This is a genomic window from Chryseobacterium sp. FP211-J200, from assembly GCF_001643375.1.
In the GTDB taxonomy this organism is placed as follows: Bacteria; Bacteroidota; Bacteroidia; order Flavobacteriales; family Weeksellaceae; genus Epilithonimonas; species Epilithonimonas ginsengisoli.
In genome coordinates this window covers 1-57,671 of the sequence record NZ_LSHB01000067.1, presented here as the reverse complement: position 1 = coordinate 57,671, position 57,671 = coordinate 1, and the positions used below count along the sequence as shown (strand labels likewise).

49 protein-coding genes and 1 riboswitch (1 of these 50 running past the window's edge) are annotated in these 57,671 nt (G+C 37.5%); of the genes, 28 read left to right on the top strand and 21 right to left on the bottom strand.

What is annotated here, in order from left to right; translation table 11 throughout:
* From infB to pckA, 10 genes are all read left to right on the top strand, one after another.
* Positions 1-1,074, top strand: partial view of a translation initiation factor IF-2 gene (gene infB, locus AXA65_RS17675; protein WP_063971378.1) — the 3' end only. 1,800 nt of this gene lie to the left of the window's left edge; the window shows 1,074 of its 2,874 coding nt (coding positions 1,801-2,874); the start codon falls outside the window, past its left edge; the stop codon is at positions 1,072-1,074.
* Between the two features lie 296 nt (positions 1,075-1,370).
* Positions 1,371-4,235, top strand: a complete 2,865-nt coding sequence (locus AXA65_RS17670; RefSeq protein ID WP_063971377.1) for a SusC/RagA family TonB-linked outer membrane protein — start codon at positions 1,371-1,373, stop codon at positions 4,233-4,235.
* A 17-nt stretch (positions 4,236-4,252) separates the two neighbouring features.
* A complete protein-coding gene (locus AXA65_RS17665; protein ID WP_063971376.1) occupies positions 4,253-5,722 on the top strand; it encodes a RagB/SusD family nutrient uptake outer membrane protein in 1,470 nt (489 codons plus the stop codon).
* A 53-nt stretch (positions 5,723-5,775) separates the two neighbouring features.
* Positions 5,776-7,092, top strand: coding sequence for a T9SS type A sorting domain-containing protein (locus tag AXA65_RS17660; protein WP_063971375.1), 1,317 nt, complete (start codon positions 5,776-5,778; stop codon positions 7,090-7,092).
* Between the two features lie 88 nt (positions 7,093-7,180).
* Positions 7,181-9,103 carry a putative porin gene (locus AXA65_RS17655; protein WP_063971374.1) on the top strand — a complete coding sequence of 641 codons (1,923 nt, stop codon included), beginning with the start codon at positions 7,181-7,183 and terminating at the stop codon, positions 9,101-9,103.
* Between the two features lie 260 nt (positions 9,104-9,363).
* A complete protein-coding gene (gene bshC, locus AXA65_RS17650) occupies positions 9,364-10,938 on the top strand; it encodes a bacillithiol biosynthesis cysteine-adding enzyme BshC (protein WP_063971373.1) in 1,575 nt (524 codons plus the stop codon).
* Between the two features lie 37 nt (positions 10,939-10,975).
* Positions 10,976-12,988, top strand: a complete 2,013-nt coding sequence (locus AXA65_RS17645) for a LysM peptidoglycan-binding domain-containing protein (RefSeq protein WP_063971372.1) — start codon at positions 10,976-10,978, stop codon at positions 12,986-12,988.
* 62 nt (positions 12,989-13,050) lie between these two features.
* Positions 13,051-13,926 carry an ACP S-malonyltransferase gene (gene fabD, locus AXA65_RS17640; protein ID WP_063971371.1) on the top strand — a complete coding sequence of 292 codons (876 nt, stop codon included), beginning with the start codon at positions 13,051-13,053 and terminating at the stop codon, positions 13,924-13,926.
* 11 nt (positions 13,927-13,937) lie between these two features.
* Complete coding sequence (locus AXA65_RS17635) at positions 13,938-14,840, top strand: GYDIA family GHMP kinase (RefSeq protein WP_063971370.1); 903 nt, start codon at positions 13,938-13,940, stop codon at positions 14,838-14,840.
* 118 nt (positions 14,841-14,958) lie between these two features.
* On the top strand, positions 14,959-16,572 hold the full coding sequence (pckA, locus tag AXA65_RS17630; RefSeq protein WP_063971369.1) for a phosphoenolpyruvate carboxykinase (ATP): 1,614 nt from the start codon (positions 14,959-14,961) through the stop codon (positions 16,570-16,572).
* A gap of 48 nt (positions 16,573-16,620) precedes the next feature.
* Here the strand turns inward: pckA and AXA65_RS17625 are convergent, their stop codons facing one another.
* Together AXA65_RS17625 and AXA65_RS17620 are read right to left on the bottom strand one after the other, a co-directional pair.
* Positions 16,621-17,376 (bottom strand): hypothetical protein, encoded by a 756-nt coding sequence (locus AXA65_RS17625; RefSeq protein WP_228391709.1) that lies wholly within the window; start codon positions 17,374-17,376, stop codon positions 16,621-16,623.
* Between the two features lie 8 nt (positions 17,377-17,384).
* Entirely contained in the window at positions 17,385-18,023 is a 639-nt protein-coding gene (locus tag AXA65_RS17620) for an MBL fold metallo-hydrolase (RefSeq protein ID WP_063971367.1), read from the bottom strand.
* Positions 18,024-18,068: 45 nt separating this feature from the next.
* Between AXA65_RS17620 and AXA65_RS17615 the strand changes: the two genes are divergently transcribed.
* The 3 genes from AXA65_RS17615 to AXA65_RS17605 all read left to right on the top strand — a co-directional run bounded on the left by AXA65_RS17615 (position 18,069) and on the right by AXA65_RS17605 (position 20,160).
* A complete protein-coding gene (locus tag AXA65_RS17615) occupies positions 18,069-19,280 on the top strand; it encodes a DUF5103 domain-containing protein (RefSeq protein ID WP_063971366.1) in 1,212 nt (403 codons plus the stop codon).
* Positions 19,281-19,292: 12 nt separating this feature from the next.
* A complete protein-coding gene (locus AXA65_RS17610; RefSeq protein ID WP_063971365.1) occupies positions 19,293-19,802 on the top strand; it encodes a hypothetical protein in 510 nt (169 codons plus the stop codon).
* Positions 19,803-19,866: 64 nt separating this feature from the next.
* Positions 19,867-20,160, top strand: coding sequence for a GNAT family N-acetyltransferase (locus AXA65_RS17605; protein WP_063971364.1), 294 nt, complete (start codon positions 19,867-19,869; stop codon positions 20,158-20,160).
* 79 nt (positions 20,161-20,239) lie between these two features.
* Here AXA65_RS17605 and rho read toward each other — a convergent pair whose 3' ends face one another.
* Entirely contained in the window at positions 20,240-22,021 is a 1,782-nt protein-coding gene (gene rho, locus AXA65_RS17600; protein ID WP_063971363.1) for a transcription termination factor Rho, read from the bottom strand.
* A gap of 173 nt (positions 22,022-22,194) precedes the next feature.
* Between rho and AXA65_RS17595 the strand changes: the two genes are divergently transcribed.
* From AXA65_RS17595 to AXA65_RS17580, 4 genes are all read left to right on the top strand, one after another.
* Positions 22,195-22,584 carry a DUF4293 family protein gene (locus AXA65_RS17595; protein WP_063971362.1) on the top strand — a complete coding sequence of 130 codons (390 nt, stop codon included), beginning with the start codon at positions 22,195-22,197 and terminating at the stop codon, positions 22,582-22,584.
* Positions 22,585-22,724: 140 nt separating this feature from the next.
* On the top strand, positions 22,725-23,651 hold the full coding sequence (locus tag AXA65_RS17590; protein ID WP_063971406.1) for a M28 family peptidase: 927 nt from the start codon (positions 22,725-22,727) through the stop codon (positions 23,649-23,651).
* Between the two features lie 56 nt (positions 23,652-23,707).
* Positions 23,708-25,546 carry an ABC transporter ATP-binding protein gene (locus AXA65_RS17585; RefSeq protein ID WP_063971361.1) on the top strand — a complete coding sequence of 613 codons (1,839 nt, stop codon included), beginning with the start codon at positions 23,708-23,710 and terminating at the stop codon, positions 25,544-25,546.
* Positions 25,546-25,890 carry a DUF1801 domain-containing protein gene (locus AXA65_RS17580; protein WP_063971360.1) on the top strand — a complete coding sequence of 115 codons (345 nt, stop codon included), beginning with the start codon at positions 25,546-25,548 and terminating at the stop codon, positions 25,888-25,890. Before AXA65_RS17585 ends, AXA65_RS17580 begins: the two co-directional genes overlap by 1 nt.
* A gap of 9 nt (positions 25,891-25,899) precedes the next feature.
* Here the strand turns inward: AXA65_RS17580 and AXA65_RS17575 are convergent, their stop codons facing one another.
* From AXA65_RS17575 to AXA65_RS17535, 9 genes are all read right to left on the bottom strand, one after another.
* Positions 25,900-26,244, bottom strand: a complete 345-nt coding sequence (locus AXA65_RS17575) for a tRNA-binding protein (protein ID WP_063971359.1) — start codon at positions 26,242-26,244, stop codon at positions 25,900-25,902.
* 16 nt (positions 26,245-26,260) lie between these two features.
* Entirely contained in the window at positions 26,261-27,097 is an 837-nt protein-coding gene (locus tag AXA65_RS17570; protein ID WP_063971358.1) for a tetratricopeptide repeat protein, read from the bottom strand.
* A gap of 1 nt (position 27,098) precedes the next feature.
* Positions 27,099-27,623, bottom strand: a complete 525-nt coding sequence (locus AXA65_RS17565) for a hypothetical protein (RefSeq protein WP_063971357.1) — start codon at positions 27,621-27,623, stop codon at positions 27,099-27,101.
* 243 nt (positions 27,624-27,866) lie between these two features.
* Entirely contained in the window at positions 27,867-29,174 is a 1,308-nt protein-coding gene (sufD, locus tag AXA65_RS17560; protein ID WP_063971405.1) for a Fe-S cluster assembly protein SufD, read from the bottom strand.
* A gap of 39 nt (positions 29,175-29,213) precedes the next feature.
* Positions 29,214-29,957 (bottom strand): Fe-S cluster assembly ATPase SufC, encoded by a 744-nt coding sequence (gene sufC, locus AXA65_RS17555; protein ID WP_063971356.1) that lies wholly within the window; start codon positions 29,955-29,957, stop codon positions 29,214-29,216.
* 32 nt (positions 29,958-29,989) lie between these two features.
* Positions 29,990-30,406: a hydroxyisourate hydrolase gene (gene uraH / locus AXA65_RS17550; RefSeq protein WP_063971355.1), complete on the bottom strand. Its 417-nt coding sequence runs from the start codon at positions 30,404-30,406 to the stop codon at positions 29,990-29,992.
* 9 nt (positions 30,407-30,415) lie between these two features.
* Positions 30,416-31,864 carry a Fe-S cluster assembly protein SufB gene (gene sufB / locus AXA65_RS17545; RefSeq protein WP_063971354.1) on the bottom strand — a complete coding sequence of 483 codons (1,449 nt, stop codon included), beginning with the start codon at positions 31,862-31,864 and terminating at the stop codon, positions 30,416-30,418.
* Positions 31,865-31,901: 37 nt separating this feature from the next.
* A complete protein-coding gene (locus AXA65_RS17540) occupies positions 31,902-32,270 on the bottom strand; it encodes a four helix bundle protein (protein WP_063971353.1) in 369 nt (122 codons plus the stop codon).
* Positions 32,271-32,311: 41 nt separating this feature from the next.
* Positions 32,312-32,641 (bottom strand): HesB/IscA family protein, encoded by a 330-nt coding sequence (locus AXA65_RS17535; protein ID WP_034973347.1) that lies wholly within the window; start codon positions 32,639-32,641, stop codon positions 32,312-32,314.
* A gap of 230 nt (positions 32,642-32,871) precedes the next feature.
* On the opposite strand from AXA65_RS17535, the gene AXA65_RS17530 reads away from it, so the two are divergent.
* A complete protein-coding gene (locus AXA65_RS17530) occupies positions 32,872-33,819 on the top strand; it encodes a GLPGLI family protein (protein ID WP_063971352.1) in 948 nt (315 codons plus the stop codon).
* Position 33,820: 1 nt separating this feature from the next.
* Positions 33,821-34,645, top strand: a complete 825-nt coding sequence (locus AXA65_RS17525; protein ID WP_063971351.1) for a GLPGLI family protein — start codon at positions 33,821-33,823, stop codon at positions 34,643-34,645.
* Between the two features lie 36 nt (positions 34,646-34,681).
* On the opposite strand, the gene AXA65_RS17520 is transcribed toward AXA65_RS17525, so the two are convergent.
* The 7 genes from AXA65_RS17520 to AXA65_RS17490 form a co-directional block, all read right to left on the bottom strand.
* On the bottom strand, positions 34,682-36,586 hold the full coding sequence (locus AXA65_RS17520) for a tetratricopeptide repeat protein (protein WP_063971350.1): 1,905 nt from the start codon (positions 36,584-36,586) through the stop codon (positions 34,682-34,684).
* Between the two features lie 4 nt (positions 36,587-36,590).
* Entirely contained in the window at positions 36,591-37,142 is a 552-nt protein-coding gene (gene lptE / locus AXA65_RS17515; protein ID WP_117590510.1) for an LPS assembly lipoprotein LptE, read from the bottom strand.
* Between the two features lie 32 nt (positions 37,143-37,174).
* Positions 37,175-38,470 carry a sigma-54 interaction domain-containing protein gene (locus AXA65_RS17510; protein WP_063971348.1) on the bottom strand — a complete coding sequence of 432 codons (1,296 nt, stop codon included), beginning with the start codon at positions 38,468-38,470 and terminating at the stop codon, positions 37,175-37,177.
* 73 nt (positions 38,471-38,543) lie between these two features.
* Entirely contained in the window at positions 38,544-39,341 is a 798-nt protein-coding gene (locus AXA65_RS17505; RefSeq protein ID WP_063971347.1) for a tetratricopeptide repeat protein, read from the bottom strand.
* Positions 39,313-39,816: a hypothetical protein gene (locus AXA65_RS17500; protein WP_051879815.1), complete on the bottom strand. Its 504-nt coding sequence runs from the start codon at positions 39,814-39,816 to the stop codon at positions 39,313-39,315. Before AXA65_RS17500 ends, AXA65_RS17505 begins: the two co-directional genes overlap by 29 nt.
* A 36-nt stretch (positions 39,817-39,852) precedes the next feature.
* Positions 39,853-41,286 carry a tRNA (N6-isopentenyl adenosine(37)-C2)-methylthiotransferase MiaB gene (gene miaB / locus AXA65_RS17495; protein WP_063971346.1) on the bottom strand — a complete coding sequence of 478 codons (1,434 nt, stop codon included), beginning with the start codon at positions 41,284-41,286 and terminating at the stop codon, positions 39,853-39,855.
* 203 nt (positions 41,287-41,489) lie between these two features.
* Positions 41,490-42,212 (bottom strand): energy transducer TonB, encoded by a 723-nt coding sequence (locus AXA65_RS17490; RefSeq protein ID WP_063971345.1) that lies wholly within the window; start codon positions 42,210-42,212, stop codon positions 41,490-41,492.
* Between the two features lie 330 nt (positions 42,213-42,542).
* On the opposite strand from AXA65_RS17490, the gene AXA65_RS17485 reads away from it, so the two are divergent.
* A complete protein-coding gene (locus tag AXA65_RS17485; protein WP_034973331.1) occupies positions 42,543-42,965 on the top strand; it encodes an OsmC family protein in 423 nt (140 codons plus the stop codon).
* A gap of 45 nt (positions 42,966-43,010) precedes the next feature.
* Here AXA65_RS17485 and AXA65_RS17480 read toward each other — a convergent pair whose 3' ends face one another.
* On the bottom strand, positions 43,011-45,617 hold the full coding sequence (locus AXA65_RS17480) for an MGH1-like glycoside hydrolase domain-containing protein (protein WP_063971344.1): 2,607 nt from the start codon (positions 45,615-45,617) through the stop codon (positions 43,011-43,013).
* A 246-nt stretch (positions 45,618-45,863) separates the two neighbouring features.
* On the bottom strand, positions 45,864-46,670 hold the full coding sequence (locus tag AXA65_RS17470) for a glucose 1-dehydrogenase (RefSeq protein ID WP_063971342.1): 807 nt from the start codon (positions 46,668-46,670) through the stop codon (positions 45,864-45,866).
* A 162-nt stretch (positions 46,671-46,832) separates the two neighbouring features.
* Positions 46,833-46,937, top strand: a riboswitch (SAM riboswitch).
* A gap of 53 nt (positions 46,938-46,990) precedes the next feature.
* Between AXA65_RS17470 and AXA65_RS17465 the strand changes: the two genes are divergently transcribed.
* From AXA65_RS17465 to AXA65_RS17430, 8 genes are all read left to right on the top strand, one after another.
* The gene (locus tag AXA65_RS17465) at positions 46,991-47,938 is read left to right on the top strand and encodes an alpha/beta fold hydrolase (protein WP_063971341.1); all 948 of its coding nucleotides are present in this window, start codon (positions 46,991-46,993) and stop codon (positions 47,936-47,938) included.
* Positions 47,938-49,476 (top strand): ACT domain-containing protein, encoded by a 1,539-nt coding sequence (locus tag AXA65_RS17460; RefSeq protein ID WP_063971340.1) that lies wholly within the window; start codon positions 47,938-47,940, stop codon positions 49,474-49,476. The genes AXA65_RS17465 and AXA65_RS17460 overlap by 1 nt, the downstream gene beginning before the upstream one ends.
* A gap of 84 nt (positions 49,477-49,560) precedes the next feature.
* Positions 49,561-50,721, top strand: coding sequence for an O-succinylhomoserine sulfhydrylase (locus AXA65_RS17455; RefSeq protein WP_063971339.1), 1,161 nt, complete (start codon positions 49,561-49,563; stop codon positions 50,719-50,721).
* Between the two features lie 299 nt (positions 50,722-51,020).
* Positions 51,021-52,031 carry a homocysteine S-methyltransferase family protein gene (locus tag AXA65_RS17450; protein ID WP_063971338.1) on the top strand — a complete coding sequence of 337 codons (1,011 nt, stop codon included), beginning with the start codon at positions 51,021-51,023 and terminating at the stop codon, positions 52,029-52,031.
* Between the two features lie 76 nt (positions 52,032-52,107).
* Complete coding sequence (gene metH, locus AXA65_RS17445) at positions 52,108-54,771, top strand: methionine synthase (protein WP_063971337.1); 2,664 nt, start codon at positions 52,108-52,110, stop codon at positions 54,769-54,771.
* Positions 54,772-54,798: 27 nt separating this feature from the next.
* Positions 54,799-55,755, top strand: a complete 957-nt coding sequence (gene metF, locus AXA65_RS17440; protein ID WP_034973317.1) for a methylenetetrahydrofolate reductase [NAD(P)H] — start codon at positions 54,799-54,801, stop codon at positions 55,753-55,755.
* A gap of 58 nt (positions 55,756-55,813) precedes the next feature.
* On the top strand, positions 55,814-57,040 hold the full coding sequence (gene hutI / locus AXA65_RS17435; RefSeq protein WP_063971336.1) for an imidazolonepropionase: 1,227 nt from the start codon (positions 55,814-55,816) through the stop codon (positions 57,038-57,040).
* Positions 57,037-57,657, top strand: coding sequence for an HAD family hydrolase (locus tag AXA65_RS17430; RefSeq protein ID WP_063971335.1), 621 nt, complete (start codon positions 57,037-57,039; stop codon positions 57,655-57,657). The genes hutI and AXA65_RS17430 overlap by 4 nt, the downstream gene beginning before the upstream one ends.
* Positions 57,658-57,671 lie beyond the last annotated feature (14 nt).

The following is a 57,671-nucleotide window of genomic DNA, read 5'->3' as shown; positions in this document are numbered from 1 at the left end:
TCTGCTAAATTTGGTAACAATGTAGATCTGTTATTAGAAAAAGTATTACTTCAGGCAGAAATGTTGGAATTGAAATCAAATCCAAACAAACAGGCAAGTGGAGTAGTAATAGAAGCAGCCTTGGACAAAGGACGTGGATATGTAGCAACAATGTTGGTTCAAAACGGAACTCTGAAAGTGGGAGATTACGTGCTTGCAGGTAAAAACCACGGTAAAGTGAAAGCAATGCTAGACGAACGTGGAAAAGCCATGGAAACAGCAGGACCATCAATTCCGGTAACGATTCTAGGTTTGGACGGCGCGCCAACAGCGGGAGACAAATTCCGAGTTTTTGCTGATGAGAAAGAAGCGAAAACGATTGCAAATAAGAGAGAACAGCTTCAAAGAGAGCAGTCTATCAGAACCAAGAAACACTTGACGCTCGATGAGATCGGTCGTCGTATCGCTCTAGGTGACTTTAAGGAATTGAATATTATCTTGAAAGGTGACGTGGATGGTTCGGTTGAAGCATTGTCAGATCAATTGCAAAGGTTATCTACTGAAGAGATCCAGGTTAATATCCTTCACAAAGGTGTTGGTCAGATCACAGAATCTGATGTATTGCTAGCGGCAGCGTCTGATGCGATTATGATAGGATTCAACGTAAGAGCAAGTGTGAATGCAAAAGATATTGCAGATAAAGAAGAAGTAGAGATCAGAACATATTCTATCATCTACCGAGCAATCGACGAAGTGAAGGAAGCGATGGAAGGCATGCTTTCTCCAGAGATCCAGGAACAAGTGATTGGTAACGTGGAGATCAGAGAAGTATTCAGAATTTCTAAAGTTGGATCCATCGCAGGTTGTATGGTTCTTACCGGTAAGGTAACCAGAAATTCTAGTATTAGACTCCTTAGAGATGGTATTGTGAAATTTGATGGCGAACTTGAAAGTTTGAAACGTTTCAAAGACGACGTGAAAGAAGTGACCAAAGGTTACGAATGTGGACTTAACATCAAAGGTTACAACGATATCGAAGAAGGTGATATCCTTGAGGTCTATGAAGAAGTAGCCGTTAAGAAGAAATTGAAATAAGATTATAATATACTATACTTGAAACCGCCTTTTTGGCGGTTTTTTTGTGCCGTAACTATTATTTGTAATAGTTCTAAATAAAATATTTAGAATTAATAATTTTAATATGGTTGTCAGACGACATGACCATACTGTTAATATTATTTAATCATATTTTCAACTAAATAAAAAATATATTGATTTATTTTTATTGTATTATAATAATTGTGATCAAATTCACAATAATACTTGCCTATAATTTTTGCGGTGTTAAAATTTTTTAACATATTTGCAGATTATAATTAAATAGTGTTAATATGAATGTAAAATTACGTGTGCTTAGTGCAGGTGCTATTTTCTTTTTAGGAATTGCAGCAAATGCACAAAGAAAGAAAGCAGATACTGTTACTAAAACGAATGACATTGAAGAGGTAGTGGTTTTGGGTACATATGGTATTAAAGAAACCCAAGAACAAAAAGTTGGTTCTTATTCAATAGTTTCCTCAAAGGCATTAGAGAAACCTAATGCATTGTCAGTTGATATGGCTATTGCTGGTCAGGTCTCTGGAACAGTAATAACTGCTAACAGCGGACAGCCCGGGTCAAATGCCAAAGTTCTTATCAGAGGTATTAGCAGTTTGACCGGTGACAATCAACCTCTTTACATTGTTGATGGTGTTCCAGTCCTTGTAGGAGATCAAGCAGGTGTAGCGACAACCTCAAATGCATTGGCTATGATTGATCCTACAGATATAGAAAGTGTTGAAGTGCTAAAAGACGGAGCTACAACATCTATATATGGTTCGCGTGCTGCTGCAGGTGTAATTATAATCAAAACTAAATCTGGTAGAGGTGGGAAAGGAAAATTGACGATGATGGCAGAATACGGTTTTGGAACACCAGCATTCGAGAGATATGAATTTCAAAATGCACAAGAGCAGGTTAATGCATTGATAAAAGGATACATGGCAAATGGGCAATCCTTAGAAGACGCAACCTTTACTGTTTTAAATAAAGATTCTGGTCTTTTGAAAAGTTGGGATGGTACTAGGGATATCGATTGGGAGGATGCAACAAGAAGATCTGCGACAGGTGCGTCAAAATACAATTTAAATTATTCTTTTGGAAACGAAAAAATAAAAGGATATGCATCAATTGGTAATACAGAACAAGAAGGTATCATTAGGGATGCTCTATATAAGAGAATGAATGCAACTATTAAGATTGATGCAAAAGTTAATGATAAAATATCAATTTCCTCTTCCAATATGATTTCTAGGGCTACTCAGTATGGTCCATTGGATTTCGGTTATTTTGCCAATCCAGTCTTGTCAGCAAGATTCACACCTAATACAAACTCCATTTACAATGCTGATGGCAGCTATAATCTAGATATTAATGGAGGCGTAGGAAATGCAGGATTTAACCCCGTGGCTATTCAGGACGTAAATAGTAGAAAATCAGTGTTTACAAAAATACTTTCTTCTTTTGGTTTTAATTATAACATACTTAAGCATCTTAGATTTTCTTCAAATGTTGGAGTTGACTATAATTATTACGATGAGAATGAATATAGAAACCCAGACTTTGGAGATGGTAATAATGCGGCAAATGGAATTACAGGTCTAGCTATACAAAGTAATTATACATACACAACCCTTAACTGGTCAAATTTCTTTAACTACGACTTCAAGATAAATGATGATCACAAGTTTACTGCGACTGCAGGTACGGAAACAACAATCAAATGGTCTAAGTATCCTTATCAAGCCTCAACTGGTTTTAAGTCAGGGCACTATGAGCAAAATGTAGTTTCTTGGGGTACAACACCTTTTGCAACTCAATCTTATCAAGAGAAGTTTCATTTAATAGGTTATATTGGAAGATTATCTTATGGTTATAGGGATTATTTCAATGTGATGGGGTCATTTAGAAGAGATGGTTATTCACACTTTGGAGACAACAAAAAATATGGAAATTTTTGGGCTTCAGGAGCCAACGTAAATTTTCACAATATTATTGATTTAAGCTCTGTATTTGATGAGTTAAAAGTAAGGGCCAGTTATGGAGAGGTCGGTAGTACAAATAATATGATGTATACCAATAGAGCTACATTAGGCCAATCATCATACATGCTATCAGGAGGTTATACAATCAATAATCCAGGAAATCCAAATTTGCAGTGGGAATCCTCTAAAAAAAGTAATATTGGTCTTGATTTAGGATTTGCAAATAATAAATTAAGAGTGTCATTTGATATTTATAAAAATATTATTAGTGATCAATTGACGAACAATATTCCAAACGCTCCTTCAACAGGATTTGGTTTGTTAACAGGTAATGCGTTGAAATCAGAGAGTAAAGGTTTTGAAAGTACTTTGTCATATGATCCTGTAAAAAATGATAATTTTACTTGGGCGATTAATGGTAACTATTCTTATAATAGAGCTAAGGTTCTGAGTGTGAATGGACCCTTAGAACAAACTTATTTTAAAAGATATGCTGTAGGACATGATCCTTCTGAATGGTATTTGGCAAGTTATATTGGTGTGGATCCTAGTAATGGAGATGCTTTGTGGTATACAGATGCAACCCGTACAACAGTAAGTAACGGGCAGGCCTCATCCGCAACTATCAATAGAGATTATGTAGGTGAAAAGTCAATTCCTACACATACAGCTGGTTTGACCAATAGTTTTACATATAAAAAACTAAGCTTTAGCTTCTTAGCGACTTATGCGGGTGATTTCTCTGTTTATGACCTATGGGGAAGATACTATGATGCTGATGGCCAAGATGTCGGAATAAAACAAGTTAAAGATGTTTCAAATGCATGGAGCCCTGATAATACTGGAGCAGATCGTCCACAGTATAGACCTGGTAATACTGTTAACAAGTACCATTCCACAAGATATCTTTACAAAGGGGATTATATAAAATTAAAAAGTGCAGAATTAGGATTTAGATTAAATAAGGATGATCTTAAAGTAAAAGAAATTAATAGTGTTTATTTCTATGTCAGAGGAATCAATTTATTGACTTTCACATTTGATAAAGATCTTCCATTTGATCCAGAATCAAATAGTAATACAGTCGGTAATTATGTCGGTGGATCTGGGATCTATGATCAGACACAGCCTATTATGAGACAGATAATGTTTGGGGCTGTAATAGACTTTTAATTATTAAACTTTAAAAAATGAAAAACAATATATTTATTTCGGGTGCTATCGCTGCAGTCTTATCCATTACTTCTTGCTCAGATAGTTATTTGCAGGAAGATTATTATCCAGCGACATATATTCCTTTAGATAATAATACAATTAAAACAAACGAAGATTTACAGAATTCCGTAAGAGGTCTTTACGCTTCATTATCTAATATCAATGGTTTTGGGGGGGACTATTTTACCTATCAAGAATTAACAGGGGATATTGGTTTTGTAAGTATTAGAAACTCAGGGTATTATGTTTCAACAAATGCTTTCAACCATCTCATCGTGGATGGAGGTGCGAGTGGCGGTATCTGGGGTGCATTTTATAATACAATTGCAAACGCAAATCTTATGTTGTCTTATGAGGGCAAAATTCCAGATGGGGAAGAAGGAATCGTAAAGTCTAATACTTTATTTGCACATGCTAAAGTGGTCCGTGCTTACAACTATTTAGCATTACTAGGACTCTTTTCACCTAATTATGGAGAAGGTGATCAAAGTTTGGGTGTTCCGTACCCAACTACTTATGATATAGAAGCTAAATTACCTAGGGCAAGTGTTGAAACAGTAATCAACAATGTGATTGCTGATTTAGAATCTTCATTAGCGACATTCACGAGTGATCAGACATCGGCCATCTATGCGGATAACAAATCTTTTAATTCAAATGCTATCAACTTATTGTTAGCAAGAGCATATCTATTTAAAAAAGATTACAACAAAGCACAGCAATATGCCCAAGCAGTTATTGACTTAGGAGCTCCACTAAGTACCGGAAGTGGTTTTGCATCATTATTTTTACTGACAGGTGAAAATAACACAGAAGTGCTTTTTCAAATAGATTATACCAATCCAGGCGGAACTAACTCTCTTACTACGTATTGGGGAACAGCTGGAAACTATAAACAAAATTTTATGGCACAACCGTTCTTTAATTCATTTATGAAAAATCCAGCTGTGCCCAATCAAGCTACTGCTTCGGATATTCGCATAAAGAATACAGCATGGTATCAAAATAATGCAACGACGTATCCTGATTTGCCAGCACCAATAAATGTTAAAAAGTACAACAGTGGTTTTAGGGATGTGATACAGTTGAGAAAAACAGAGGCAATATTTATAAAAGCAGAAGCTCAGTATCACACGGATCCTACAGCAGCATTTCAGACACTCAAAACTTGGGTAATTGGATATAGAGATACTGATTATAACAAAACTTTTACGGGTACTGCAGTTTTAGATGAGATACTAAGACAAAAAGGTTTTGAATTTTTTCTCGAGGGAACAAGATTTACTGACCTTAAAAGAAATAATAAGTCTATCGTAAAATATCAAACAGGATCAGATGGTAATCCTTTGGCAACTATTCCTGTTGGTGATAAGAGGTTTATATGGCCAATACCTTTTAATGAAATGCAAAATAATCCTAATATTTCGCAAGCTCCTGGGTACTAGTATTATAAATAAAAATAATTATATTTGAATATTAATCTTTAAATTTTATAGTAATGAAAAAAATTTTTACAATTGCAATTTCTGTTTTTGCCTTATACGCAAATGCACAAACAACGCCTTCATGGGTTGCTAAAAGCAGTAACTTTCCCAATGCAAGTACTTATCCAAACGTTCTTGATGCGAAGGGTGAAAATGTTGTTTGGGGCTTTGGTGCAGATGGTACACCAGCAGCAGCAGATTACAGGGTCTTCACAAAGACAGGTGACGGAGGTAATACTTGGACGGGAGGAACTATGACTGGTGTTCCTACTACAGTGTCTATATCTGATATAGCTGCTGGTGATGGGAATACGGCCTGGGTTATCGCTTTTCCAAATACCGGTACCGGCGGTGTGTGGAAAACAACTAACGGTGGAGCTAACTGGACGAAGCAAACAACAGCTTTATTTAATAGTGCTACATCTTTCCCAAATACAATACACTTTTGGGATTTGAATACAGGAGTAGCTGCTGGTGATCCAATAAATGGTAAATTGGAAGTTTACACAACTACGAATGGAGGAACAACTTGGACAGCTGTTAGTGGTGCTACTGCCGCTGCTGGTGAATATGCTTATGTTCATAATGAAGCAGTTGCTGGTAATAGTATTTGGTATGGATCAAATCAAGGTCGTATTTTTAGATCAAATGATAAAGGGGCAACTTGGCTTGAAACTCTTGGAACTCCATTAAGTGATTTTGGAGGGGAAGGAGAGTTTGGATATATAGCCTTAAAAGATGCAAGCACAGCCTGGATTGTAAGTAGTTTCGGTATTCTTTACAAAACAGCTGATGCTGGAGTTAACTTTGAACCTGTTGACATTCAAACAGGTACTTTATATCCAACTTCTATTGCTTATGTGCCTACTACAGACCAAACTTTGTTATGTGGTGGAGCTAGTACTACTTATGGTAGAGGCTCGTCGATAAGTTTTGACGGAGGATCTAATTGGATTGAAATCAATAACAGTAACACTGATATTGGTATTACATCTATCGCAGCAACAAGTACAACTGCTATTTATGGTGGTTCTTTTTCTAGTGCAGGGCAAGGTGTGAATAAATTAACTCCTATATCATTGGCTACTTCTGAAGCTAGTGCTGTTAAAGGCCTATCAATTGCTCCAAACCCAACTTATGGTGATTTAAACATCTCTACAGTTCTTAATGTAAAGGCTGTTGAGATTTTGGATATGAACGGAAGACTTATAAAAACTTTTGGGGCAGATTCTAAAAAATTAGACTTGTCATCTTTAAAAGTGGGTGTATATGCTGTAAAAGTTACTACAGTAGATGGTAAAAGTCAAATTACCAAATTCATCAAAAAATAATTTCAATTATTTTTATAATATTCAATCCCGCAATTTGCGGGATTTTTTATTTCAGTATTATTAGTATTTTTGTACCCAAATTTCCTCGATGAAATATTTATTATTACTGTCATTCGTTTTTAGTGTTCTTGTAAACGGACAACAGGTCAACAAAACAGATTCCAACAAGCCATCTTCAGATACACTCAAAGTAGATTCCGGAGAGAAGGATTCTATGGAGATCTATAAGCCGACGATCAATGATTATTTGGTCAAAACCAGATTTTCTGATAAGAAGATCTATGATACCACTTTTTCAATCGAGAGGTCTTATATTGCCACACAATACAACAAAAAGGATAATTTCGGAAAGATCCCATCGGCCAATATCGGCTCTGGATTTCAAAATTTGGTCTATGAGAAAAATGCGGAACAGAACTTAACGCTGCTCCCAGAAAACAAATCCTTTTACATCAAAGGCGAGAATGACATCAATTATTACGATGTCAAAACACCAACAACAACATTTTTCTACAACAATGCAATGAGAAATGGGGGTCAACTTCAGACAACTTACACGCAGAATGTCGGCAAAAATTTCAACTTTGCATTAGAATACATGGGACTTAGGTCTCAAGGTCTTTATAGAAACAGTTTGGCTTCTAGCAACAACACGATTTTCAGCGGTCATTACAATTCTCCAAACGGAAAGTATGAAGCTTACGCACATTACATTCATCAGAATGTTGATAACCAGGAAAATGGTGGGATTGCTGATATGGACGTTTTCCTAAGTGGAGATTCCAGATTCAACAACAGGCAGAATATCGAAACCAATCTAGAAGGTGTAGAATCTCGCTATTCTTACAGAAGATATTACTTTAGCCAAGAGTTTTCACCTTTTGATCCTGCAAAATATCCTTTCAAACTAAGACATACGATTTACCACCAAGGTAACAAGTATTATTTCACCGAATCAGCTGCCAATACAGATTTCTTCAATTCCGAAAGCATCGATGGTTTTCCATTGGGAAGTAAAAAGTTTTCCAATAATCTAAGCAATACATTTAGTTTGGTTTGGGACAACGAGAAGTTCAAATTGGATGCTGGTTTCCGCCATCAATATTTGGTGTTTGGAAACAAAAACGCTTATCCGATCCTCAATATTCCAGGTTATTTCAAAGAACAAAGAATTGGCGCAGTCGGTAATTTGCAAATTAAATTATTAGACAAGATCCAACTCAAATCTTTCCTGGAGATATCCAAAGGTTCAGAATTTGGCGATTATATCAAGACCACAAACCTTTTGGTGTTCGAACCGATCAAAGATTATTTGGTGGAAGGCCGCGTCAATTTCCAGTCGGCTTATCCGAGTTTCAATTATCTGGTAAATTCGTCACATTACGTAGAACATAATTATTATCTTCAAAGTCCTAACAACGAGGTTGTTACCCAACTTGGAGGAACGGTAAGATTGGCCAAATGGTTTGACACGAAGGTGTTTGTAGATTTCTTCAAGATCGATAATTATACCTATTTCGATAACCTTTCGAAACCGCAACAGAGTTCTTCATCACTTAATATTTCTCAAATTGGTGGTGAAAGCACAGTTAAATATGGTAAGTTCAATCTGAATGGAAAAGTACTGTTCCAAAAAGCATTGAGTAGCCAAGACCTTTTGCCAATGCCGGATTTTATTGGAAGGATCAACTTGTTTTACCAAGCGCCGGCCTTCAAAAAAGCTGCTGAAGTACAAGTTGGGGTCAAGTTGTATTACTTCACCAAATTCGATTCCCGAGAATATTCGCCGATTGTAAACGATTATATTTTACCGGGAACCAATTCGTATTCGATTGGCGGACAACCGATTGCTGATGTGTATTTTAATATGAGGGTCAAGCGTATGTTTTTCTACATAGAAGGTCAGCACATCAATCAAACCTTTATGCAGAACAAATCCTTCACGTCGCCCAATTATCCGATCTACGATTTCAGGCTCAATTTAGGCGTTGTCTGGTATCTTTTCCATTAATTTAATTATGGCAGCTATTTCCGCCTTCCACTCCCGCTTTTTTTGTTATTGCGAACACGTGAGGCCATCAAAATATCATTTTCAACCATCGCAATTACAAAAAAGAGCTCCGTTCAAGTCGGGCTGCAACTACAACATAATAAACATTGTTTTCTTTGATGAGTTTTACGTCTTTGCGAGTCTTAAAAACAATTAGTAATTTAAAAAAAACTTTGCGCGCTTTGCGTTTAATATCTTCAAGTAAACAACCACCAACCAAAATGACGATTGATTTCGAAAATATAAACAGCATTCCAAAACTCATCAAGGATTTTCTAGGAAAAAAGCTGGACGGATTTCAGAACAAAATTTTTGATCTGGAGAACTTCAAAATTCAGATTGCTGACAAACAAAAATCATTTTCAGATGAGAAAAGGAAAGTTCTTTATAATACCATCTTTTCACAAAATCAAGAATCGCAACTGTCACCCAAACAGTTGGAATTTCTTTTCTCACTCAAGGAAAGCAATACATTCACGATCACAACAGGACATCAGCTCAATCTTTTCACAGGACCGGTTTTCTTTATTTATAAGATTTTGCAGACCATCAAAACCGCAGAATTTCTAAAATCAAATTTCCCGGATCACCACTTCGTTCCCATATTTTGGATGGCCACAGAAGATCACGATTTCGAAGAGATCGACCATTTCAAAACGCGCGAACATTATTACGAGATCAAAGGCAATTCTGGTGGCGACGTTGGAAATATCAAAATAGATGATCAATATTTCATTCAGGAATTCGAGAAAGAATTCAAAGATCATCTCTATGGAACCGAATTGATTCTGTGGATCAAAAACGCCTACAAAAAAGGAAATTCCCACACACAAGCCATCCGATATTTGGTGAATCAACTGTTTGCTGATTATGGATTATTGACAATCGATGGAAATTCAACTGAATTGAAATCTCAGGTCAAAGATATTTTCAAGAAAGAATTGTTATCAAACCAACTCTTCGAAACCACAAAAACGCAGAGAGAATTTCTGGAAAAAGAATATCACAAAGTTCAGGTCAACCCAAGAGAGATCAATTTATTTTATCTTTCAGAAACCAGAAACCGAATCGAGAAGATCAATTATGAATTTCAAATTCTTGACACAAATTTGAAATTTACGCAAGAAGAAATCCTAAATGAACTGGAAAAGCATCCTGAGAAATTTAGTCCAAATGCAGTTCTGCGTCCGGCTTATCAGGAATCGGTTTTACCAAATTTAGCTTATGTCGGTGGAAATGCTGAGATCATGTACTGGATCGAGTTGAAAGATCATTTCAAATCCATCGATCTTCCTTTTCCGATTTTGATCCCAAGAAATTCCATGCTTTTCCTTGCAGAAAAAACGTTTAAGAAAATTGAAAATTCAGGTTTGGAAATTGAAAACTTCTTCGAAAATTTTGCCGAAGTATTGAACCAGAAAATTCTTGAGAACAACGATATCAAATTACTTCTGACAGAAAAAGAGCTTCAATTGATAGGTTCGTTTTCAGAACTTAAAAACAAAGCTTCGGAAACTGAAAAAACGTTCCTCAACCTTGTGGAAGCAGAGGAGACCCGACAACTGAAATCTTTCAAGAGAATGCAGAAACGCCTTCTGAAAGCCGAAAAAACAAAGCAGTCTGAACGTTTTGACCAGATGCAAGGTTTATTTCTGAAAGTCCACCCAGGCGGAAATTGGCAGGAACGGGTTTTCAATTTCAGCGTGTTCTACGCCGATCTTGGCAAACAATGGATCGACGAAAGCTACCAAAAAATGAATGTTCAAAAATCCGAATTAATAATTTCGCCCATTTAATCTGAAAGCATTATTTTTGTATCATTATTAAAAAAGAATGATAAACAAAATTTTCATTTTATCCGCAGTAGCTGCCTTTTTAGGTCTTTCAGCACAGAAAACGCACACCGTTGCGCCAAAGGAAACGCCTTACGGGATTTCCAAACAGTACGGTTTGTCCATCGATGAATTGTACAAACTGAACCCGTCCAAAAAAGATGGCGGTTTAAAGATCGGTGATGTCTTGATAGTTGCTAAAACAGGAAGCTCAACAAAAACCGTAACACCAACCGTAACGCCAGTAAAGGCTACTCCAGTAACTTCTGGAACCGTTTCTGGTAAAACAGGAACGATCACTTTGCAGCCAAAACAAACGGTTTACGGCATCACAAAACAATATAAGATCTCAGAAGCTGATCTCAGAAAGTTGAACCCAGAATTGGATTCTCACTTGAAGATCGGCGACAAGGTCAATCTGCCTTTGGATAGTATCCTGAAATATGGTGATTCATCTTCTTCAGCTGTTGCACAAACTACCACTGTTGTAGAAAAAACACCAGAAGTTAAAACGGTTACGAAAACAGAGTCTGTTGCTTCTGAACCTGCAAAAGGAATGTATGTTGTCCAGACAAAGGACAATTATTATAAAATCTCAAGACAATTCAACCTGACACAGAAGCAATTGTTTGCGCTGAATCCTGGCTTGGAAGCTGCAGGACTGAAACCTGGAGAATCGATTAGAGTTTCTGGGTCAGAATCCAATACTATAAATGTTGAAGACAATTCTCAAAATAATTCGACTTCGGCTCCAGCTACAAAAACTGTTACCACAACGCAAACTTCTGCTCCAAGTGCAACTTCTTCTGCCTCAGGAAATACTTCCACGTCAGAGGACGATTATGTGACCTACACGGTTCAAAGTGGTGATACGATGTTCAGTATTATGAACCATTTCAACGTGACATTGGATCAGTTGATTTCCCTAAATCCAAATTTAGTTGACGGATTAAAAGCGGGAATGACCTTGAAGATCAAGAAACAAGATCCGATGTATTCCAAAAAAGCGGGTGATGTTTTGAGCGTGGTCTTGATGTTGCCTTTCGGATTTGATGCGAATGACGCAAAATACAGAACAATGTCTATGGATTTCTTGACCGGAGCAAAATTAGCGGCGGAAAGAAATGCGAAATCAGGACAGAAACTGGATATCAAAGTGGTTGATGCAGGAAACGAAGTCACTTTTAAAAACAGTCTTTCTCAGATCAATCAAGATAATACGGATCTTATCGTGGGGCCATTTTTCAAATCGAGTATTTTGGAGGTCCTTAATTATGTAAAACAAAAAAATATTCCGGTAGTGGCGCCTTTTGCCAACTCTTCTGATCTTTTCGATTACAATAATCTGATCATCGTTGAGACAGAAAACACTGTTTATTCGGACAGGATCGTGAAAGAAGTTTCTCAGGTTTATCAAGACCAGAAAATATATATCGTTGCAGATAATTCCAAAGCGAACGCCAATGCGATCAAAGCTGGTTTGGAAAAATCTTTAGCGAAAGCAAATATTGTGATCGTCAATTCATCAAACGAGATCCAGTTGGAGAACAACATGATGACGGGACAATCTGTTCCAGTGATTGCGATTTTAGCAGACGACAATGACTCTGCTGGAACTGCATTTGCCTCCAAGATCATTGCACTAGGAAAACAGACAGAAGGTTTCAAAGCATTCAGTATGTTCTACAGTCCAAGTTTTGAAAAGAATGTAGATGACCTTTCAAAATCCAGTTTGGTTTATCTGATGGACAGAAAGATCAATTACGATGGCGATTTCGAAAAGCAAGTTCTTGCAGATTACAAGGCGAAATATTGCAAAGCACCATCCAAATATGCCGTGATCGGTTTTGATGTGATGAATGACATGCTGACTAGAGAAAACAAAAAAGGAGAGATCTTCAAACAAATTGGAAAATCACAGACTCAACTCGCTACAAAATTCGAATTTGTAAAAGCGAAACCAAATGGTGCGTACATCAACAATGGTTACAGAGTTGTAAGATTGATGCAATAATTAAATTTAAAATAACGATGAATCGGTCAACTATCATTCATCAATTATCATTTATATAAAATATGAAAGCACTTGTATTTCCTGGTCAGGGTTCGCAGTATGTAGGAATGGGGAAAGAATTGTACGATTCCCGAAAAGATGTGAAAGACTTGATGGATTCCGCCAATGAGATCCTTGGTTTTGACCTTGTTTCAATTATGTTCAACGGGACAGACGAAGACCTTAAAAAAACCAGCGTAACTCAACCGGCTATTTTCTTGCACTCTGTAGCGGCAGTGAAAGTTGCAAACGGACTAGGCGCTCAAATGGTGGCAGGACATTCTTTGGGAGAATTTTCCGCTCTGGTTGCCAACGGTGTTTTGTCTTTCGAAGATGGACTGAAGTTGGTTTACGAAAGAGCTCAGGCCATGCAGATGGCTTGCGACATCAATCCAAGTTCTATGGCCGCAATTCTTGGTCTTGAAGATTCCAAAGTGGAGGATATCTGCGCAGGAATAGAAGGAATCGTGGTTCCTGCAAATTACAACTGTCCTGGCCAATTGGTGATTTCTGGTGAGACCACTTCTGTAGAAAAAGCTTGTGAAGCTTTGAAAGCAGCTGGCGCAAAAAGAGCATTGATCTTGCCTGTAAATGGCGCTTTCCATTCACCTTTGATGATGCCTGCACAAGAAAGATTGGCAGCAGCCATTGAGAATACGAAATTCAGAAATGCAACGATTCCGGTTTACCAGAACATTACGACGACTGCAGTTTCTGATCCGGAAGAGATCAAAAAAAATCTGATCGCACAATTGACCGGTCCTGTAAAATGGACACAAAGTGTACAGAATATGATTAAAGACGGCGCAGATAACTTCGTGGAAGTTGGTCCTGGAAAAACGCTTCAAGGTTTGATCAAGAAGATCAATTCTGAAGTTTCCGTTGCGTCTGCAATCTAAAAATTTAATTAATGAACAGAATATTTTCACCCGGAAAGCTGATGCTGACCTCAGAATATGTTGCTGTTGATGGTGCTCTTGTCCTGACTGTTCCCACAAAGCTAGGACAAGAGTTTTTTTTTGACGAGAGTGATGATGAGAGGTCACTGATCTATTGGAATGCTTATCATCAAGACCAATTGTGGCTGGAAACCATTATTGATTATAAAACTTGGACTATCATTAAAACCAATGATCAAAAAGCATCCGAGTTTATTCTAAATGTTTTGAAAAATGTTCAGGAACTTTCTGAGATCAAATTTAAAACAAACAATTCTTATCATCTTAAAACCAATCTCCAGTTTCCTTCGGATTTCGGATTGGGCAGTAGTTCCACTTTGATGAGCAATCTCGGCGAATGGGCAGAGATCGATCCTTTTGTCCTTAATGAAATAAGTCTCGGCGGCAGTGGTTATGATGTGGCTGTGGCAAAGGAAAAGTCCGCAGTTCTTTACAGTCGTTTTCCAGAAAGGGTTTATGAGAAAGTGAACTTTGATCCAAGCTTTAAAGATGACTTGATCTTCATCCACCTCAATCAAAAACAAGACACACGAGAGGGGATTTCTCATTACAAGTCAAAGGCAACTTCAACAGAATTAATCAATGAATATTCTGAATTAACCAAACTGGTCCTCAATAGTCAGAATTTGGAAGAATTTTCACAATTGATGACCATTCACGAGCAAAAACTTGCTATTTTTCTTGGAACTCCTGCCGTGAAAGAAAAATATTTCCAAAACTATCCCGGCTTTGTCAAAAGTTTGGGTGCTTGGGGCGGAGATTTCGTTCTTGCGTCAAAATTTGGAGATTATAAAGCCTATTTTAAAACGCACGGTTTCGGTAAAATATTTTCTTGGGATGATTTAATTAATTGATTGTTAATTAATTATGAATAAAATTTAAACTGATGAAAATCAGTTAATAAAAACTTTCATAGTTCGCTGATATTTTTACATTTGTCCCAACACCTTTAATCTTCAAAAAAAATTAAAAATGGAAAAGCTAAAATCTTATCTTGAACGTCAAGGCATTTTCAATCCCAAAGAAATCTTCCACAATCCAACTTACGAAGAAATTTTCCAGGCAGAAATGCACCCGAAAAATTCTGGTTTTGCCAAAGGAGTGCTGACAAAATCTGGCGCAGTTGCCGTAAAAACAGGGATTTTTACAGGTAGATCACCTAAAGACAGATATATCGTCAATGACAACATCACAAAAGATACGATCTGGTGGGATGGAACGATCAACCGCCCAACTTCCGTAGAAGTTTTTGACGAACTGAAAGATATTGTCACCAACGATCTTTCCGATGAAAGCATTTACGTCATTGATACATATTGCGGATCGAACGAAGACACCCGGCTGAAAGTGCGATTCGTAACCAAAGTGGCTTGGCAAGCGCATTTTGTGATGAATATGTTCATTCGCCCTTCTCATTATGACCTTCAAAATTATGGAGAGCCAGATTTTGTGGTCATCAATTCTTCTGATTCTGTGAATCCAAATTGGGAAAAACAAGGACTTAATTCTGAGGTTTTTGTAATGTTCGACCTTACGAAAAAGATGCAGATCATCGGCGGAACTTGGTATGGCGGAGAAATGAAAAAAGGGATGTTTTCTATCATGAATTACTACCTTCCATTGAAAGGAATGGCTTCTATGCATTGTTCTGCAAACGTTGGTGCGAAAGGCGATGTTGCTGTTTTCTTCGGACTTTCCGGAACTGGCAAGACGACGCTTTCTGCCGATCCGAAACGATATCTCATCGGTGACGACGAACATGGCTGGGATAACAATGGCGTTTTCAATTATGAAGGTGGCTGTTATGCAAAAGTGATCGACCTTAGCAAAGAAAAAGAACCCGATATTTTCGGTGCGATCAGAAGAGATGCACTTTTGGAAAATGTAATCACAGACGAAGACGGAAACGTAGATTATACTGATGGATCGATTACAGAAAATACAAGGGTTTCTTATCCCATTTATCACATCAGCAAAATAGTTTTACCATCCAAAGCTGGACACGCTAGCAAGATCATTTACTTGTCGGCCGATGCTTTTGGGGTTTTGCCTCCGGTTTCTATTTTGACAGAATGCCAGGCACAGTATCATTTCCTTTGTGGTTATACATCAAAATTAGCAGGAACAGAGCGTGGGATTACAGAACCAACGCCATCCTTTTCTCCGGCTTTCGGCGAGGCATTTTTAACACTTCATCCAACCATGTATTCCAAAACTTTGATTGGGAAAATGAAAGAGCATAATGCAAAAGCTTATTTGGTAAACACAGGCTGGAACGGAACTGGCAAAAGAATTTCTCTGAAAGATACGAGAGCGATCATCGATGCGATCATTGATGGAAGCATTGATAAAGCAAAAACGGATCACGTTCCAATTATGAATTTGGAATTCCCAACTTCTCTTCCAAATGTTTCTGAACATATTTTGGATCCAAGAGATACTTACGAGAATAACTCCGATTGGGAGAAAAAAGCGAAAGATCTTGCTGCGCGATATATCAAGTATTTTGAACAGTTTGCAGATAACGATGAAGCAAAAGCATTGATTCCATCAGGACCTGTGCTGTCAGAAGTTCATCAACATTAAAATAGAAATAATTGTTAAAAAGAACGCTTCCAACTTGGAAGCGTTCTTTTATTCTAATAATTGGCCATCTTGTTGTAAGATTATTTTACCATTTTGTTCAACGGTCAATGATATTTCTGCCGCATCTCTTTCCCCAATGATGCCTCTGTAAACATTATAATTATATTCACCTTTTGTAAAAGTGATGGTGTGATTGCCACCGCTTCCATCGAATTTCAGTTCTCCATTTGCTAAGATAAGGTCAGGTTTTGAAGCTTCGGATTTTCCGATTTTCCAGGAAGCGTAACGGTATTTTCCGTTCGCCAATTCATCAATCCTGATCAGATAACTTTTTGTTTGAATCTTGTAAGTTGGTGATTTGAAAGTTTTTAACGATGAATGTAGTTTATTTTTATCATGATTGATCAGTCTGTTTTTTTGAGCGATCTCCAAATCACTTTGATAGTTTAAAGCCTTGATCCTGCCATCCGATTCTATCCAAACATCACCTCTGTCGAGCATGATTCCGCGCCAGCCGACTTCTGACCATTGATCGATCTTTGAATTTGAAATGATACCGATGATTTTTTTATCAAAGATCTGGTTGAATCTTTTCTTCAGATCAACTTCATTTTTGACTGATGGAATTGGATATTCTCTATTCAACGGATAGGTAATTATTTTCGAAATTCCGTCGACGTTTTTAGTTTTAAATAAGTTGATCAGTTTTTGAATGTTCTCAATTTCCGTTTTGTCCAAATCATTTTGAGCAAACGAAAGATTGAAAATCAATAAAAGAAGAATCAGGATTTTGTATTTCATCATTTAAATAATTAGTTCAAAAATGAATTGTGTGCTTTTTCAAAACCGATCGTCGTCGATTCTCCGTGTCCGCTGAAAACTTTGGTTGATTCTGGAAGCGTCAGTAACTTGGTTTTAATACTCGTGATCAATTGGTCATAATCGCCTTTGTAAAGATCTGTTCTGCCAATGCTCATCATAAAAAGGGCATCTCCGGAAATCACAAATTCGTTCTCATTATTATAAAAAGCAACACTTCCCGGCGAATGTCCAGGAACATCGAAAATCTGGAATGTATCGGAACCTAATTTCAATTCTTCTCCTTCTTTTATATTTTTGATCTCACCTGTGAAAGCTGGAAAAAAGAAACCATATTTCTTTGCTGTGAAAGGTGCTTGTTCAAGAATTTCAATTTCATTGAGATGAACCAAAACCGGAACTTGAAACTCATCATAAGCCCATTGCAAACCGATAATGTGATCGATGTGTGCGTGTGTCAGAAGTATATTTCTGATTTTAAGTTCTTTGGATTTGATAAAATCAGCTAAAACTTTGGTCTCTGCATCTGGCATATTTCCTGGATCGATAAGAAAAGCCTCCTTTTCATCGTTATAAATGAGGTACGTATTTTCGGAAAACGGATTGAAAGTGAAAGATTCTACGTGTAACATTTGATTTAATTTATCTGTAAAAATATAAAACATTAACTTAGCAAGATGAAGGTATTTAGACTATTTATTATTTTTTTAAGTGCATTTTCTTTTGCGCAGGAAATCAAAAGCGTTCAGATTTTCAATCCAAAGACCAATGACGAAACGCCTTTCATTGCGCAAGGTCAACAGTTGATCTTGAGATTCGATGACCTTTCAAACTCCAGCCAGATCTACCGTTATACTTACAAACATTACAATAGAAATTGGGAAGAGGACGGCCTTTTCTTCACAGAATATGCGAACGGAAGTATGAATGCCCTAATCGACCAATTCCAATATTCCTTCAATACTTACCAAAAATACACGCATTACGAATTGACTTTCCCGAACGAGAAGATCCAACCGAAAATCTCAGGGAATTACGACATCATCGTTTATAAGGATTCTCAGGAAAAGCCTTTGTTCAAAAAGAGATTTTCAATCTATGAAGATGGAGCGAACCTTGGGATCAATGTCACAAGATTCATCGATGCTAAAAATCCAAATGCCAAACAAAGAGTTGAAATTCAAGCTACTGGAAATGGTGCGGGAATTACCAATAATCTGTCTTCTTTATCATTAAGTGTCATTCAGAATAACAATTGGGGAATTGCGCTCAACAATATCCGGCCAAGTTCTACATTAGGCAATCAACTTTTGTTTCAGCAGTTAGGTTTAGCTTTTCCAGGGAATAATGAGTTCTATTATTTCGATAACAAAGTCATGAATCAGGCTTTGGATATGGTGGCCAATACGGAAAATATCGATGGAAAAAATTATACCTATCTTCATCCGGTTTGGGCTTATCCCGGCGATTACCAATATCAGCCAGATGTGAATGGTGCATTCTATTTCAGAAGGAATGACCTTGGAATTGAGAGAGATGCGGACAGAGAAGGCGATTATTCTTGGGTATATTTTGCACTTGACAGTCAGAAATCGGATAAGGAATTCTATGTTCTTGGATTGTTCAACGATTACAAAGCTGACGCAAAAAGTCAAATGCAATATGACGAGAAGTCACAAAAGTATTTGGCAAAGATCTATTTAAAACAAGGTTTTTACAGTTACATTATTGCCACAAAAGGTGCAGATGGTAAACTGAATTATGGAGAGGTCAACGGAAACTTCTGGCAGACAGAAAACCTCTATCAAGCCTTTTTATATTACACGCCATTTGGTAGAAACTTCGACGGACTTATTGGTTATGGTGAATTCCGAACGCCGGTTAGATAATTTTTTGATTCAATGAACTCTTATCAGGAAAAGGTCAAATACATTTTTTATTGGACCATCATTTTTGTAGTTGCAGGGTCGATGATCGTTTATGGAATCAGTAAACCTGTTCAATTTCAAAGTTTTAAAGATGCCACAAATCTGAATGTCTCCGAAGGTCACAAGTTGATGTGGACGTTCTATTCCTACTCATTGATCTATCCAATTATCATTGGAGTGTTTGAAGTTATTGGTGGAATATTATTATTGTTAAATCGGACGAGAGTTCTTGGATGCATCTTGCTTACCGTTATTTTGTCTAATATCATTTTACAGGATTATGTTTATGAGATCACAGCTTTGAATTCGGCAATTTATTATCAGATTTTAGTCTTAATAATACTCATTTTTGATTTTAAGAAAGTAAAGAAGATCATTGATGAAGTTTTGAGGTCAGAAAAAACAAATAGAAATATGGCATTGATGATTCTTGCTTTGGTGATAGCAATCCTGTTCAAATACTTTGAAACTAAAATTATTTAGAGAACATTGTTGATTTATTATTGTTTGGAATATTTTTCGCTATGACTTATAAAAACAAACTCTTATGGATCTCAGCTTTGAAAATAACAAATCCGGAAACGGCGGTTACATCACACTAAAGAATTCTGCAGAAGATATCGGAAGACTCACGTACACGATCGTTCCGGAGCTTAAGAAACTAATTGTAAGTTATGTGATGGTCTTTCCAAAGTTTGAAGGACAGGGTCTTGGCAAAAAATTGGTAGAGAAATCTGTGGAATTTGCTAGAAAAAATGGGTGGACGATCAAAGCGCATTGTTCTTATGCACATTCTGTTTTGAAAAGAAAAACAGATGTCGAAGACGTCTTTATGAATTAATGGTAAAGGTTTTCACTTTACTATAAAGTTACGGCTCGCATTTGCGAGCCGAACTTTTTTATATTAGATGATAATCTGATTATCTGTTCATAGACATCAAGAATTCCTCATTGTTTAGAGTCGCTTTCATTTGTTTTTGAACAAACTCCATCGCTTCCATTGGATTCATATCAGCAAGATACTTTCTCATGATCCACATTCTCTGCATCGTTGCCTCGTCCAAAAGAAGGTCATCTCTTCTTGTGCTAGATGAAACCAAATCGACAGCCGGATAGATTCTCTTATTAGCGATTTTTCTGTCCAATTGCAATTCCATATTTCCAGTTCCTTTGAACTCTTCGAAGATCACCTCGTCCATTTTGGAACCTGTATCGATCAAAGCAGTTGCGATGATGGTCAATGATCCTCCATTTTCAATTTTTCTGGCTGCACCGAAGAAACGTTTTGGTTTGTGAAGTGCGTTGGCATCCACACCACCAGAAAGTATTTTTCCGGAAGCTGGCGTTACCGTATTGTAAGCTCTTGCCAATCTCGTGATCGAGTCTAGAAGAATTACAACATCGTGTCCACATTCAACCATTCTTTGTGCTTTTGAAAGAACCAGATTTGCCACTTTTACGTGCTTGTCCGCTGCTTCATCAAAAGTAGATGCAATCACTTCTGCATTCACACTTCTCTGCATATCAGTCACTTCCTCAGGACGTTCGTCGATAAGAAGGACCATCATATAAGCTTCTGGGTGATTGGCTGAAATAGCGTTGGCGATATCTTTTAGCAAAATCGTTTTCCCAGTTTTTGGCTGAGCAACAATCATTGCTCTTTGTCCTTTTCCAATTGGTGCGAATAAGTCAACAATTCTTGTAGAAAGTGTAGAACCTTTTCCTGCGAGATTGAATTTCTCCTGAGGGAAAAGTGGCGTCAAATATTCGAATGCTACACGGTCTTTGATAAATGCTAGATCTCGTCCGTTAACTTCAGTCGGTTTCAAAAGTGAGAAATATTTCTCGCCTTCTTTTGGCAGTCTCACGTGACCTTTAACCGTGTCTCCCGTTTTCAAACCATAATTTCTGATCTGATTGGTAGAAACATAAACGTCGTCTGGAGAAGAGATATAACTGAAATCTGAAGAACGAAGGAATCCGTAATTGTCTGGAAGAATTTCCAAAACACCTTCTATTGTGATCAATCCATCAAAGTTGAATTCTTTCTTTGGAGAATTGTCCTGTTGGTTTTCGGATGGTTCTTTTTGATTGTTTTGTTGGGGAGAATTGGGGTTTTGTGTTTTTTGCTGACCTCTATTGTTATTGTTGGTCTTTTGTTGCTGCTGACGGTTATTTTGCTGTTGAGGCTGTCTTTGTTGAGGTTTTGTTTCCTCTGGTTTTTCGTCAGTTTTTGGCTCTGTTTCTGTTGGCTGAGTTGTTTCCTCTGGCTTAGCTTCTGCTACGACCTCTTTATTGTCGTTGGCTACAACACGTGCTTTTTGTGGTTTTTTCTTCGGTGGATTTGGTTTCTTCACTTCCTCCGTTGCAACCGGCGTTTCTACCGCTACAGGAACTTCTTCTTTTACAACCTCTGTTGTAGGAATCTCAGCTTCTTGCTTTGGCTTCTCTGCAGGTTTTCTGCCTCGTTTCTTAGCAGGAGCAGCTTTTTCCTCAGAATGGTCTTCTGTGTTCTTATTCATATTTTCCTGATTGGCGTTTAGATAATCTTTGATGATTTTTGGATTAGAAGCCTGATAGTCCAGAATTGCGAAAACTGTCTCTTCTGGGGAGCTTTTCTTTGCCAAATTGACGCCTAGATCTTTAGAAAGTTTGGTCAACTCCTCATCGGATTTTGACCTTAGCGTTTCAATATTAAACATATAATGCGTAAAAAAGTAAATTTATTTTGTAAAAGTAAGAATGAAAATCAGGCGATTATCATTTTTAATAGGTGATTACAATGCAAATCTACATTAATTTTTGAATTAAGCAAAAATTATTTTATTTTTGCAGACAATTTGTTCCCTTTCTAAAAAGGAAATAATCAAAAAAGATGTTACAAAGAATACAAACAATCTGGATATTATTAGCTGTGTTAGGCGCTTTGTTCCTAAACCTGACAGCGCAGGATTTTGATATATTGGGTGGAAATCTAATTATTAATATTTCTACTGTCTTGTTAATATTATTAGGATTGCTAAGTATCTTTAGTTTCAAAAACCGCAAAAGACAGATCTTGCTGAATAACATCAGCATTTTTATAAACGCTTTGTTGCTTGGTTTTTTGATTTATTGGCTGCAAAACTTACCCGGAGGAATCACATTTCCTGAGAAGGGTATTGAGCCGGTTTTCTCAGTGATTGCGATCATATGTTTGCTCCTTGCAAATGTGTACATCAAGAAAGATGAGAGGCTCGTAAAATCTGTAGACAGACTTCGATAAACTTGACGACGATTTTTTTGAGTAAGAACAGCTTCCTTTTTGGAGGCTGTTTTTTTGTTTTAATTAAGAATAATGGTAACAAAACCAAGAAATCATTGACTTATCAATCATATCTTTGTTTTATTAATAAATTGACCATCATGAAAAAACTAAACCTCTTCCTTTTTATCAATCTTTCAATCTTTTCTTTTGCTCAGGAAATCTCTAAGGAAAGAGTTGTGAATATCGTTTCCACTTTAGCTTCGGATGAGATGAAAGGCAGAAAATTCGGAACACCGGAAAATGACAAAGCTGCAGAATACATAGCATCGGAATTCAAAAAAGATAATCTCGATTACTGTTTCGGCGATTCATATCTGATTCCATTTGAGTACAAAGGACAGAAAGGTTTCAACGTTTGCGGCATCAAAAAAGGAACTTCTGAAAAAAGTCTGGCATTCTCTGGACATTTCGATCACATCGGAACTAATAACAAATCTGGTGACAATATCTACAATGGCGCAGACGACGACGCGAGCGGAATTTCTACAGTGATTGGAATGGCTGATTACTTTAAAGATAAAAAGACAGATCACTCTATGGTTTTCATGGCGTTCAATGCGGAAGAAATTGGATTAATTGGTTCAAAAGCTTTAGCTAATGATGGAAAATTGAATCCGGTTTTCAAAAATATCACAGCACTTTTTAACTTCGAAATGTTGGCAACAGAATCTCAATTCGGAAAAAATGCGGTCTTTATGACCGGCGACGAGTTTTCTGATTTCGATGAATTGATCAATACCAATGCAGTCAATGGCCTTAAAATTTATCCTGACCCTTACAAAACCGAACAGCTTTTTTACAGATCGGACAATGTCAACTTCGTTAAGAAAAAAATTATCGCTCATTCGATTTCAACGGTTGATATGAACAAAGCAACGCACTATCACGCTGCGACGGATGATATTAATATCGTAGATGTAGAAAACCTGACCAACATCATCAACAATTTCGCAAAAACAATTGAGAAGCTGAACACCAAAAACTTCGCTCCAAAATACAATGACAAAGTAAATTTCGATTTCTAACGTCTAGATAAACTAAGCTATTTATTTTCCGTAATTTTGCAATTCAATTTTTTTGAATGAAACCATTTCAACGTATTCTCAGTATTGCCAGACCACACCAAAGATTTTTGTGGGGCAGTATGTTTTTCAATATTCTTTACTCACTTCTTCAGATTGCTTCAATTGGTACATTATTGCCAATTTTGAGTGTGATGTTCGGAACTGTCGAAAAAGTTGACACTTCCAAAGCTCCGGTTTGGAGTGGCAGAATTGCTGATTACTTTGGTTACGTCAAAGATTGGGCATACTACACGATTCAAATCAATATGGATGAACACGGTGGTATCAAGGTTTTAGCCGTTCTTTGTTCGATTACTGCGGTTGCTTTTTTATTAAGAAATATTTTCAGATATCTTGGGTCTTATCTATTGGTCAATTATCGTGTTGGGATTACGCGTGACCTTAGAACTTCGATGTACGATAAGTTTCTGAAATTACCAGTTTCATTTTTCACAGAACAGAGAAAAGGTGATATGATGTCCAGAATTTCCAATGATATTGGCGCTGTAGAAGGCGGAATTATGGGGTCTTTGGTCGATATTGTGAATTCGCCATTTATGATTATCTCATCACTTACAGCATTATTTTTATTATCTCCAAAGCTGACCTTATTCTCTCTAGTTGTTTTTCCGATCATGGGTTGGATCATCTCTTGGGTTGGTAAAAGTCTGAAAAAACAGGCAAGATTTGCACAGGAAGAATTAGGAAACCTTTTTTCTTTGGTTGATGAAACCCTGAAATCTTCAAAAGTCATCAAAATTTTTAATGCTGATAAAATTCTTAAAAATAGATTTAATAAAACGACCAGTCAATGGCAGCATCATGCTATTTCTATGAGCCGACGACGTGAATTGGCTTCTCCGATGAGTGAATTTCTTGGTTCTGTTACCATGTTGATCATCACTTATTACGCAGGAACTGAGATCATCAATGGAACCAATAAGGATCCTGCGACTTTCCTTGCATTTATCGGCGTTTTCTTTCAAGTGTTAGATCCTGCTAAACGATTGTCCAATGCAATTTCAGCGATCCAAGGTGGAATGGCAAGTTTGGAAAGAGTCTCGGAAGTGTTGGATTATGATTTGAAAGTAGAAGAAGTTGCCAATCCGACACCAATTTCGGAAATGAATGATAAAATCGAATTCAAGAATATTGGTTTCTATTACGAGAAATCGAATTTGATTCTCAAAAATGTCTCGATCACTTTACCTAAAGGAAAAACGGTTGCTTTGGTCGGACAATCGGGTAGTGGTAAAACGACAATTGCCAACTTATTAGCGAGATTCTACGATGTTTCCGAAGGTGAAATATTAATTGACGGACAAAACATCAAAAACTTAAAACTGACAGATTACCGCCAACTTCTCGGAATGGTAACTCAGGAATCTGTATTGTTCAATGACTCAGTTTACAATAACATCTTGATGGGAAATCCTGATGCAACCGAAGAACAAGTAATCGCGGCCGCAAAAGTTGCCAATGCACACGAGTTTATCTCTCAGCTGCAGGATGGTTATCATACCAATATAGGCGACGATGGGAACAAACTTTCTGGCGGACAAAAACAGCGTGTTTCCATTGCAAGAGCTGTTCTGAAAAATCCACCGATCATGATCCTTGACGAGGCAACTTCTGCTTTGGACACAGAATCTGAAAGATATGTTCAGGACGCTTTGGAAAAGATGATGGAGAACAGAACATCTTTGATCATCGCTCATAGATTATCGACGATTCAAAAGGCGGATCATATTGTGGTAATGGAAAAAGGCGATATCATCGAGCAAGGTTCTCACCAGGAATTAATGGAAAGAAATGGCACATACAGAAAGCTGGTCGAGTTGCAGAATTTTGATTAATGAATCCCATTCAGGAATATTTTTTTCGGATTGATGAGCCTGCGAGAAGCGCCCTTCTGTTCCTTAGAAAAAAGATTTTGGAATCCGACGAATTGATTACCGAAACACTCAGTTTTGGACTTCCTTTCTTGAAGTACAAAAAGAAAATGCTTTGCTATTTTTATTACAGCAAGCATCATCAGAAGCATTATCTCAGTTTCTACCACGGCGACAGATTGGATCATCCCGAGCTTTTATCCGAAGGCAGAAAGAAATTCAAAATCCTACTTTTAGATATGGAGGAAGATTTGCCAATGGATTTGATTTTTGATATTCTGAAGGAAGTTAAAGCTCATATCAGGTAATCAAAATAATTACCCAACTTCCAATCCATTTTTCACAGGCAAACTTGGAGAAAGTAGCGTTACTTCACTTTTATTTTCCCCATAAACGCCCATCACCAGACATTCGCTGAAGAAATTGGCAATTTGTTTTTTCGGGAAGTTCACGACGGCCATAATTTGTTTTCCAACCAATTCTTCTTTCTTGTACAAAGCCGTGATTTGAGCCGCAGATTTTCTAATTCCCAGATCTCCAAAATCGATTTCCAATTGATAAGACGGATTTCTTGCTTTTTCAAAATCTGTTGCGGAAATTATCGTTCCGACTCTAATGTCGATTTTCTCAAAATCTTGCCAGGTTATTTCGGGTTTTGTCATAGGTTAAAATACTTTGTTATTTTCCAGCAAGCAAATCTACCCAATTTTCCAACATCCATTTCTTGATTTGATACGGATAATCTTCGTAGAATCTGTTATCTTCTGTAATTGTATCGCCATTCAAAAAATTTTCTTGTGCTTTTTTAATAACTTCCAGAGCTTCCGGTTTTTTCTTGAGATAATATAAACTTAAGGCTTTGTAATATTGGCAATCGGAGAATTTTGGATTCTGTTTCAAACTTTCATCAAAATATTTTATTGCTTCAGTGTAATTTTCCCTTTCATAAAATGTAATGCCGAGATAGAATAATTCCAAAAAATGAGACTCGATTCCGTTTTGGATAAAAAGGTTTGTTGAAATTTTCAGATTGTCTTCAGCTTCCTGATATTGATTGAGCTGGATCTGCGACAATGCTTTGTAAAAAACATATGAATGATCCATAATGATTCCTTTCGGATATTTCTTGATCAAGATATCCAGATCTTTAATTGCGCCGCTGTAATCCTTTTGAAAGATACATTTGATAAATGCACGATAAGAAAGCATTGAATCGTACTCGTTATCATTTTTTACAGCATTATCAAGATATTTCATTCCCAGTTCATACTTTTTGCTCTTGAATAAAGGCATTGCTTTTTGTTGCCATAAGTAAGCATCATTTGGCAATTGAACTAATGCTGAGTCGAGATATTGCTGATATTTTGTATGAAAATAGGAATATTTGTAAGCACCATTCTTTAAATATTTATCATAAATCTCTTTCTTTGTTTGAGATTGAAACATATTTGGAATGATGAGGATGATGGCGATTATAACTTTGTAATTCAATAACCAAAATGAAATTTTCTTCATATCAGATTTTTTCTTTGTTAATTAAACCTTCCAAAAGTTTTTCAACTTCTAATTTTTGTTCCAAATATTTCAATTGAAGTTCACTTCCTTCGCCCATTCTCGAATAATAGATCAGCGCTTTTTCGCCAAAGAACTTGATGTAATAATCAGAAAGTGTAGGAATCTGCGGAAAATTGGTGTGGAAAAGCATTTCGTAGTAAGCTTGCCATTCGCGTTCGTTCTTGTCGATAATCATCATTCTCGGCGATTTCTGGCGGACGTGCAACATCTCGTGAGCCAACATATTTAGAACTAAAGTCAAATCAAAATCAAAGATGTTTTTGGGAATCATTACGTGTTGCAATTCTCCTAGTTCTCCATTTGCGGTTAAGAGAATTGAGTTCTTTTCTAATTCATCACGGAAACCAAAGCCTGCAAAGTTATCGTCATCCAAATCGAATTGGTGAATTAGGAATTTGGCGCCGTCTAGGATCTCGCCGGTTTCTTTGTAAGCGTTGAGGTTGAGTTGTAGTTTTTCGTAGTTCATTTGTGTATTTTGTAGATTCTAATTTAATCAAATTTACAACTTAAAGACAAATGTTCAAAATAGGTCGTCACCGCGCCCCGACTTGAGTGGAGCTCTTTTTGTCATTGCGAGTTTAGAAATGTTCTATGGTTTGTGTCTCGTCTTTCGCAATGACAAAAAAGCGGGAACGGAAGGCGGATAAAGGCGCCCAAAAATAAAAAAATCCCAGAAAATTCCGGGATTTAGATTGTTTATGTTGAAGTCTTAAAATTCCATACTTACCTCCAGTTTTTCAGCAAGGAGTTTGGAAACTTTTACTTTTAATGGCTCAATATCAATGTTTTGCATGGCGTCGTTGGCGAAAGCGTAAAGCAACAATGCTCTGGCTTCTTTCTTGGAAATTCCTCTCGCTCTCAAGTAGAACATTGCATCTTCGTTCAGCTGTCCAACGGTACAACCGTGCGAACATTTCACATCATCTGCGAAGATCTCAAGCTGAGGTTTTGTGTCGATGCTTGCGCCTTCGTCCAGAAGAATGTTGTTGTTTTGCTGATAAGCGTTGGTTTTCTGAGCGATTTTGTTCACGAAAACTTTCCCGTTGAAAACACCGTGCGATTTGTCTTTGTAGATTCCTTTGTAGTTCTGGTAAGATTCGCAATTTGGCGTGTTGTGGTGCACGGCCGTGTGGTGATCCACCAATTGGTCTTTCCCGATGATCGTGATACCGTTCATAAACGAGTTGATATTCTCACCGTTGTGTATGAAATCCAGATTGTTACGAACCAATTTCCCTCCGAAAGTGAATGTGTTCACCGTTGTCAAACTGTCTCTTTCCTGCTTCGCAAATGTGTGGTCTACGAGGTAAGAAGTGTCGTTGTCATTCTGCAGTTTGTGCCAATCGGTTTTTGCATTTTGAAAAGTGAAAATCTCTGTTACAGAATTGGTTAGCACGAAAGATTCGTCCAGATTGTGATGACTTTCGATGATCTCCACTTTTGCGCCTTCTTCTACAATTAAGAGATTTCTTGTATTATAGAATGTGTTTTCCTCTTGATTTTGAGAAAGATAGAAAACGTGAATCGGTTTCTCGATTACCACATTTTTGGGAACTCTCAAGAAGAATCCGAATTTGCAGTAAGCTGAATTCAAGTTCGTGAAAGCCAGATCTTTGTTGGCGATCGTGTTGAAATATTTATCAAAAACCTCTTTGTGAGCCGGATCATTCAATGCGTAATTGAAAGAAAGGAACTCTGCGTTTCCGATGGAGATCTTAGAAAATTCTTTGTGAAGTTTTCCGTTGATGAAAACGATTCTGTCAAAGTTTTCCTCGCCCAAATGAAGTGCATCCAATTGCTCTCTCGAGATGTGGTGCTCCTCTGTCGGGAAAAAGTTGTAGTTTTTCTCCGTGATCTCTTTTAGGTTGGTGTATTTGTATTCTTCGTCTTTTTTGGTCGGAAAACCTTTCAAAGCAAAAGCTTCGAGAGCGGTTTTTCTGTCCTCGTCTAAAAATCTGTGACGAAGCGTTCCCAAAAAATCTGAATGTTGATCTATTGTCTGTTCAAATAAAGCCATTGTAATGGTTTGATTTTGCATCTGTTAGAAGATTTGTTTTTAGTTTAAAAGCCAGTCGTAGCCTTTTTCTTCCAATTCTAGTGCTAGAGATTTATCTCCTGTTTTAATAATTTTCCCATCTGCCAAAACGTGTACGAAATCTGGCTGAATGTAATTCAAAAGTCTTTGATAATGCGTAATCAAAAGAACCGCGTTCCCTTCATTTTTAAATTTGTTCACACCATCAGCAACGATTCTCAAAGCATCGATATCAAGTCCAGAATCGGTCTCATCCAGGATGGCCAATTTTGGATTCAGCATCATCATTTGGAAGATCTCGTTTCTTTTTTTCTCACCTCCGGAGAAACCTTCGTTTAGAGATCTGGAAAGGAAATCTTTTTTGATGCCCAATTGCTCAGATTTTTCACGGATCAGGCCAAGCATTTCTTTTGCGCCCATATCTTCCAGGCCATTTGCTTTTCTGGTCTCATTAAGCGCTGCTTTGATGAAGTTCGTAACAGAAACGCCAGGAATCTCAACCGGATATTGGAACGAAAGGAAAATCCCTTTGTGCGCTCTTTCCTCTGGTGCATCTTCAGCAATATCTTCACCTTCGAAAAGAATGTTTCCTTCGGTTACTTCATAATCTTCTTTTCCTGCGATCACAGAGGAAAGTGTAGATTTTCCAGCACCATTCGGTCCCATGATTGCGTGAACCTCGCCTGGTTTGATCTCAAGGTTGATTCCTTTTAATATTTCTGCGCCATCTTCAATTTTGGCGTGTAAGTTATTGATTTGTAACATTCTTTAGTTTACTTTTCTTTATGTCAATTATATTAGCTTCCTCTGTAAGTTGAATATCCAAATGGTGATAATGTGATCGGCACGTGATAGTGCTTGTCATCTTTGATCTGGAATACGACTTCAATAAATGGATAGAAGCTTTCTACTTTTTTATTTTTAAAATAATCTTCCGTTAAGAATATCAGTTTATATTTTCCGTAATTACTTTTTAAGTCTTTAGAATAAGGCAAAAAATCTGCGATCCTACCATTCTGGTCCGTTTGCTTTTTGCCTAAGGAAACCCATTGTTTTGTGGTCTCATCAAACTTTTCCAACTGAACATCGACTTTCTCGACAGGTTGGCCAACAGTAATATCAAGAATATGGCTTGAAAGCTGAAATTCTTTTTTTTCCTGAGCCGAAACACTGGTAAATAATACGACGAAAAATAGATATAAAAACTTTTTCATGATTTCGAATTATCCTACTGAACCTTCCAATGATATCTCCAATAATTTTTGAGCTTCAATCGCAAATTCCATTGGGAGCTTGTTCAAAACTTCTTTACTGAATCCATTCACAATCAATGCAATTGCTCTTTCTGTGTCAATTCCTCTTTGGTTGCAATAGAAGATCTGATCTTCACCAATTTTCGAAGTCGTTGCCTCGTGTTCCAATTGTGCGGTAGGATCTTTGATCTCGATGTATGGGAAAGTGTGTGCGCCACATTCGTTACCCATCAACAATGAATCACATTGGGAGAAGTTACGCGCTCCTTTTGCAGAAGGCATTACTTTTACCAATCCTCTGTATGAGTTTTGAGATTTGCCAGCAGAGATTCCTTTAGAGATAATTGTAGATCTAGAGTTCTTTCCGATGTGGATCATTTTGGTTCCTGTATCAGCGTATTGGTGATTGTTCGTCACAGCAATCGAATAAAATTCTCCAATTGAGTTATCACCTTTCAAGATGCAAGATGGATATTTCCAAGTCACAGCTGAACCGGTTTCAACCTGAGTCCAAGAGATCTTGGCTCTGTTTTCACAAAGTCCTCTTTTCGTTACGAAGTTGAAAACACCTCCTTTTCCTTCTTCATTTCCTGGATACCAGTTTTGAACGGTAGAATATTTGATCTCAGCGTCATCCATCGCAATTAATTCCACAACAGCAGCGTGTAATTGATTTTCATCTCTTGATGGTGCTGTACAACCTTCCAAATATGAAACATAACTTCCAGCATCAGCAATCACCAAAGTTCTCTCGAACTGTCCGGTTCCTGACTGATTGATTCGGAAATAGGTTGATAATTCCATTGGACATTTTACACCTTTTGGAATGTAGCAGAAACTTCCGTCAGAGAAAACTGCGGAGTTAAGAGCTGCGTAGAAGTTATCGCCTCTCGGAACTACTTTTCCAAGATATTTTTTAACTAAATCTGGGTGATTCTTGATTGCTTCCGAAATGGAGCAGAAGATCACACCTTTCTCCAACAAAGTCGCCTGGAAAGTCGTTTTCACGGAAACAGAATCCATTACGATGTCAACTGCTACATTTGAAAGTCTTTTTTGCTCTTCGATGTTGATTCCCAGTTTAGCAAAAGTTGCCAAAAGTTCTGGGTCAACTTCGTCTAAGCTTGCCAATTCCGGTTTTACTGTCGGAGCAGCATAGTATCTTATCGCTTGGAAATCCGGTTTTTCATATTTGATGTTGGCCCAATCCGGCTCTGTCATTTTCTGCCAGATGCGGAAAGATTCCAAACGCCATTCCGTCATCCATTCTGGCTCTTCTTTCTTTGCAGAAATAGCGCGTACGATGTCTTCATTCAGTCCAGTCGGGAAATCATCATACTCGATATCGGTATAAAATCCCGCCTCATATTCTTTAGTTTTAAGGTCTTCCCTTAAATCGTCCTCTGTATATTTTGCCATTTAAATTAAATGATTAAAAAATTAAATGATTAAAAAATTAACGCCTTTTTATATTGTCGGTTCGTGATAGATAATCAATAAACTTCGACAATTGAATTGAAACAATTTTTGAATCATTAATCAAATCCTCTGTATCTTCTTCGTATAAAATTTGACAAAGATTCAACATATTTCTAACTTCTGCACAGCTACCTTTTGAATATTTCAAAAACCTGATAAACTGCGCGTTGTTATTATATTCGCTTCCCTCAGCAATATTATTTGATATTGAAAGGACTGCTCTTTTTAATTGATTGCAAAGTTCAAATTCTCTCGTGAATTTCTCTTTGCTTAAAAGATTGTATATTTTCTTTGTAAGATTAATTGTTAATTCGTAAACCTCAAATTTTTCAAATTCTCTAGCCACACACTATTTTTTTAATCTTTTAATAAATAATCTTTTAATGATTAAAGACTGAAACTCTCTCCACAGCCACAAGTTCTTGCAGCATTTGGATTGTTAAAAATAAAACCTTTCCCATTCAATCCGCCAGAATATTCCAGGACTGTTCCTGCAAGATAAAGGATGGATTTTTTCTCAATAATGACTCTTACGCCGTTATCTTCGAAGATCGTGTCGGTTTCATTTTTTATATTGTCAAACTTTAAAACGTATTCTAGTCCGGAACAACCGCCACTTTTTACGCCTACTCTTATATAGTCAGTCTCAGGGTTGAAGCCTTCTTCGGTCATCAACTGAGCCGCCTTAGATTTTGCCTGATCGCTTACTTGTATCATTGTTTTTATTTAGACTGATTTTAGTCTACAAAAGTACGAACTAATTTCCGCAATCTCAAATCGATGACATCTATTTTGATGATTTTCTAAGATGACCTCATAATGCTTTAGTCATGGAAAACAGTTTGTTAATGTTAAATTGTTGTCAAAAAAATGAACAATTATTAATTCTGATAGTTCTAATAATTAACTTTGCTTGATTTTGTTAATCAAACAATCAGTTTTAGATTATGAAGAAGCTACTCATTTTGATGGTTGTGTTTTCCTTTTTCGGAAAAATTTTCAGTCAAACCGAAAGATACATCTACCAGACAGAAGTGAATCCAGATACCATCAACCTTGTGAATATGAAAGTTGAGAACACGTTCTTGGACATCAAAGGAAATCAGTCTTTATTCATCAGTGAGAGCAAATTATTGAGAGACTCTCTGACCACAGTTCTCAGACAACAAGGCATTACAGAAACCAAGAAATCGAAAAAAGACAAATCCGAATTTCCAAAATTGCCTAATGGAAAATCAATCCAACCAACATTCTTCGATTATTTCATTATAAAAAATAGGGATGACAGATCGGTGAATTTTGTTGAAAGCATTGGCTCAAAGCAAGTTTATTATCAGGAAGACCGGAAAATGAATTGGGAAATTTCATCTCAAGTTTCTGACTTTAATAATTTTAAAGTTCCAAAAGCAACAATGACTTTCGGTGGTAGAACCTGGACCGCTTGGTTTGCTCCGGAAATTAAGATCTCTGACGGACCTTACAAATTCCTTGGTCTTCCAGGATTGATCTTAAAATTGGAAGATGACAAAGGCGATTACAGATTCAGCTTTGTGAAGAAAATCAATATTGAAAAAGCCTTTTCGGAGATTATAAAACCAGAAGCCAGAAAATCGACAAGGATCAACTTTCAAGGTGACAAAGCTTCGGTGCGAATGGAAATGGTGAAGAACAAAGACCCGGAGATCAACTTCGACAGCTTCAACCGAATGAATCAGAGAAACGGGATGAACGGCGGTTTCGGCGGTCAACAGGGAATGAATGGAATGCCAAACGGCGATATGGGCGGACAACCAGATATGCAAATGGGAAATCCTTCTTCGCAATCTCCGTCAAACAGTGGAAGTTTGATGAACTTCGGAAATACAAATCCAATCGAACTAAGTAATAAATATTAATATGAAAATTTTAAAAATATTAAGCCTACTTGCGATGCCACTTGTAATGGCACAACAAAGCACGCGTTTCGTCTATCAAGCCACATTGACGCCCGATTCTACCAATGTTGAGAAGAAAACCGAATTGGCCTACCTGGATACAGACGGCAAGAGATCTATTTTCTACGCCGAGAATTCGATGAAAAGAGATTCTGTAATGGAAAGAATGCGGGCAACGAAGAATTTTGACCGCAGCCAAATGGAAAACTTGAGAAGCAATCTGCAATTCACAATCGAGAAAGACCTTGCGAATCAAAGTTTGGTCTACAAATCAAGAATCGGAAGAGATAATTATTCTTATCCAGAAACGCCGGTCTTTCAATGGAATATCTTACCAGAAACTGTAAAAATCGGTGATTACCAAACACAGAAGGCAGAAACCAAATTTGGTGGAAGAACTTGGTATGCGTGGTTCACACAGGAAATTCCTTTGCAAGACGGGCCGTATAAATTTTCTGGATTGCCTGGTTTGATCGTGAAAGTTCAAGACGATAAAGGCGATTATTCTTTCGATCTGATGCAAACAAAAAAAATATCAGAGTTACATCAACCTTTGAATCGAGGACAGTTTATTACACTTTCCAAATCGAAATATACAGAGATGGAAAAGAAGATGCAAAAGGACCCAGTCAGCTTTTTCACAGCTCAGAGAAGTGGCGGTGGTGGAAGAGGGCCAGCTGGCGGTGGCGGCAATAGACCGGGAATTGACCCGAAACAAATGCAGGAATTCCAAAAAAGAATGGAAGCCGAGGCAAAAAGTAAGAACAATCCCATTGAATTGAAATAAAAAAAAATCAGGAACTTAATTTCCTGATTTTTTGTTTTATGATTTTCTGATCTCTTTGACTTCCTCGATTTTTTCTTTGAAGTAATCCTCTTTTTGTGGATGCTTCTCAATCAAGGTTTCGTAGGCTTTGATGGCCTTTGAATAGAGTTTCTGTTCCACATACAGCTTTGCCAAAGTCTCTGTCATCAAGTGCGAAATGTCGTCTTTTTTCTCTTTCACCACGAAGTTGACTTCGTCCTTCAGTTGAGAGATCTTAGGGTTTTTCTCTATGAATTGGTCGATGATCTTTTCTTTTACGACCATCGTTTTCTCGGGTGATTCCTCAGATTTTTGTCGGTCGATCTTCAGCCAGCTTTGCCAGGTATTGATGAAGGTTCCTACGTTGCTGTCGGGAATCTCTTCAGCTTTTGGTTTGTCGAGAATTGAAGGGATTTCCTTTTCCTTTATGATTTTAGGAGCTTCATTACCGAAAAACGAGACATTCATCACAGGTCTTTCGATTTCCTTGGTTTGGATTTTTTCAACTTCGGTCGGCTTTTCTTCGATGACAATTTCCTCGGTTAGTTCAGGCTTTTCAATTTTTTCTTCAATTTTGATCTCTTGCTTTGGCTTTTCAACTTCCGGCAATCTACCAATCAAAGCGTCTGGCGTGTTTGCAGAGAATGACATTGGTTTCCAGGTAGAGATTGGTTGTTCTACAATTGCTTCTTTTTCAATGGCAATATTTTCAATTTCTTGATTTGAAGTCTCAATCACATTTTTCTCTGGTTTTGAAACTTCAAAAGTTTGAGTATTTTCAAAACTGATCTGGTCTTTTGTATTTGCCTCAGCAATTTGATTCACTGCTTGAATTTTGGTTTCCTCGATTTTTTCAGGTTCCGAAACTTCGAAAGATTGGGTATTCTCAAAATTGATTTGATCTTCAACAACTTTCTCTTCGTTTTGATTTTCAATTACTGTTTCAGTTTTTTCACTTTCAACAGGTTTTGAAACTTCGAAAGATTGTGTTTCCCCAAAACTGATCTGGCTGTTGTCAATCTCTTCTTCACGGATTTCCGCAGCAATTGGCTCTTTAAATTCAGTTTTTGAAACAGGTTTTTCTTGTACTGGACTTTCTTCTTTCCTGATTTCTTTTTTTGGTGGATTCAGATAATCCAAATGATTTTTAGGAACAGAGAATTTGACTTGAGGCAAAAACTCTTCGATCCCGTTGAAGCTTACGTTTCCAGAAGGATCTTCATCCTGCGCTTGGCTTTCGACAATAGTTTCAGAAACTTTTTCAATAGGCGTTTCTATCACTTCTTCTACATTCTTATGCTCGGAGATCGTTTCTTCAGATCTGTTATCATCATGAGCAATCATGCTTTCGTTGCTTTCCAGATCATCTTTTACGGTGATAATTCCAGATTCTTTAGTTGCTTCGATATCGATCTCCTGAGATTTTTCTTCGAGGAAATTCTCTTCGCCTTCATACAGTAAACGGTTCTTTTCGCCTTCTACAACTATGAATTCTGAGTTGTCTTGATTTTCGGATTTGATAATTCTGTCAATATCAAATTTGTTCAGAACAACAGAAACATCTTCCACTTCTTGCGGGCTAACATCGGTTTTTTCAATGATGTCTTCTGCAGTAGTTTTTTCGTTAGGAACTTGATTTTCAATAATTTGTCCCTGTGCTTGGTGAGTTGGCGTTTCTTCTTTTTGAACAGTTTTCTGAGAATTAATAAACTGAAAAAGGATTTTTTTATCAGTTGTATAAGCGGCAGTTTTAGAAAGATTTTCCTTGTAATTTTTGGATTGATAAAGGTTGATCCCGTAAAGATAAAGTGCCCGAATACTTTGTGCGTAAGGCATTTTTTCTGACTCCGATTCCAAGATACTCAAATCGGATTCAGTTATTATTTTTGGATTCTTTATTAGTTCTAAAACTCTAGTATTCATATGTTTACCAGTTGGCGACAATGTCATTGTAAATTTTGTTGATGATCCTCTCGTTCACGATCTTCACTTGTGCGGTTTCTATCGTGTTGAGGTCCAGGTCACTGTTGAAAACGGCTTCGTCACTGTAAGTTCTATCAAAGCTCAGCGTAGGATCTTTGCTGTTTTCGTAATGGACCTTAATCGTAATGGTCAATTTATTTTGTAAAGCCTGTATCGTATTTCCCGTTGTGGTCGTGGTAGCTGCACCAACACTGGTTGGTGTGATGTTATAATCACTGATCTCACCTTCTATCAATAGGTCCGGATTTTCAACCGCGCCCTTCAACGTTGTTCTTTGGAGAAATCGGTTTTGTAAAGCTACTGTAAAATCCTGGCTCAGACTTGGTAGATTGTTAGCGGCATTGTTTGGGAAAGTGTTGATCTTTACGGTTTTCATATCCTCACGAAGAGAGGATCCAGTGAAGCTGTAACACGAAGTCAAGAAACAAGAAACCAGTAAAAATATACAAGTTTTGAAAGTGTTAAATGAAAGATGATCTTTAAAGTTCGAAATCATTTTTTGATTCTTTTTTGCCTTTTTCTGAGTTTTTATTCCTCGAGATTATATTGTTTTATTTTTCTGTAAAGCGTTCTCTGAGAAATTCCCAATTCGTCTGCTGCCTTATTTCGTCTGCCTTTGTGTTTTTCCAACGCTTTGATGATCAGGTCTTTTTCGTTGTTTTGAAGCGATAGAGATTCCGGTCTGCTTTCCTCCAATTCGATATCCTCCACATCGTTATAGTGGTTGTCCTCATCCTCAGAAATAATGGTCGGATGATGGATCTGATTCTGATTGTTTTGATTATTCTCAAAATAAAGCAAAGAATTTGGGCTGGCAGATTGTTGTGTTTCAGGCGTGTAGATCCTATTAATAAGATTTTTTTCCTGAAGACTTAAGTCCGAGTTTCCTTTGTTTTTTATGAGTTCCGAAGTTAAGGATTTTAAATCATTAATGTCGTTCCTCATATCGAAGAGGATCTTGTACATGATATCTCGCTCCGATCCAAAATCTGCGGAAGTTGCGCTTCCAGTGGTTTTAGAGATCACGACAGGCAGATTCGCATTCATCGGAATATACTCTGCCAATTTTGTGGAATTCACTTCGCGGTTTTGCTCTACGACGGTCATCTGCTCCACCAAATTTCTAAGCTGACGGACGTTTCCTGGGAACGCATAATTTTCAAGGTAAGAAACCGCATCGTCCGTCAATTTCAATTCAGGCATTCTGTATTTCTCAGCAAAATCGATGGCGAACTTTCTGAATAACAAATGGATATCACCTTTTCTCTCACGAAGCGCCGGCATATCGATTTGAACAGTGTTCAAACGATAATAGAGATCTTCGCGGAAACGATTGTCTGTGATTGCTTTCATCATATTGACGTTGGTCGCAGCCACGATTCTTACATTCGTTTTTTGAACTTGAGACGAACCGACCTTCATAAATTCGCCACTTTCAAGTACTCTTAGCAAACGAACCTGTGTCTGAAGTGGCAATTCTCCAACTTCATCAAGGAAAATCGTTCCACCATCAGCCACTTCGAAGTAGCCTTTTCTTGTAGAAGTTGCGCCTGTAAATGCGCCTTTTTCGTGACCAAAAAGTTCTGAATCAATAGTTCCTTCTGGGATTGCGCCACAGTTGACAACAATGTAGGGTTGGTGTTTTCTTCTGGATTCGCCGTGGATGATCTTTGGGATAAACTCTTTCCCAACGCCACTTTCTCCCATTACTAAAACCGAAATATCTGTAGGTGCCACCTGGATTGCCTTTTCCAAAGCGCGGTTAAGCGCCGGGAAGTTTCCGATAATTCCGAAGCGTGCTTTTATGGATTGTAATTCTGCCATAATTTTTAATTTTTTGTCCGATGTCCGATGATGGAAGTCGGAAGATTTTTTGAATTTAATTTTTAATTAAAATTTACAGTTCTATAATTTGTTTTCTGTAAACTTTGTTGAAATGATGCGTGTAAGCATCTTTCATTGTTTTACCTTCGTCGTAGGACTTCAAGGCTAGACTTTTCAAATTCAAATAATCTTTATTTCTAATTTTAGAAACTTTACTTCTAAAATAAATATTTTCTGCAAAATCGTAAACTTTGCTTTGCTTTTCAAAATTTTCTAAGGCTTTGTCATATTTTCCACTTTCGAAATACGTAACGCCTAATTGATAATAATCGTAAAGTCCAAAATGGTAATCTTTAGTTTTAAAAAGATCTTCTAAAATCTGAATCGCTTTTTCTTTTTGATCTAAAGCGCTGTAACAAATCGCTTTTGCGACATATAAATTATAATCGCCATTTACTGAATAGCCGATATTTCCAGGTCTATATTTTTCAAGCAGATCAAAATCCTGAATTGCGCCCTCGTAATCTCTTAAAAATTGAAATTTGCACCAGCCTCTGTAATCCAAATGATTATTAGGGCTAAGCTCTACAGCCTTATCAATTAGTTTTTTCCAGGTTATAAAATCTCCTCTTTTCAAGTAAGGAACTGCTTTTTCCATATAAGCATGGGAGAAATTCGGACACAAGTCTATAGCTTTATCAAAACTTTCCTGAGATTCACGAGATCCTTGAGAACCGGAATTGCTATTGTAGATTTCGCATGCTTTTTTGCACCTTTCGCCCTCGATTGCATTACAGTTTACCTGCGCTTGCACATTAGCATAAATAACCAGTATAAGAAAGCTAAGGAAGTATTTCGGAAACTTTTCCATCTTTTATTTTAAAGGTTAAATATTGATAGTAATTTATTTTTATTCCTAAATATTCTTGCGGAATCCATCCATTTAAACTTTTCGTAAAGTCTAAAAGCTGATTAATGAATTTCTTGTCAAACACTTTTTCTTTGTAGTTCTCATCCATTTGTTGAACTCTGAACATTCCAGTTTTTCCTTCACAATTCACTACAAAACGAATTGTAATGTACCCAGTTGAATTTTTGTCACTTATTAGATTTGATCTTTCTAATTTTTTTTCTATTTCTAATTTTTCGCCTTTATATTGAAATCCATCAAAATTATAATATTGGAAGGAAAAAGGATCAACAAAACATTTTTTAAAATTGGAATCATCTAACTTTTCATCAAGTTCGATATCCCCAACTTGGTTTGGATAGACATTAACTGCTTTCTCAGACTGGCAGCTAAAAAGAATTGGCAGTAGAAATAATATGTAAAAAATATGCTTCAATCTTAATTCAAATAAGAATTCAATTAGTATGAACTATCAAACCGTTTCCCCCAAAAGTGTTCCCTGTGTATTGCCATGAACAAAAACAGACACAATGTCGCCCAGTTTCTGTCCTTCCAACTTATCAAAAACGCAAACTGCATTTTGAGAATTTCTGCCTTTCCATTGGTTTTGATTCTTTTTGGAAGTGCCTTCGATAAGAATTTCATGAACTCTGCCAACGTAACCTTGCATTCTTTTTCGTGAAAGTTCGCCTTGTAGGGCAATCACTTCAGCCAGACGTCTTTGCTTCACATCTGCCGGAATATCGTCTTCCAGTTTCTTGTGAGCAGGCGTTCCTGGTCTTGTGGAGTAGGAGAACATATAACCGTAATCGTACTCAACTTCACGCATCAAACTCATAGTTAATTGGTGATCTTCCTCGGTTTCCGTACAGAATCCAATGATCATATCTTGTGAGAATGAAATGTCGGGAACAATTTCTTTTCCTTTTTTAATTAAATCCAAGTATTCCTGACGCGTATGCTGACGGTTCATCAATTGTAGAATCCTGTCGCTTCCACTTTGAACGGGAAGGTGAACATAATTACAGATATTGTCGTGCTTGGCAATCATTCGGAAAACCTGTTCTGTCATCTCATGTGGATTGGAAGTCGAGAATCTGATTCTCATATTTGGAACTGCAACTGCAACCATATCAAGCAACTGCGCAAAATTAATTGCGGTTAGTTTCTGCATTTCAGAAGCTTTTGCAAAATCTTTTTTAGGACCGCCACCATACCAAAGGTAAGAATCAACGTTTTGCCCAAGAAGTGTGATTTCTTTGTATCCATTGTTCCAAAGACTTTGACATTCCTCGATGATTGAGTGCGGGTCGCGACTTCTCTCACGTCCTCGCGTAAATGGGACCACGCAGAAAGTACACATATTATCACAACCTCTTGTAATTGTTACAAAAGCAGTGACGCCATTTCCACCCAAACGAACAGGGTTGATATCGGCGTAAGTTTCTTCTTTTGAAAGGATTACGTTGATGGCATCTCTACCATCATCTGTTTCTTTTAATAAGTTTGGAAGATCTCTGTAAGCATCGGGGCCAACTACCAGGTCCACCAGTTGTTCCTCGTCTAAGAATTTGGTTTTCAATCGCTCCGCCATACAACCAAGAACGCCAACGGTCATATTTGGCTTTTCCTTTTTGAGGTGTTTGAACTGAGCGAGACGCATTCTCACGGTCTGCTCTGCTTTTTCACGGATGGAACAAGTATTCAATAAGATCAGATCGGCTTCTTCCACTTTCAAGGTCGTGTTGTAGCCTTGTTCATTGAGGATGGATGCAACAATCTCAGAATCAGAGAAGTTCATCTGACAGCCGTAGCTTTCCAAGAACAGTTTTTTGCCGTTTCCTGGTTTTTCCGCAATCGCAAATGCTTCGCCTTGTTTGGTTTCGTCTATATATTTTTCCTGCACTTTTGTAAGAAATTAGATTTTAGAGTAATTCTAAAAGTTTAAATTAATTTGCAAAGATACAAAATATTGTGACAGAATGGCAGGGATTTATTTTATAGAAAAACTTGATGAAAACTACATTTGGTGTTGAATCGACTTAAAATGAATATTTTTAAATACTATTTTTCAAAATTTAGAACAATATCCCTTCAAAAAGCAAGCTACTATCTTTCATTGAATTTTACAGAGAATATGATAGGAAACGCAATTCTTTGTTTTATAGGGATTCCGGAATATAAGGCAGGCTTCCATTTTTTCTTCATTCTTTTTAAAGTCCGAAAAAAATCTTTGTTGAAGTCTTTGTTGTCTATCGCAGGATAAATTCTGGCATTGATCATCTCCCCTGACTCATTGACGTAGAATTCTATATTGATATTTCCATTAATGTGATAATCAAAAAACAGAGACATAAAATGATCGTGAAATGCTTCATGAAATTTTTCCATTCCGTCAGAATATTCAGCTTTTGTGACAGAGCTATAAGCATTGTAATTTTCTTTATAATCGCTCATCAGATCTTTTGGATAAAAAACAAAATCTGTAATCGCTCCCAACTTTCCACCTTTTACTTCTGCTGGATTCCAATTTTTGAGACCTTTCAAAACCGCCATAGAAAGATTATAAGCACATTTGTTTTTGGAAATATTAAGGGTATCACTATCTTTTACAGTTTTCACTTGACCTTGGGAAGTTACTAGTATTCTTGGAACGTAGATCTCTGCGGCATCGCATTCTTTCGCATTCTCTTTGATCAAAAAATCGTGCGCTTCTTTGTAAAAATTGGAGATGCCATCTTTGTAGAAAGCTTGTCCTTTGGGATATTCATCTAAAATCTGGGAAAAGGCAAAGACTGGAAAAAGCAATAGAAGACAAAGGTTTTTTTTCATTTTAAATTAAGATAGGTTCATTAGTTATTAATTCTGTCAAATATATAAATTGTAATTATGTAAAAAGAAATTTTGATTATTAATATTTAAAGTCATTTATGTTATGATGAATATAAAATTCCATAATAACTTTATTATTCAAAATCCACAAAATGTGAATGCAAAATGTGAATACAAAATTATTGTTTGTGATACCATTAGTTATGCATTGGAAAAAAAATACAGAATGGCTTATCCTCTAATACCTAAGACATTTTTATAATATTGACAGATAAGATCTATTTCTATCCTATTTTGATTTTGTAAATTTGAATTTAATTTAATTTTAAGATGAAAATTACACTCAATAGAATCAACGACGATTTCCTTTTCGAATGTTCCAATGAACAGGGAAATTCTATTTTATTAGACAATACGACTTTACCAGGCGCAAAAGGTGTTTCACCAATGCAATCATTATTAATGGCAGTTGCAGGATGTAGCGGAATAGATGTCGTTTCAATCCTAAAAAAACAACGCCAGACGATTACCGATTTCAAAGCAGAAGTGGAAGGCGAAAGAGTCCAAGTGGATGAAGCAAAACCTTTCAAATCCATCAAAGTAAAATTCTTCCTCGAAGGCGAAATCGACCCGAAGAAAGCGAAGAAAGCCGGAGAATTATCGTTTGAAAAATATTGTTCGGTTTCCAAAACATTGGAACCAAATGTGGAAATCACTTACGAAGTCCATGTCAATGGAAATATTGTAGATTAATAAAACAAAACCTTCTCAAAATCGAGAAGGTTTCTTTTTATAATTTTATCTGTTCGTCAACCTTGGCTGAATCAATTTCGCTACCGTAGAAGTCCATCCGGTTTGATGGGAAGCACCAACGCCTCGGCCATTGTCACCGTGGAAATATTCGAAGAACATAATGTAATCCTTGAAATGCGGGTCATTGTTGAATTTGTCAACGCCACCGTTGAACGCTCTGTTTCCGTTTTCGTCTTTTAGGAAAATGCCACAAAGTCTGTCGCTGATGTCTTTGGAAACTTCCTCAAGATTTTTTTGAACGCCACTTCCTTTCGGATATTCAATCGTCAATGCATCACCGAAAAAGAAATGGAAACGCTGTAAACTCTCGACAATCAGGAAGTTAATCGGAAACCAAATTGGTCCGCGCCAGTTGCTGTTTCCACCGAACATTCGGCTGTCACTTTCTGCAGGCGTGTAATAAACCACGTGTTCCTGGTCGTGAACGGTAAATCGGAACGGATTTTCTTCATAAACTTTGGACATCGCACGGATTCCGTAATCGCTTAGAAATTCGGATTCGTCTACCAATCTTGTCAAAACTTTGGTCAATCTTGTTTTTCTGAGGATACTCAAAAGGTGTTTGTTTCCTTCGCCTTCCACATACCATTGGGAAACGAGTTTTGTGAGGTCTTGTTTGTTTTTGAGAATCCATTCCATTCGTTTTTTGAACTGTGGCAATTTTTCCAACATACTGTGTTCCACAACTTCTACCGCAAACATCGGAATCAATCCAACGATGCTTCGAAGTTTCAAATTCACACTGTCTCCGTTGGATAACTGTAGCAAATCGTAGAAAAATCCGTCTTCCTCATTCCAAAGTCCTTGTTTTCCGTCCCCGATATTTTCCATCGCTTCTGCAATGTAAAGATAATGTTCAAAAAACTTAATCGCCATATCTTCATAAACTGGATTGTGAATCGCTAATTCCATCGAAATACGCATCATATTCAGTGCGTACATCGCCATCCAGCTGGTTCCATCGGCTTGTTCAAGATGTTCCCCTTCATTGAATTCCATATTTCTGTCAAAGGCTCCAATATTATCCAAACCAAGGAATCCGCCTCCAAAAATATTATTTCCGTTGTAATCTTTTCGGTTTACCCACCAAGTGAAATTCAACAATAATTTTTGGAAAACCCTTTCTAGGAAAGCCAAATCCGGCTTCCCATTATTTTTTTCGTCAATTTTAAAAACTCGGAAAGTTGCCCAGGCGTGAACAGGTGGATTAACATCATCAAAATTCCATTCATAAGCCGGAAGCTGACCGTTTGGATGCATATACCATTCTTTTGTCAATGTAATCAATTGATTTTTAGCAAATTCCGAATCAATTACAGAAAAACTCACGCAATGGAACGCCAAATCCCAAGTCGCATACCAAGGATATTCCCACTTGTCTGGCATCGATATAATATCTTTGTTATGAAGATGTTCCCAATTGCTGTTTCTTACAAAGCCTTTTCTTTGGATGGGGAAATTCGGGTCGCCTTTCAGCCATTTTCCAACGTTGTAATGATAAAATTGTTTGTTCCAAAGCAATCCAGCAAAAGCCTGTCTTTGAACATTTTTTTCATCCTCATTATCAATGTCTTGCTGGATGTTTCCGTAGAAATCATCAGCTTCTTGTTTCCTTCTTGCAACAATTTCATCAAAATCCCAAAACGCATCCTCCATAATATGTGGCGATAATCGGAACTCAAAAACTTTATTGCTATTCGCTTCTATAATCTCTTCACAATGAAGAGATGCTTTTGTCCCAGTCTTAGAAGGATTAATAGTATCAAGACCTTTCGTAATGTATTGATTGATTCCGTCTTTGAAAAAACCTTCAGTCTTCGGAAGATTAAATAACCTCGAACGGTTGGTTTCATTCTCACAAAACAACGCATCCACATTTCTGTTTCGGGAATAAAGTTTTTTTATACTAAGGCTATTATGGTGAATATCAATTTCGCCCCGCTTAGAAAATCCTAGTTTTCCTTTGTAATCATTGTAACCCCACATCCAGTTATTTCTGTACCAAACTGTTGGCAAAACCACGATTGGCGCTGGTCTATCACTTCGGTTATGAACATCAATCCTGATTAAAAAATCATCCTCGCCGGCTTTTGCATATTCAATGAAAATATCAAAATATTCGTCGTTATCGAAAATCCCCGTGTCAATCAGCTCATATTCCATCTCATTTTTGGAACGTTGACCATTCACGTTGATGAGTTCCTCGTAAGGAAATTCATTGATTGGATATTTGTAAACCATCTTCATATAGCTGTGAGACGGTGTATTGTCCAAATAATAAAAAATTTCCTTTATATCTTCCCCGTGATTCCCCTGATGATTGCTCAGCCCGAAAAAACGTTCTTTAATTCTAATATCTTTTTTGTTCCAAAATGAGAATGCAAAACACATCTGTTGCTTCTCATCCGAGATTCCTGCGATGCCTTCCTCGGCCCATCTGTAGGTCCAGGCTTCTGCCGTGTCGTGGCCTGTAAATCCCCACGCATCGCCGTTTGTACTGTAATCTTCCCGCACATTTCCCCATTGGCGATGGCTCACATAAGGTCCCCATTTCTTCCAACGCGGATTCCTCAATTTTTCTTCCTCGTTCATATGTTTCTAATTATTTTAAAGAATAATTATTCGTTTTAATTTAGGAGCATCACGTTTCGATTTCTGTTCCACGTTTCCAACCCGCTGTCCACTATATCTTTTTTTGCTACGACGGTTTGTCATCCAAAGTAGATTTTCCCAAAAGCAAAAAAAGGATGCCGTTCCCATCGGGGCTATGTTGAGGTTTTTCCCTTCTTTCAAGTTTTTAAAATTCCAAAAACTAAAAACCATCAACCAAAAACCAAACTATCCGTTGTCCGCAAAACTCTCCAGCGTCGTCATTCCACCATCCACATAAATACTCGCTCCCGTAATGTAATCCGAATAATCACTCGCCAAAAATACGGCTAAATTTCCAATGTCTTCCGGTTGCCCGATTCTATCATACGGAATCAGCGTCATCAGCGCATCCAGAGACTCCTTATTGTCCCAAGCGGATTTGTTGATTGGCGTTTGAATTGCGCCCGGACAGATATTATTCACCCGGATTTTTTGCTTTCCATATTCCTGAGCCAAAGTCTGCATCAGCATTCTCAAAGCGCCTTTGCTGGAAGCATAATTCGCGTGTCCCGCCCACGGAATCGTCTCGTGAACACTGCTGATATTGATTATTTTCCCCAAAGCTTTAGATTTGTCATTCATTCCACGTTTCAAAAATTCTCTGATAGCCTCTCTTGAGCAAAGAAATTGTCCCGTCAAATTCACATCAATCACTTTTTGCCATTGCGCCAAAGTCATATCAATGAACGATGCATCTTGTTGCAAACCAGCATTATTAATAAGAATATCAACTGTTCCAAATTTCTCAATTGTCGTCTGAAACATTGCCTGAACTTGGTCTTCTTTACTCACATCACATTGAATGATAAAACCTTCACCTCCACTTTCCTGAATAGTTTTTAGAGTATCCTCGGCTTCTGGTCTTGAATGGTCAGATGAATGATTTATGATTGTGATTGCGCCTGATTTTGCCAAACTAATAGCAATTCCTTTCCCAATTCCACTGCTGGAACCCGTCACGATGGCGACTTGTTTATTTAGATTGATTTCCATAATTTATTTGTAAAAAGAAATTTTAACTACAAATATTATACGCAAGTTCAGAGTAAATAGAATATTAACAAATAATTATTTTAGAAATTTCAAGCGAAATTTGGAAAAAGCGAACTTTGTGAAGTATATTTGCAGTCAGAATTGTTCATTTACATATTGAAAATGTTATCGAGAAAGGTGGAGAGATTAGACTCTGTGAAACCTTGGCAACCCTTCGGAAACGAAGAAGGTGCTAAATTCTATCCGCATAGACGGAAAAGATAACCAAACATTTATTCTACATTTCCCCGTAGCATTTTCAATTTTTTTATCAGATAAAATTGGAAAATAAGTTACAACATCTTCAGACATTACATTTCACGACACAAGCCGGAAAGGTTTATGATATTCCATTAAGCTATCAGCTTTTTGGAAAAGAACTGTATTCTGCTCCCATCATTCTGATAAACCATGCTCTCACAGGGAACTCCGATGTCGCAGGCGAAGACGGTTGGTGGAAAACCTTGGTCGGAAACGGAAAAGTGATTGACACCAACCGATTTACAATAATCTGTTTCAACATTCCAGGAAATGGTTTTGACGGCTATTTCATTGATGATTACGAAAACTTTATAGTTCAGGACATCGCCAAAATTTTCATCGAAGGTATAAAGCTTCTGAAAATTCAAAAACTTTTCGCTTTGGTTGGCGGTTCTGTTGGCGGTTCTATCGGTTGGGAAATGTTGGCTTTGGAAAATAATTTAGCAGAAAGATTTATTCCAATCGCGACAGATTTTAAAACGTCGGATTGGCTTCATTCGCAATGTCTGGTTCAGAAATATCTTTTAGAATCTGAAGATAAACCGCTTGAGAAAGCAAGAGTTCACGCAATGTTGTGCTACAGAACACCTGAATCTCTCAACTCCAGATTCAAAAGAGAAACTGATTCTAAAAAGCAGATTTTAAAGTCCCACGACTGGCTCAACTTCCACGGAAACCGATTGAATGAAAGATTTAGTTTAAAAGCTTACAAGCTGGTAAATCATCTTCTAATGAACATCAACGGAAAGGAAAACGAACTGGAAAATATCAATGCAGAAATCCATTTGATTTCGGTTGATTCAGACCTTTTTTATCCGGCTTTTGAGATTAAAAACACTTACGATTTTTTAAAACATAAAAACAAAAATGTTCACTACCACGAAATCAAATCCATCCACGGACACGATGCTTTCCTGATGGAATACGAACAACTGAACACCATTTTAACACCTTTATTTTTGAACTGATGACAGACAAGAACGCAATTAATATTTATAGAAACAAAGCTTTGGTCAACTTCGAAGGAAAAAATTTCCTCGGACAAATCGGCGTGGATTCACGCATTTTTCAAGCTTTAAATGGAGGCGGAATCAGCGTTGGCGTTATTTCCCAGCAAGCCATAGAAAACGGAATTTCTGTCCTTGTAGATGAAGTTGATGCAGAAGATGCGGTTAAGTTTCTGAAAAAAGAGTTCGAGAAAGAAACAAAAGAAGGTTACGTTAATAATATCTATAGTATTGATAGTCTTAGCGTTATTGGTTTTGTTTCAGATAATTATAATAAAATTTTGTCTGAACTTCAGCGCAATAAGATTTTCCCTTTATTATTAAGTCAAATCGCGTCTGCTGGAAGAGTAAACATCGTTGTGACCGAAAACCAAACCGAAATCACAAAAAACATCATCGAAACAGAAATCTACGGAAAACCAAAAACCGTTCATCTCGCTTTGATTGGTCACGGAAATGTCGGTGGAACTTTAGTTGAGCAAATCCTCGATTCAGCTTATGATATTCTAAAAAGAAAAAGAGTTGATTTGAAAATCGTTGCAATTGCGAATTCTAAAAAAATAGCTTTCAACCAAGCCGGCTTCGGAAGCGATTGGAGACAGAAAATCAAATTTTCCCAAACAGAATCCAGTGTAGAAAAATTAGTTGAGTTTGCAAAAGAACATCATTTGGAAAACCTTGTGATGGTCGATAACACAGCAAGCAAAGATTTTGTAAAACATTATCCAACCTTTGTTGAGAATGGTTTTGATGTCGTCGGTTCTAACAAAATTTATAACACGTTACCAATTTCAGAATACCGTGATTTCAGAAAATTATTAGAAAAAAACAAAAAGAAATACCTCTATGAAACCAATGTTGGTGCAGGTTTACCTTTGATTGACACCATTAAGCTTCTCCATCTTTCAGGCGAAAATATCACCAGAATCAAAGGTGTTTTTTCCGGAACTTTGAGTTATGTTTTCAATAATTTTTCCCTTCGAAACGACAAATATTCCGTCATTATCCGAGAAGCGATGGACAAAGGTTTTACAGAACCAGACCCACGCGAAGATTTATCCGGAAATGATGTTGCGAGAAAATTGTTGATTCTAGCAAGAGAATTAGATTTGATCAATGAATTTCAAGACATTAATATTCAAAATCTCGTTCCAGAAAATCTTTTGGACATTGATAAAAATGAATTCATTTCAAGATTGGAAGAATTAGATTCAGAATATAAAAACATCAAAGAAAATCAGAAACCAGACCACGTTTTACGTTACGTCGGCGATTTGCACGGAAATCTTCAGGAAGAAAAAGGAGAATTGGATGTGAAATTAATCTCAGTTCCAGCAAATTCCGCACTCGGACAACTAAAAGGTTCAGATTCCATCTTCGAAATCTACACAGAAAGTTATGGCGAAAATCCAATCGTCATAATGGGCGCCGGAGCCGGAGCAAAAGTGACTGCCCGAGGTGTTTTCGGAGATATTTTAAGACTGAGCGAAACAAAATAAATTCTAATGTACCAATCTACCAATGTAAAGAATGTAACAATGACATTGGTAAATTGCTAAACTGATACATTGTTACATTAAATTATGGAAAATTTCGAAACATTAGCCATCAGAACCCAAACCGAAAGAACTCAGTTTGACGAGCATTCCACGCCTTTGTACCTCACTTCGAGCTTCGTTTTCGAAGATGCGGAAGATATGCGTGCGAGTTTTGCGGAAGAAAAAGACAAAAATCTTTATAGCCGTTTCAGCAACCCAAACGTTACAGAATTCGTAGACAAAATCACGAAAATGGAAGGCGCAGAATCTGGTTATGCTTTTGCTACAGGAATGGCAGCAATTTATTCCACATTTGCGACGTTGCTCAACGCTGGTGACCACATTGTTAGCTGTCAGTCGGTTTTCGGTTCTACGCACACATTATTTACGAAATATTTCCCAAAATGGAATATCGAAACCACTTACTTCAAAGCAGAAGACGCCGAGAATATTGAAAAATATATCAAGCCAAATACAAAAATCCTGTATTTGGAAACGCCGACAAATCCGGCAATCGAAATTTTAGATTTAGAATTCTTCGGACAAATTGCAAAAAAGCACAACTTAATTTTCGTAGTAGATAACTGTTTTGCAACACCTTATCTCCAACAGCCAATCAAGTATGGTGCAGATATTGTCGTTCATTCCGCAACGAAACTCATTGACGGTCAAGGTCGTGTGCTCGGTGGCGTTGCTGTGGGGAAGGCAGATTTGATTCGCGAGATTTACCTTTTCGCAAGAAACACAGGTCCCGCGATGTCGCCGTTCAACGCGTGGGTTTTGAGCAAGAGTCTGGAAACTTTGGCGATTCGTGTCGAGAAACATTGCGAAAATGCGCTCAAAGTGGCCGAGTTTCTGGAAAATCATCCGAACGTGGAATTGGTTAAATATCCATTCCTGAAGTCCCATCCAAGCTATGAAATCGCCAAAAAACAAATGAAATTAGGCGGAAACATCGTCGCTTTCGAAGTCAAAAATGGCATCGAGGGCGGTCGCAATTTCCTCAACCGAATCAAGATGTGTTCACTGTCTGCAAACCTTGGAGACACCAGAACGATTGTTACGCATCCCGCTTCCACAACACATTCCAAGCTTTCGGATGACGAGCGAAACGAGGTCGGAATCACCGCCGGATTGGTGCGTTGCTCCGTTGGATTGGAAAATATAGACGATATTATCAATGATTTGGAACAAGCTTTAGATTAAAGGAGTCGAAGGAATTAGGAGCAACAAGTTTTCGTCTTCGAATCACGATTCCAACCCGCTGTCCACTATATCTTTTTTTGCTACGACGATCGGTCATCAAAAAGAAAGTTCAGTCAAAGCAAAAAAAGGATGCCATTCCCATCGGGGCTATGTTGAGGTTTCCTCTTTCAATCGACGATTAAAAAATAAGTTCCATAGGAACGACCAATATTTTAACGTTAGAATTCATTCTAACGACTAACGAAAAATAGATAACAAGCGTTGGAATTCATTCTGACACGTTAACGAAAAATGAAATAATGAAAAATTTAGAACAATTATATAAAGCCATTTCCGAAAGAATTTTAATCTTAGATGGCGCAATGGGAACAATGATTCAGCGCTACAATTTCTCGGAAGAAGATTATCGAGGTGAGCGCTTCAAAGACTGGGAATCTTCACTCAAAGGAAACAATGATCTGCTGTCTCTGACACAGCCAGAAGCAATAGAAGAGATTCACAAAAAATACCTGGAAGCCGGCGCAGACATTCTGGAAACCAATACATTTTCTGGAACCACGATTGCGATGGCCGATTACCATATGGAAGATTTGGTGTACGAACTCAATTATGAGTCGGCCAAAATCGCCCGCAAAGTCTGCGACGAATTCACAGTTCAAAATCCCAACAAACCAAGATTTGTTGCCGGCTCAATCGGACCAACCAACAGAACGGCGAGTCTTAGCCCAGACGTGAATGACCCAGGTTATCGCGCAATCACTTTCGACGAACTGAGAATTGCGTATAAACAGCAGGCAGAAGCTCTGCTGGACGGCGGTTCCGACATTCTCTTAGTAGAAACCATCTTCGATACACTGAATGCAAAAGCAGCACTTTTCGCCATCGACCAGATTCAGGAAGAAAGAAATATCAAAATCCCGATTATGGTTTCCGGAACCATTACCGATGCTTCCGGAAGAACTTTGAGCGGACAGACTGCGGAAGCTTTTCTGATTTCTGTTTCCCATCTTAACTTGTTGAGTGTCGGATTCAATTGTGCTTTGGGCGCAAAACAACTGACGCCTTATTTGGAAGCGATTTCTTCCCAATCCGAATTCGGGATTTCGGCTTATCCAAATGCCGGCTTACCGAACGCTTTTGGACAGTATGATGAAACTGCAAGTCAAATGGCCGAGCAAGTTCAGGAATATCTGGAAAAAGGACTTATTAATATCATCGGTGGTTGTTGTGGAACAACGCCTGAACATATCAAAGCGATTGCTGATTTGGCAAACAACTACGAACCGAGAAGAATCAATGTAACAATATAACAATGTATCGATTTACCAATAAGTGACGAGCTCAGGATTGTTACATTGGTAGATTATTACATTGGTAAATTAACTTATGAAATACTTAAAATTATCAGGTCTAGAACCTCTAATTATAACACCGGAATCTAACTTCATCAATGTTGGGGAAAGAACCAATGTTGCCGGTTCCAAAAAATTCCTCCGATTAATTAAGGAAGAAAAATTCTCCGAAGCTTTGGATATTGCCCGTCATCAGGTAGATGGAGGCGCACAAATCCTGGATGTCAATTTTGATGACGGATTGATTGACGGTAAAGCATCGATGATAAAATTCCTGAACTTAATTGCTTCAGAACCCGACATTTCCAGAATTCCAATTATGATTGATTCCTCGAAATGGGAAATATTGGAAGCTGGATTACAAGTTGTTCAAGGAAAAGCTGTGGTTAATTCCATCAGTTTAAAAGAAGGCGAAGAAGAATTCATTCATCACGCAAAAGCAATAAAACGTTATGGTGCTGCGGTAATTGTAATGGCTTTTGATGAGGTTGGACAAGCTGATAATTTTGAGAGAAGACTTGAAATCACCAAACGTTCTTATGATATTTTGGTCAGTCAACTGGATTTTCCTGCAGAGGATATTATCTTCGATTTAAATATTTTCCCGGTCGCAACGGGAATGGAAGAGCACCGCAGAAATGCCATTGATTTTATCGAAGCGACGCGTTGGGTTCGTACCAATCTTCCTTATGCGTCTGTGAGTGGTGGCGTTTCCAACGTTTCATTTTCTTTCCGAGGGAACGATTCTGTGCGTGAGGCAATGCATTCCGTTTTCCTTTACCACGCGATAAAAGCGGGGATGAATATGGGAATCGTAAACCCGACAATGCTTGAAGTTTACGACGAAATCCCAAAAGAACTTTTGGAATTAGTTGAGGACGTGATGCTCGACAGAAAAGACGACGCAACTGAAAGATTATTAGATTATTCCGAACGAGTAAAATCTACCAAAAAAGAAAAAGCCGAAGATTTGGCTTGGCGCGAAATGCCCTTGCAGGAAAGAATCACGCATTCTTTGGTGAAAGGACTTGACCGTTTTATTGAAGAAGATACAGAAGAAGCAAGATTGCAATCGGAAAAACCACTTCACGTCATCGAAGTTAATTTGATGACCGGAATGGGCGTTGTTGGCGACCTTTTCGGAAGTGGAAAAATGTTTTTGCCTCAGGTGGTGAAATCAGCGAGAGTAATGAAAAAAGCAGTGGCTTATCTTCAGCCTTTCATAGAAGCAGAAAAAGACGGAACGAGACCTGCGAACGGAAAAATATTGATGGCAACCGTGAAAGGCGACGTTCACGACATTGGAAAAAATATTGTGAGTGTCGTTTTAGGTTGTAATAATTACGAGATCGTTGACCTCGGTGTGATGGTTCCGGCAGATAAAATTATTCAGACTGCGATTGACGAAAAAGTAGACATCATCGGTCTTAGCGGCTTGATTACACCAAGTTTGGACGAAATGGTCCACCTCGCTTCAGAATTGGAAAGACGAAATCTTAGTTTCCCTTTATTAATTGGTGGTGCAACAACTTCCAAAGCACACACAGCTGTGAAAATCGCTCCGAAATATGCGAATACAGTTGTTCACGTGAATGATGCTTCCAGAGCTGTTGGCGTTGTAAGTTCGCTTTTAAATAAGGATAAATCCAGCGTTTATTCTTTGGAATTGAAAAAAGATTACGACGATTTCCGTGAGAAATTCCTGAACAGACAAGTTGATAAAGAATACGTTACGATTGATGAAGCCAGAAAACAGAAATTCAAAATCGATTGGGAAAATGAAGAGATTCATAAGCCAAATAAACTTGGATTTACTGTAATTGAAGACCAAGATTTGGATGAATTAGTTGAATTTATTGACTGGTCGCCGTTTTTCAGAAGCTGGCAATTGTTTGGGAAATTCCCTGATATTTTGACTGATAATGTTGTTGGAGAACAAGCGACAATTTTATTTAACGAAGCCAAAGCAATGCTTAAGAAAATCCTTCAAGAAAAAAGCTTTAAAGCCAAAGGAATTTTCGGAATTTTCCCTGCAAATGCGACGGAGCGAGATGATATTTTGGTTTATGATGACAATCAAAATGTGATTTCCACTTTCAGGACTTTACGTCAGCAGCATAAAAAATCGGAAGGAAAAGAATATTTCGCTTTGTCAGATTTTATTGCGCCTGAAAATTCAGCAAAGCAAGATTATATCGGTGTTTTCTGTGTTTGTACAGGTTTTGGCGCAGATGAATTGGCGAAGGAATACGAAGATAAAATGGACGATTACAATGCGATCATGGTAAAAGCTTTGGCAGACCGTTTTGCAGAAGCGTTCGCAGAATATCTTCACAAAAAAGTCAGAACCGAATATTGGGGTTATTCAGAAAATGAAACTTTGACGAATGATGATTTGATTAAAGAAAAATATCTGGGAATTCGTCCCGCTCCAGGTTATCCGGCTTGTCCCGACCATTTGGATAAATTGACGATTTGGGATTTGCTGAAAGTGGATGAGAAAATCGGTGTGACTTTAACTGAAAGTTTGGCGATGTGGCCAACAGCAGCAGTTTCAGGTTATTATTTTGGTAATGAAAAATCAAAATATTTCGGCGTTGGGAAAATTGATGAAGACCAATTGAAAGATTATGCGGAAAGAAAAGATGTCGATTTGGAATATGCTAGAAAATGGCTGAGCCCGAATTTGGCTGATTAATTCTATAAATTATTTTAAAACTATTAAATGAAAATTACTGACCATATAAAAAACGCCAACGGAAAAACGCTTTTCTCTTTCGAAATTGTTCCGCCACAAAAAGGCGTCGGAATCGCTGATTTGTATAAAAATATTGACCCTTTGATGGAGTTCAATCCGCCTTTTATTGATGTGACCACTTCCCGCGAAGAATATATTTTCTTAGAAAGAGGAAACGGTTTGATGGAACGAAAAATCACGAGGATGCGTCCCGGAACTTTGGGAATTTGTTCTGCGATTCAGAATAAATACAACGTAGATACAGTTCCACACGTCCTTTGCGGAGGCTTTACAAAAGAAGAAACCGAATATCTTTTGGTAGATTGTATGTATTTGGGAATCAATAACATTGTTGCTTTAAGAGGCGACGCTATGAAAGGTGAGAAATATTTTGAGCAGTCAAAAGGTGGTCACAAATATGCTTCGGATTTGGTGAAACAAATTCACGATTTGGGAACCGGAAAATACCTTCACGAGGAAATTGTATCAGATGATAATAGCAGTTTCTGCATTGGTGTGGCTGGTTATCCTGAAAAACATATCGAGGCACCTTCTATGAATTATGACCTTCAAATGTTGAAGAAAAAAGTGGAAGCAGGCGCAGATTATATCGTCACTCAAATGTTTTTCGATAATCAAAAATTCTTTGATTTTGTGAAACAAGCCAGAGAAATCGGGATTGATGTTCCAATCATTCCAGGCATCAAACCAATTGCCACCAAAGGGCATTTGCAAATGTTACCACAGGTTTTTAAAATTGATTTACCAGAAAATCTTATTTCGGAAGTTTTAAAGTGTAAAACTAATAGCGATGTTCGTGAAGTTGGGATAGAGTGGGCCATCAATCAATGTAAAGAATTGTTAGATTTTGGAATTCCGGTTCTGCATTTTTACTCGATGGGGAAAAGTGATAATATTTTGAAAATCGGGAGAGAGGTTTTTTAAGACAAAAAGAGATGTAGTTTGCATCTCTTTTTTTTAATTTTACGATTCAAGATTACATATGAAATTATCAGGTCCTTTTAAACAAATAGTTACGCTCAGCAATCTTCCATTAAAAGGAAAATTAAATGACGAACAATTGGAAATCATTAATGATGGCGGAATATTAACCGAGAACGGAATTATTCTCGAGGTTGAAAAGTTTGAAGTTTTAAAACAAAAATTTGCAGATTCTGAAATTGATTTGATCGAAAATGAACAAATTGCAATTCCCGCTTTTATAGATGCACACACGCATATCTGTTTCGGAGGAAATCGCGCCAATGATTTTGCGATGAGAAATGCCGGGAAAACTTATCTCGAAATTGCAGAATCTGGCGGCGGAATCTGGAGTTCTGTACAGCATACACGAAAAGCTTCGGAAGATGATTTGATTGATGGAATTCTGAAGCGCATCAATATTTTATTAAATCAAGGCATCACAACCATCGAAATAAAAAGTGGCTACGGATTAAACGTTGACGAGGAACTCAAAATGCTCCGAGCCATCAAAAAAGCTCAGACAAAAACCGAAGTCAACTTGATTCCGACTTGTCTTTCAGCACACTTGAAACCAAGAGATTTTGAAGGTTCATCTGAGGATTATCTCAATTACATCATTGATGAGATCTTACCAAAAGTAAAAGAAGAAAACCTTTCCAATCGGGTTGATATTTTTATTGAGAAATCAGCTTTTCAGCCGGAAGAAAGCAAGGCATTTTTACTGAAAGCCAAAGCACTAGGTTTCCAAATCACCGTTCACGCAGACCAATTTACAGCTGGAAGTTCAAGAATTGCGGTGGAAGTAGGAGCAAAATCTGCCGACCATTTGGAAGCTACAATTGATGAAGACATTGAGTTTCTTGCAAATTCTAATACCGTCGCCATTGCACTTCCAGGTGCAAGCTTAGGATTAGGCGAACCATTTTCTCCAGCCAGAAAAATCCTCGATAGAGGTGGAATTCTAGCCATCGCAACAGACTGGAATCCAGGTTCTGCGCCGATGGGAAATCTCATAACTCAAGCGTCGATCCTCGCAACTTACCAAAAATTAACAACAGCCGAGGTTTTGTCAGCAATCACTTTCCGCGCCGCTTACGCATTGGATTTAGAAGACAGAGGAATTTTAGCGAAAGGTAAAAAAGCAGATTTCATCACTTACGAAACAGATAATTTTCAAAATATTCTTTACAATCAAGGGAGTTTAAAACCTTCAAAAGTTTACATCAACGGAAAATCGATTTTATGATAAAAGAAAGAGACAGTCTAATTTTTGACCTGGACGGAACGCTTTGGGATGCGTCGGAGACCGTTGTCAGAGCTTTTAATGATAGTATCAAAGAAATTGGTTTTGAAATCAATCTAAGTTCTTTGGAAATCAGAAATTTTTCTGGAATGAAGATGGACGATATTTTTGCTCAGCATTTCAATTTTATTCCAAAAGAAAAACTTCAGGATTTTGAAGATATTTATAGTACGAGAGAAAAAAAATATCTCAACGAATCTGGTGGAAGATTATTCCCAAACGTTCGGGAAACATTAGAAAAACTCAGCAAAACGCATCGTCTTTTCATTGTCAGCAATTGTCTTTCCGGCTACATAGAGAGTTTTCTGGATTATTACGACCTCAATCCCTATTTCGAGGATTTCGAATGTTTTGGGAATGGTGGTTTGCCAAAAGATGAAAACATACGATTGATTGTCGAACGAAATAACCTTCAAAATCCAGTCTATCTCGGTGATACGATTTGGGACAAAGATTCTTCTGAGAAAGCTGGTGTCGATTTTATTTACGCTGCTTACGGTTTTGGGAAAATAGAAAACGCTGAAAATCAAATAGAAAACTTTGACGATTTATTAAAATAACCTGAGTTCGGTTT

What these genes read in the sequence shown, in the direction of transcription:
- AXA65_RS17670 (WP_063971377.1), top strand. Translation starts at nt 1,371, where the DNA reads ATGAATGTAAAATTACGTGTGCTTAGTGCAGGTGCTATTTTCTTTTTA.
- AXA65_RS17665 (WP_063971376.1), top strand. Translation starts at nt 4,253, where the DNA reads ATGAAAAACAATATATTTATTTCGGGTGCTATCGCTGCAGTCTTATCC.
- AXA65_RS17660 (WP_063971375.1), top strand. Translation starts at nt 5,776, where the DNA reads ATGAAAAAAATTTTTACAATTGCAATTTCTGTTTTTGCCTTATACGCA.
- AXA65_RS17655 (WP_063971374.1), top strand. Translation starts at nt 7,181, where the DNA reads ATGAAATATTTATTATTACTGTCATTCGTTTTTAGTGTTCTTGTAAAC.
- bshC (WP_063971373.1), top strand. Translation starts at nt 9,364, where the DNA reads ATGACGATTGATTTCGAAAATATAAACAGCATTCCAAAACTCATCAAG.
- AXA65_RS17645 (WP_063971372.1), top strand. Translation starts at nt 10,976, where the DNA reads ATGATAAACAAAATTTTCATTTTATCCGCAGTAGCTGCCTTTTTAGGT.
- fabD (WP_063971371.1), top strand. Translation starts at nt 13,051, where the DNA reads ATGAAAGCACTTGTATTTCCTGGTCAGGGTTCGCAGTATGTAGGAATG.
- AXA65_RS17635 (WP_063971370.1), top strand. Translation starts at nt 13,938, where the DNA reads ATGAACAGAATATTTTCACCCGGAAAGCTGATGCTGACCTCAGAATAT.
- pckA (WP_063971369.1), top strand. Translation starts at nt 14,959, where the DNA reads ATGGAAAAGCTAAAATCTTATCTTGAACGTCAAGGCATTTTCAATCCC.
- AXA65_RS17625 (WP_228391709.1), bottom strand. Translation starts at nt 17,376, where the DNA reads ATGATGAAATACAAAATCCTGATTCTTCTTTTATTGATTTTCAATCTT.
- AXA65_RS17620 (WP_063971367.1), bottom strand. Translation starts at nt 18,023, where the DNA reads ATGTTACACGTAGAATCTTTCACTTTCAATCCGTTTTCCGAAAATACG.
- AXA65_RS17615 (WP_063971366.1), top strand. Translation starts at nt 18,069, where the DNA reads ATGAAGGTATTTAGACTATTTATTATTTTTTTAAGTGCATTTTCTTTT.
- AXA65_RS17610 (WP_063971365.1), top strand. Translation starts at nt 19,293, where the DNA reads ATGAACTCTTATCAGGAAAAGGTCAAATACATTTTTTATTGGACCATC.
- AXA65_RS17605 (WP_063971364.1), top strand. Translation starts at nt 19,867, where the DNA reads ATGGATCTCAGCTTTGAAAATAACAAATCCGGAAACGGCGGTTACATC.
- rho (WP_063971363.1), bottom strand. Translation starts at nt 22,021, where the DNA reads ATGTTTAATATTGAAACGCTAAGGTCAAAATCCGATGAGGAGTTGACC.
- AXA65_RS17595 (WP_063971362.1), top strand. Translation starts at nt 22,195, where the DNA reads ATGTTACAAAGAATACAAACAATCTGGATATTATTAGCTGTGTTAGGC.
- AXA65_RS17590 (WP_063971406.1), top strand. Translation starts at nt 22,725, where the DNA reads ATGAAAAAACTAAACCTCTTCCTTTTTATCAATCTTTCAATCTTTTCT.
- AXA65_RS17585 (WP_063971361.1), top strand. Translation starts at nt 23,708, where the DNA reads ATGAAACCATTTCAACGTATTCTCAGTATTGCCAGACCACACCAAAGA.
- AXA65_RS17580 (WP_063971360.1), top strand. Translation starts at nt 25,546, where the DNA reads ATGAATCCCATTCAGGAATATTTTTTTCGGATTGATGAGCCTGCGAGA.
- AXA65_RS17575 (WP_063971359.1), bottom strand. Translation starts at nt 26,244, where the DNA reads ATGACAAAACCCGAAATAACCTGGCAAGATTTTGAGAAAATCGACATT.
- AXA65_RS17570 (WP_063971358.1), bottom strand. Translation starts at nt 27,097, where the DNA reads ATGAAGAAAATTTCATTTTGGTTATTGAATTACAAAGTTATAATCGCC.
- AXA65_RS17565 (WP_063971357.1), bottom strand. Translation starts at nt 27,623, where the DNA reads ATGAACTACGAAAAACTACAACTCAACCTCAACGCTTACAAAGAAACC.
- sufD (WP_063971405.1), bottom strand. Translation starts at nt 29,174, where the DNA reads ATGGCTTTATTTGAACAGACAATAGATCAACATTCAGATTTTTTGGGA.
- sufC (WP_063971356.1), bottom strand. Translation starts at nt 29,957, where the DNA reads ATGTTACAAATCAATAACTTACACGCCAAAATTGAAGATGGCGCAGAA.
- uraH (WP_063971355.1), bottom strand. Translation starts at nt 30,406, where the DNA reads ATGAAAAAGTTTTTATATCTATTTTTCGTCGTATTATTTACCAGTGTT.
- sufB (WP_063971354.1), bottom strand. Translation starts at nt 31,864, where the DNA reads ATGGCAAAATATACAGAGGACGATTTAAGGGAAGACCTTAAAACTAAA.
- AXA65_RS17535 (WP_034973347.1), bottom strand. Translation starts at nt 32,641, where the DNA reads ATGATACAAGTAAGCGATCAGGCAAAATCTAAGGCGGCTCAGTTGATG.
- AXA65_RS17530 (WP_063971352.1), top strand. Translation starts at nt 32,872, where the DNA reads ATGAAGAAGCTACTCATTTTGATGGTTGTGTTTTCCTTTTTCGGAAAA.
- AXA65_RS17525 (WP_063971351.1), top strand. Translation starts at nt 33,821, where the DNA reads ATGAAAATTTTAAAAATATTAAGCCTACTTGCGATGCCACTTGTAATG.
- AXA65_RS17520 (WP_063971350.1), bottom strand. Translation starts at nt 36,586, where the DNA reads ATGAATACTAGAGTTTTAGAACTAATAAAGAATCCAAAAATAATAACT.
- lptE (WP_117590510.1), bottom strand. Translation starts at nt 37,142, where the DNA reads ATGATTTCGAACTTTAAAGATCATCTTTCATTTAACACTTTCAAAACT.
- AXA65_RS17510 (WP_063971348.1), bottom strand. Translation starts at nt 38,470, where the DNA reads ATGGCAGAATTACAATCCATAAAAGCACGCTTCGGAATTATCGGAAAC.
- AXA65_RS17505 (WP_063971347.1), bottom strand. Translation starts at nt 39,341, where the DNA reads ATGGAAAAGTTTCCGAAATACTTCCTTAGCTTTCTTATACTGGTTATT.
- AXA65_RS17490 (WP_063971345.1), bottom strand. Translation starts at nt 42,212, where the DNA reads ATGAAAAAAAACCTTTGTCTTCTATTGCTTTTTCCAGTCTTTGCCTTT.
- AXA65_RS17485 (WP_034973331.1), top strand. Translation starts at nt 42,543, where the DNA reads ATGAAAATTACACTCAATAGAATCAACGACGATTTCCTTTTCGAATGT.
- AXA65_RS17480 (WP_063971344.1), bottom strand. Translation starts at nt 45,617, where the DNA reads ATGAACGAGGAAGAAAAATTGAGGAATCCGCGTTGGAAGAAATGGGGA.
- AXA65_RS17470 (WP_063971342.1), bottom strand. Translation starts at nt 46,670, where the DNA reads ATGGAAATCAATCTAAATAAACAAGTCGCCATCGTGACGGGTTCCAGC.
- AXA65_RS17460 (WP_063971340.1), top strand. Translation starts at nt 47,938, where the DNA reads ATGACAGACAAGAACGCAATTAATATTTATAGAAACAAAGCTTTGGTC.
- AXA65_RS17455 (WP_063971339.1), top strand. Translation starts at nt 49,561, where the DNA reads ATGGAAAATTTCGAAACATTAGCCATCAGAACCCAAACCGAAAGAACT.
- AXA65_RS17450 (WP_063971338.1), top strand. Translation starts at nt 51,021, where the DNA reads ATGAAAAATTTAGAACAATTATATAAAGCCATTTCCGAAAGAATTTTA.
- metH (WP_063971337.1), top strand. Translation starts at nt 52,108, where the DNA reads ATGAAATACTTAAAATTATCAGGTCTAGAACCTCTAATTATAACACCG.
- metF (WP_034973317.1), top strand. Translation starts at nt 54,799, where the DNA reads ATGAAAATTACTGACCATATAAAAAACGCCAACGGAAAAACGCTTTTC.
- hutI (WP_063971336.1), top strand. Translation starts at nt 55,814, where the DNA reads ATGAAATTATCAGGTCCTTTTAAACAAATAGTTACGCTCAGCAATCTT.
- AXA65_RS17430 (WP_063971335.1), top strand. Translation starts at nt 57,037, where the DNA reads ATGATAAAAGAAAGAGACAGTCTAATTTTTGACCTGGACGGAACGCTT.